General features: G+C 57.5%; 58 protein-coding genes and 1 pseudogene (1 of these 59 cut by a window edge). 36 read left to right on the top strand and 23 right to left on the bottom strand.

Annotation, left to right across the window (positions count from 1 at the left end; genetic code table 11):
* From JS46_RS00005 to JS46_RS23125, 5 genes are all read left to right on the top strand, one after another.
* On the top strand, positions 1-402 hold a 402-nt coding region (locus JS46_RS00005), incomplete at its 5' end, for a baseplate J/gp47 family protein (RefSeq protein ID WP_033746468.1).
* Complete coding sequence (locus tag JS46_RS00010; protein WP_033746472.1) at positions 393-974, top strand: YmfQ family protein; 582 nt, start codon at positions 393-395, stop codon at positions 972-974. The genes JS46_RS00005 and JS46_RS00010, both read left to right, overlap by 10 nt.
* Positions 975-976: 2 nt before the next feature.
* Positions 977-1,603 carry a hypothetical protein gene (locus tag JS46_RS23035; RefSeq protein ID WP_051905526.1) on the top strand — a complete coding sequence of 209 codons (627 nt, stop codon included), beginning with the start codon at positions 977-979 and terminating at the stop codon, positions 1,601-1,603.
* Position 1,604: 1 nt separating this feature from the next.
* Positions 1,605-2,057: a tail fiber assembly protein gene (locus tag JS46_RS00020; protein ID WP_033746475.1), complete on the top strand. Its 453-nt coding sequence runs from the start codon at positions 1,605-1,607 to the stop codon at positions 2,055-2,057.
* 203 nt (positions 2,058-2,260) lie between these two features.
* Entirely contained in the window at positions 2,261-2,500 is a 240-nt protein-coding gene (locus JS46_RS23125; RefSeq protein WP_072010375.1) for a DNA polymerase V, read from the top strand.
* 149 nt (positions 2,501-2,649) lie between these two features.
* Here JS46_RS23125 and JS46_RS23130 read toward each other — a convergent pair whose 3' ends face one another.
* The 4 genes from JS46_RS23130 to JS46_RS00040 form a co-directional block, all read right to left on the bottom strand.
* Positions 2,650-3,774 carry an RNA-guided endonuclease TnpB family protein gene (locus JS46_RS23130; RefSeq protein WP_072010376.1) on the bottom strand — a complete coding sequence of 375 codons (1,125 nt, stop codon included), beginning with the start codon at positions 3,772-3,774 and terminating at the stop codon, positions 2,650-2,652.
* A gap of 133 nt (positions 3,775-3,907) precedes the next feature.
* Positions 3,908-5,380 (bottom strand): flagellin, encoded by a 1,473-nt coding sequence (locus JS46_RS00030; protein WP_033746477.1) that lies wholly within the window; start codon positions 5,378-5,380, stop codon positions 3,908-3,910.
* 151 nt (positions 5,381-5,531) lie between these two features.
* Positions 5,532-5,717 (bottom strand): hypothetical protein, encoded by a 186-nt coding sequence (locus tag JS46_RS00035; protein ID WP_033746479.1) that lies wholly within the window; start codon positions 5,715-5,717, stop codon positions 5,532-5,534.
* Positions 5,718-5,730: 13 nt separating this feature from the next.
* Complete coding sequence (locus JS46_RS00040) at positions 5,731-6,861, bottom strand: site-specific integrase (RefSeq protein WP_051905528.1); 1,131 nt, start codon at positions 6,859-6,861, stop codon at positions 5,731-5,733.
* A 274-nt stretch (positions 6,862-7,135) separates the two neighbouring features.
* On the opposite strand from JS46_RS00040, the gene JS46_RS00045 reads away from it, so the two are divergent.
* Both JS46_RS00045 and JS46_RS00050 read left to right on the top strand, forming a co-directional pair.
* The gene (locus JS46_RS00045) at positions 7,136-7,981 is read left to right on the top strand and encodes a hypothetical protein (protein WP_033746485.1); all 846 of its coding nucleotides are present in this window, start codon (positions 7,136-7,138) and stop codon (positions 7,979-7,981) included.
* A gap of 69 nt (positions 7,982-8,050) precedes the next feature.
* On the top strand, positions 8,051-8,677 hold the full coding sequence (locus JS46_RS00050) for a LysE family translocator (RefSeq protein WP_033746488.1): 627 nt from the start codon (positions 8,051-8,053) through the stop codon (positions 8,675-8,677).
* 3 nt (positions 8,678-8,680) lie between these two features.
* Here the strand turns inward: JS46_RS00050 and cmoB are convergent, their stop codons facing one another.
* The 4 genes from cmoB to JS46_RS00070 all read right to left on the bottom strand — a co-directional run bounded on the left by cmoB (position 8,681) and on the right by JS46_RS00070 (position 11,687).
* Positions 8,681-9,649: a tRNA 5-methoxyuridine(34)/uridine 5-oxyacetic acid(34) synthase CmoB gene (cmoB, locus tag JS46_RS00055; protein ID WP_033746491.1), complete on the bottom strand. Its 969-nt coding sequence runs from the start codon at positions 9,647-9,649 to the stop codon at positions 8,681-8,683.
* Positions 9,646-10,374, bottom strand: a complete 729-nt coding sequence (cmoA, locus tag JS46_RS00060) for a carboxy-S-adenosyl-L-methionine synthase CmoA (protein WP_033746494.1) — start codon at positions 10,372-10,374, stop codon at positions 9,646-9,648. Before cmoA ends, cmoB begins: the two co-directional genes overlap by 4 nt.
* Before the next feature lie 80 nt (positions 10,375-10,454).
* The gene (locus JS46_RS00065; RefSeq protein WP_033746497.1) at positions 10,455-10,850 is read right to left on the bottom strand and encodes an MAPEG family protein; all 396 of its coding nucleotides are present in this window, start codon (positions 10,848-10,850) and stop codon (positions 10,455-10,457) included.
* 15 nt (positions 10,851-10,865) lie between these two features.
* On the bottom strand, positions 10,866-11,687 hold the full coding sequence (locus tag JS46_RS00070) for a DUF72 domain-containing protein (protein ID WP_033746499.1): 822 nt from the start codon (positions 11,685-11,687) through the stop codon (positions 10,866-10,868).
* 209 nt (positions 11,688-11,896) lie between these two features.
* Here JS46_RS00070 and aspS point away from each other — a divergent pair, with 209 nt between their 5' ends.
* The 6 genes from aspS (at position 11,897) to ruvB (ending at position 17,369) form a co-directional block, all read left to right on the top strand.
* On the top strand, positions 11,897-13,678 hold the full coding sequence (gene aspS / locus JS46_RS00075; RefSeq protein ID WP_033746502.1) for an aspartate--tRNA ligase: 1,782 nt from the start codon (positions 11,897-11,899) through the stop codon (positions 13,676-13,678).
* On the top strand, positions 13,675-14,106 hold the full coding sequence (gene nudB / locus JS46_RS00080; RefSeq protein WP_033746504.1) for a dihydroneopterin triphosphate diphosphatase: 432 nt from the start codon (positions 13,675-13,677) through the stop codon (positions 14,104-14,106). The genes aspS and nudB overlap by 4 nt, the downstream gene beginning before the upstream one ends.
* Positions 14,107-14,338: 232 nt before the next feature.
* Positions 14,339-15,082, top strand: a complete 744-nt coding sequence (locus tag JS46_RS00085; protein ID WP_033746507.1) for a YebC/PmpR family DNA-binding transcriptional regulator — start codon at positions 14,339-14,341, stop codon at positions 15,080-15,082.
* Between the two features lie 37 nt (positions 15,083-15,119).
* Positions 15,120-15,647, top strand: a complete 528-nt coding sequence (ruvC, locus tag JS46_RS00090) for a crossover junction endodeoxyribonuclease RuvC (protein ID WP_033746508.1) — start codon at positions 15,120-15,122, stop codon at positions 15,645-15,647.
* Positions 15,648-15,741: 94 nt separating this feature from the next.
* On the top strand, positions 15,742-16,356 hold the full coding sequence (gene ruvA / locus JS46_RS00095; RefSeq protein ID WP_033746510.1) for a Holliday junction branch migration protein RuvA: 615 nt from the start codon (positions 15,742-15,744) through the stop codon (positions 16,354-16,356).
* A gap of 8 nt (positions 16,357-16,364) precedes the next feature.
* Complete coding sequence (gene ruvB / locus JS46_RS00100) at positions 16,365-17,369, top strand: Holliday junction branch migration DNA helicase RuvB (protein ID WP_033746513.1); 1,005 nt, start codon at positions 16,365-16,367, stop codon at positions 17,367-17,369.
* Here ruvB and znuB read toward each other — a convergent pair whose 3' ends face one another.
* Positions 17,370-18,155: a zinc ABC transporter permease subunit ZnuB gene (gene znuB / locus JS46_RS00105; RefSeq protein WP_033746516.1), complete on the bottom strand. Its 786-nt coding sequence runs from the start codon at positions 18,153-18,155 to the stop codon at positions 17,370-17,372.
* Complete coding sequence (gene znuC, locus JS46_RS00110) at positions 18,152-18,907, bottom strand: zinc ABC transporter ATP-binding protein ZnuC (RefSeq protein WP_033746519.1); 756 nt, start codon at positions 18,905-18,907, stop codon at positions 18,152-18,154. The genes znuB and znuC overlap by 4 nt, the downstream gene beginning before the upstream one ends.
* 77 nt (positions 18,908-18,984) lie before the next feature.
* Here znuC and znuA point away from each other — a divergent pair, with 77 nt between their 5' ends.
* The 3 genes from znuA (at position 18,985) to lpxM (ending at position 22,383) form a co-directional block, all read left to right on the top strand.
* A complete protein-coding gene (znuA, locus tag JS46_RS00115; RefSeq protein ID WP_033746522.1) occupies positions 18,985-19,944 on the top strand; it encodes a zinc ABC transporter substrate-binding protein ZnuA in 960 nt (319 codons plus the stop codon).
* 13 nt (positions 19,945-19,957) lie between these two features.
* Complete coding sequence (mepM, locus tag JS46_RS00120) at positions 19,958-21,289, top strand: murein DD-endopeptidase MepM (RefSeq protein WP_033746525.1); 1,332 nt, start codon at positions 19,958-19,960, stop codon at positions 21,287-21,289.
* A 119-nt stretch (positions 21,290-21,408) separates the two neighbouring features.
* The gene (gene lpxM / locus JS46_RS00125; protein WP_033746528.1) at positions 21,409-22,383 is read left to right on the top strand and encodes a lauroyl-Kdo(2)-lipid IV(A) myristoyltransferase; all 975 of its coding nucleotides are present in this window, start codon (positions 21,409-21,411) and stop codon (positions 22,381-22,383) included.
* A 270-nt stretch (positions 22,384-22,653) separates the two neighbouring features.
* Here lpxM and JS46_RS00130 read toward each other — a convergent pair whose 3' ends face one another.
* The 3 genes from JS46_RS00130 to hexR all read right to left on the bottom strand — a co-directional run bounded on the left by JS46_RS00130 (position 22,654) and on the right by hexR (position 26,394).
* The gene (locus JS46_RS00130) at positions 22,654-23,889 is read right to left on the bottom strand and encodes an MFS transporter (RefSeq protein WP_033746531.1); all 1,236 of its coding nucleotides are present in this window, start codon (positions 23,887-23,889) and stop codon (positions 22,654-22,656) included.
* 77 nt (positions 23,890-23,966) lie between these two features.
* Complete coding sequence (gene pyk, locus JS46_RS00135) at positions 23,967-25,409, bottom strand: pyruvate kinase (RefSeq protein ID WP_033746533.1); 1,443 nt, start codon at positions 25,407-25,409, stop codon at positions 23,967-23,969.
* 106 nt (positions 25,410-25,515) lie between these two features.
* The gene (hexR, locus tag JS46_RS00140; RefSeq protein WP_033747924.1) at positions 25,516-26,394 is read right to left on the bottom strand and encodes a transcriptional regulator HexR; all 879 of its coding nucleotides are present in this window, start codon (positions 26,392-26,394) and stop codon (positions 25,516-25,518) included.
* A 369-nt stretch (positions 26,395-26,763) separates the two neighbouring features.
* Here hexR and zwf point away from each other — a divergent pair, with 369 nt between their 5' ends.
* Together zwf and JS46_RS00150 are read left to right on the top strand one after the other, a co-directional pair.
* Positions 26,764-28,239 (top strand): glucose-6-phosphate dehydrogenase, encoded by a 1,476-nt coding sequence (gene zwf, locus JS46_RS00145; RefSeq protein WP_033746536.1) that lies wholly within the window; start codon positions 26,764-26,766, stop codon positions 28,237-28,239.
* A 176-nt stretch (positions 28,240-28,415) separates the two neighbouring features.
* A complete protein-coding gene (locus tag JS46_RS00150) occupies positions 28,416-29,054 on the top strand; it encodes a bifunctional 4-hydroxy-2-oxoglutarate aldolase/2-dehydro-3-deoxy-phosphogluconate aldolase (protein ID WP_033747926.1) in 639 nt (212 codons plus the stop codon).
* A gap of 52 nt (positions 29,055-29,106) precedes the next feature.
* Here JS46_RS00150 and purT read toward each other — a convergent pair whose 3' ends face one another.
* Complete coding sequence (purT, locus tag JS46_RS00155; protein ID WP_033746538.1) at positions 29,107-30,285, bottom strand: formate-dependent phosphoribosylglycinamide formyltransferase; 1,179 nt, start codon at positions 30,283-30,285, stop codon at positions 29,107-29,109.
* Between the two features lie 152 nt (positions 30,286-30,437).
* Here purT and JS46_RS00160 point away from each other — a divergent pair, with 152 nt between their 5' ends.
* Complete coding sequence (locus tag JS46_RS00160) at positions 30,438-31,091, top strand: tellurite resistance TerB family protein (protein WP_033746540.1); 654 nt, start codon at positions 30,438-30,440, stop codon at positions 31,089-31,091.
* Between the two features lie 113 nt (positions 31,092-31,204).
* Complete coding sequence (locus JS46_RS00165; protein ID WP_033746541.1) at positions 31,205-33,268, top strand: prolyl oligopeptidase family serine peptidase; 2,064 nt, start codon at positions 31,205-31,207, stop codon at positions 33,266-33,268.
* Here the strand turns inward: JS46_RS00165 and exoX are convergent.
* A complete protein-coding gene (gene exoX, locus JS46_RS00170; protein WP_033746545.1) occupies positions 33,262-33,930 on the bottom strand; it encodes an exodeoxyribonuclease X in 669 nt (222 codons plus the stop codon). The two genes, JS46_RS00165 and exoX, sit on opposite strands and share 7 nt — an antisense overlap.
* A gap of 3 nt (positions 33,931-33,933) precedes the next feature.
* Entirely contained in the window at positions 33,934-34,164 is a 231-nt protein-coding gene (locus tag JS46_RS00175) for a DNA polymerase III subunit theta (protein ID WP_033746548.1), read from the bottom strand.
* A 151-nt stretch (positions 34,165-34,315) separates the two neighbouring features.
* On the opposite strand from JS46_RS00175, the gene copC reads away from it, so the two are divergent.
* From copC to JS46_RS00200, 5 genes are all read left to right on the top strand, one after another.
* Positions 34,316-34,681 carry a copper homeostasis periplasmic binding protein CopC gene (gene copC, locus JS46_RS00180; protein WP_033746549.1) on the top strand — a complete coding sequence of 122 codons (366 nt, stop codon included), beginning with the start codon at positions 34,316-34,318 and terminating at the stop codon, positions 34,679-34,681.
* Positions 34,682-34,684: 3 nt separating this feature from the next.
* Positions 34,685-35,560, top strand: coding sequence for a copper homeostasis membrane protein CopD (copD, locus tag JS46_RS00185; protein WP_033746551.1), 876 nt, complete (start codon positions 34,685-34,687; stop codon positions 35,558-35,560).
* A 35-nt stretch (positions 35,561-35,595) separates the two neighbouring features.
* On the top strand, positions 35,596-35,943 hold the full coding sequence (locus tag JS46_RS00190) for a YebY family protein (protein WP_033746554.1): 348 nt from the start codon (positions 35,596-35,598) through the stop codon (positions 35,941-35,943).
* A gap of 468 nt (positions 35,944-36,411) precedes the next feature.
* Positions 36,412-36,990, top strand: a complete 579-nt coding sequence (locus JS46_RS00195; RefSeq protein ID WP_033746557.1) for a serine O-acetyltransferase — start codon at positions 36,412-36,414, stop codon at positions 36,988-36,990.
* Positions 36,991-37,522: 532 nt separating this feature from the next.
* Positions 37,523-38,380: a manganese catalase family protein gene (locus tag JS46_RS00200; RefSeq protein ID WP_033746559.1), complete on the top strand. Its 858-nt coding sequence runs from the start codon at positions 37,523-37,525 to the stop codon at positions 38,378-38,380.
* A 232-nt stretch (positions 38,381-38,612) separates the two neighbouring features.
* Here JS46_RS00200 and JS46_RS00205 read toward each other — a convergent pair whose 3' ends face one another.
* Positions 38,613-38,819 (bottom strand): hypothetical protein, encoded by a 207-nt coding sequence (locus JS46_RS00205; RefSeq protein WP_033746561.1) that lies wholly within the window; start codon positions 38,817-38,819, stop codon positions 38,613-38,615.
* A gap of 395 nt (positions 38,820-39,214) precedes the next feature.
* On the opposite strand from JS46_RS00205, the gene JS46_RS00210 reads away from it, so the two are divergent.
* Entirely contained in the window at positions 39,215-39,862 is a 648-nt protein-coding gene (locus tag JS46_RS00210) for a metallophosphoesterase (RefSeq protein ID WP_033746564.1), read from the top strand.
* Positions 39,863-39,865: 3 nt separating this feature from the next.
* Here the strand turns inward: JS46_RS00210 and rsmF are convergent, their stop codons facing one another.
* The 3 genes from rsmF to yebS form a co-directional block, all read right to left on the bottom strand.
* Positions 39,866-41,248: a 16S rRNA (cytosine(1407)-C(5))-methyltransferase RsmF gene (rsmF, locus tag JS46_RS00215; RefSeq protein ID WP_051905553.1), complete on the bottom strand. Its 1,383-nt coding sequence runs from the start codon at positions 41,246-41,248 to the stop codon at positions 39,866-39,868.
* A gap of 182 nt (positions 41,249-41,430) precedes the next feature.
* Positions 41,431-44,067, bottom strand: coding sequence for a PqiB family protein (locus JS46_RS00220; protein WP_033747927.1), 2,637 nt, complete (start codon positions 44,065-44,067; stop codon positions 41,431-41,433).
* Complete coding sequence (yebS, locus tag JS46_RS00225) at positions 44,036-45,280, bottom strand: membrane integrity lipid transport subunit YebS (RefSeq protein ID WP_033746568.1); 1,245 nt, start codon at positions 45,278-45,280, stop codon at positions 44,036-44,038. Before yebS ends, JS46_RS00220 begins: the two co-directional genes overlap by 32 nt.
* A gap of 233 nt (positions 45,281-45,513) precedes the next feature.
* On the opposite strand from yebS, the gene JS46_RS00230 reads away from it, so the two are divergent.
* The 4 genes from JS46_RS00230 (at position 45,514) to htpX (ending at position 49,962) form a co-directional block, all read left to right on the top strand.
* Positions 45,514-46,014, top strand: coding sequence for a GAF domain-containing protein (locus JS46_RS00230; RefSeq protein ID WP_033746570.1), 501 nt, complete (start codon positions 45,514-45,516; stop codon positions 46,012-46,014).
* Positions 46,015-46,110: 96 nt separating this feature from the next.
* On the top strand, positions 46,111-46,797 hold the full coding sequence (gene proQ / locus JS46_RS00235; RefSeq protein ID WP_033746573.1) for an RNA chaperone ProQ: 687 nt from the start codon (positions 46,111-46,113) through the stop codon (positions 46,795-46,797).
* Positions 46,798-46,816: 19 nt separating this feature from the next.
* The gene (gene prc / locus JS46_RS00240; protein ID WP_033746576.1) at positions 46,817-48,862 is read left to right on the top strand and encodes a carboxy terminal-processing peptidase; all 2,046 of its coding nucleotides are present in this window, start codon (positions 46,817-46,819) and stop codon (positions 48,860-48,862) included.
* A gap of 218 nt (positions 48,863-49,080) precedes the next feature.
* Positions 49,081-49,962: a protease HtpX gene (gene htpX, locus JS46_RS00245; RefSeq protein WP_033746579.1), complete on the top strand. Its 882-nt coding sequence runs from the start codon at positions 49,081-49,083 to the stop codon at positions 49,960-49,962.
* 51 nt (positions 49,963-50,013) lie between these two features.
* On the opposite strand, the gene JS46_RS00250 is transcribed toward htpX, so the two are convergent.
* Complete coding sequence (locus JS46_RS00250; protein ID WP_033747929.1) at positions 50,014-51,393, bottom strand: MFS transporter; 1,380 nt, start codon at positions 51,391-51,393, stop codon at positions 50,014-50,016.
* Between the two features lie 178 nt (positions 51,394-51,571).
* On the opposite strand from JS46_RS00250, the gene kdgR reads away from it, so the two are divergent.
* A complete protein-coding gene (kdgR, locus tag JS46_RS00255) occupies positions 51,572-52,363 on the top strand; it encodes a DNA-binding transcriptional regulator KdgR (RefSeq protein WP_033746582.1) in 792 nt (263 codons plus the stop codon).
* Between the two features lie 71 nt (positions 52,364-52,434).
* On the opposite strand, the gene JS46_RS00260 is transcribed toward kdgR, so the two are convergent.
* The gene (locus JS46_RS00260; protein ID WP_033746584.1) at positions 52,435-52,671 is read right to left on the bottom strand and encodes a YobH family protein; all 237 of its coding nucleotides are present in this window, start codon (positions 52,669-52,671) and stop codon (positions 52,435-52,437) included.
* Between the two features lie 209 nt (positions 52,672-52,880).
* Between JS46_RS00260 and JS46_RS00265 the strand changes: the two genes are divergently transcribed.
* From JS46_RS00265 to rlmA, 5 genes and pseudogenes are all read left to right on the top strand, one after another.
* On the top strand, positions 52,881-53,147 hold the full coding sequence (locus JS46_RS00265) for a YebO family protein (RefSeq protein WP_033746587.1): 267 nt from the start codon (positions 52,881-52,883) through the stop codon (positions 53,145-53,147).
* 27 nt (positions 53,148-53,174) lie between these two features.
* Entirely contained in the window at positions 53,175-54,185 is a 1,011-nt protein-coding gene (locus JS46_RS00270; RefSeq protein WP_033746589.1) for an MBL fold metallo-hydrolase, read from the top strand.
* Between the two features lie 524 nt (positions 54,186-54,709).
* Positions 54,710-54,843: pseudogene (locus JS46_RS23995) on the top strand (DUF2627 domain-containing protein).
* A 21-nt stretch (positions 54,844-54,864) separates the two neighbouring features.
* Positions 54,865-55,074, top strand: a complete 210-nt coding sequence (cspE, locus tag JS46_RS00275) for a transcription antiterminator/RNA stability regulator CspE (RefSeq protein WP_003852684.1) — start codon at positions 54,865-54,867, stop codon at positions 55,072-55,074.
* Between the two features lie 138 nt (positions 55,075-55,212).
* On the top strand, positions 55,213-56,010 hold the full coding sequence (rlmA, locus tag JS46_RS00280) for a 23S rRNA (guanine(745)-N(1))-methyltransferase (RefSeq protein WP_033746595.1): 798 nt from the start codon (positions 55,213-55,215) through the stop codon (positions 56,008-56,010).
* On the opposite strand, the gene JS46_RS00285 is transcribed toward rlmA, so the two are convergent.
* Positions 56,007-56,161, bottom strand: the 3' end of a protein-coding gene (locus JS46_RS00285) for a DUF986 family protein (RefSeq protein WP_033746597.1). It continues 304 nt past the right edge of the window; only the last 155 of its 459 coding nucleotides appear in the window; its start codon lies beyond the right edge, outside the window; the stop codon is at positions 56,007-56,009. The two genes, rlmA and JS46_RS00285, sit on opposite strands and share 4 nt — an antisense overlap.

A 56,161-nucleotide genomic window follows, 5' to 3' on the forward strand; every position in this document is an offset into this window, starting at 1 on the left:
CACTGGAGCGGGCGGGGAACTGTTGGGGTGATGATTGCAAACAGTGACCTGGTTAACCCGATCCCTGATGTAGCAACCGTCGCATCAGTGCAGGCATACATTGAACCGCGAGCGCCGGTAGCGGGCGCTGATATTTACGTATTCGCTCCGACTCCTCGCATCGTTAATTTTCAGGTTCGTTTAAACCCTGATACTCAGGAAGTTCGCTACGCCGTAGAGGCGGAACTGAGGTCAATGATGCTTAGAGACGGTATCCCTGAAGGCGTCCTTAAGCCGTCTCGCATAAGCGAGGCAATCAGCATCGCGACGGGTGAATACAGCCATACGCTTGTCAGCCCGACATCCGATATTGCGATTGCCAGAGGTGAGATTGGCGTAGTGGGGACCATCTCATGGACTTAACCGCACAGTACCGCCAGATGCTAGGCGCACTGCTCCCGCGCGGTCCTGCGTGGGATGCTGATGATCCTCTTCTGACAGGCATGGCCCCCTCACTTTCAGCCTTGCATGAGCGCGGTGATGCGTTAATGAAGGAGATCGATCCTCGTTCAGTAACTGAGCTGATTGACCGCTACGAATCGATAAGCCGGCTTCCTGACAGCTGCGCCCCGGCTGGTGTGCAAACACTCCAGCAACGCCGTCAGCGGCTGGATGCAAAACTTAATCTCCCTGGCGGGATCAATGAAGCTTTTTATCTCGGGCAGCTTGAGGCGCTGGGGTATACGGGAGTCACGATCACCCGATACAACAAAAGCCAGTTCACCTGCCAGTCCAGTTGCACAGATTCACTCTACAGCGATGACTGGCGCTATTACTGGCAGGTAAACATGCCCGCCTCAACCCAGATAACCCCGATGACTGCCATCAGTGACTGCACAGACAGTCTGCGTGCATGGGGTGACACCATCGCTGAGTGCGTTCTTGAGAAACTCGCCCCCTCGCATACTTACGTTATTTTCAGATATCCGGAGTAAACATGCATCGTATTGATACGCCCACAGCGCAGAAAGATAAATTCGGGGAAGGTAAAAATGGCTTTACCGGCGGAAACCCGCAAACGGGAGAGCTTCCCACAGCGCTTGATGCTCCTTTTTTTGATTCATTACAGGAAGAGCTCAGCGCCGTCATTGAGTCGGCAGGAATTGCGTTAAATAAAGGCGACAATGCTCAGTTATTAAAAGCAATCCAGGCGATGATAACAAGCCTGTCTCTGGGTACGGCATCAAAAAGAAATGTAGGCACAGGGGCCACTCAAATCCCAGATATGAGCAGTTTTATTTTTAATCGATCGGGAACAGGTATTGCTAACAGAAAGATGACCCTGCAACTTCCGGGCGGTTTTATGCTCAAAGTGGTGAATGGCGCAGCTGACTCTAACGGCTATTTTTATCAGGCTTTCGACCAGCCTTTCCCGGGCGCACTTCTTTTTGCATGGGCTACAGAGCGAGCGCCTAACTCAAACCTACAGCAAACGTCTACTGTGAATGCCTCCATGGAGTATTCCAACCTTTCATACGGCGCAGCGCAAATGCGTGCGTTAACCAACGGCGGAGGTATTAACGCTCTGTCAGGTGCTGTTTCATTTTTCGCAATAGGATACTGATATGAGCAATTACATTTTTTCTGCGCTGAATGAAAATTATAACCCCCCGGTTGAAAATGCATTTTATTTTGTTTCCGATAAGAATATTTTCGAGGCCGCTGGGACATGGCCGGATAATTACATTGAAGTGAGCGATGAGGTTTATGCCCACTTTAATGAGCAGCCACCTGAAGGGAAAATGATTGGTTCTGACGGGAAAGGCAATCCGTGCTGGGTCGATACTCCACCGCTCAGCAAGGAGCAGCTGGTGAGCAATGCAGAGGCGAAAAAGACATTCCTGATGAACGACGCTGGTAATAAAATTGCTCCATTGCAGGACGCAGTCGATCTCGAAATTGCCACCGATGACGAGAAAGCTCAGTTAGCTCAGTGGAAGAAATACCGGGTGCTACTGAACAGGGTGGACACATCAACCGCACCAAATATCAGCTGGCCAGACAGTCCCTCATCCTAAAAAAGCCCCGGCGACGGGGCATGGGTATACCACACCGATCTAAGCAGGCTACGGGTAGGGTTACTAAAGCTTATTCACTCACCCTAACACCTTCCAAAACCCACTTTATAAAGCCCATAGTAAAACCGAACCGCACTATCTTGATAAAAATCCCTACTGATATTACTGTATGTGTATACAGTATTTTTTGGGGGGGATCATGCATGCCACGCGAATATGAAAAAGAAACAGCATTTAGAAACGCTATCAAGCGGGACCAGCAAGGCCGATACACAGTAACAACTGTAGATTTTGTCAAAGAGCTTGAGCGCCTGAACTGGCACTTTTCTTTGAAAGAGGCAAACTGCTGGGTAGAAATTTATACTTCGACTTTCCGCGATGTTTCTACCAAAGAAGGTGAAGAGCGCACGTTCCAGGTGTTTAACCCGAACGGAGGTCTGTAATATGAGCTTTTCGTCCCCGGCTCAGGATTACATTGAGCGTCGGATAACGGTAAAAGATCTCGTCGCGCATAATCCTGTGGCACTTCTAAAAATAAATGTTAACTAAAGTTAAGGGCAGACGTTGACATCCAGCGCGGACTAAACCGGGCTTACAGCAAGATAACGGTACTACCATTATCTTCTGAGGGTTCCTGCTTCAACGGATGGCGCAACATATCCACTCCTCCACAGGCAATCACGGCATGCCCTGCCGCTAAAATTTTCTTAGCTCTTATTGCACCATAGGCGGTGCAAGCACTGTCATCTTCAACTGGCTTCAGATTGTTGTCGCGCTCGTGCACGGTCACCAATTGTCCACCATTCCAAGATAGTTTGTAATCAAGTTGGCGTTTTAACTCATAGATGTTATTTACCGCAGTCGCTTTTTTGCGTGGGGAGCGGTTAAGAAGCGAGGTTGCATGCTCAAGATTTTCAATCACGACAATTGCGTGGTTTTTGCTGAGTGTGGTTGAAATCTTGTGGAAATGATCTTTACGCATATTAGATATGCGATGCAACAGGCGGTTTATTTTATGTCTCTGCTTGATCCAGTTACAGCTAAACTTTTTCTTTCTACGCAAACGCTTGATGCTTTTCTCAAGAGACCTTTCCATTTTTGGTAAAGTTGCTTGAGAAAAAAAATCGGTACCTTCAGAAGTTGTAAGGCATTCGATATTGCAGGTATCCAGTCCAACCATTGAAGATTGCAACGGTGCCGGTGTTTCAACCTCGGATTCGGTCTGTAAACTGACATACCATTTATCCAGCTTCATTGAAACTGTGACGTTTTTGATTACCCCTGTAATGTTGCGGCTTTTCCTGTAACGAACCCATCCCAGTTTAGGCAATTGGATTCTTTCATTGCCTTCATCAAGCTTCACACGCTGAGTGGGATAACGGAAAGCATCATTTCTGCCCTTCTTTTTAGGAGAAGGGAAGGTTGCTCTACGTGCAAAAAGATTGTTGAATGCTTTATCAAGATCCTTTAAAGATTGTTGAAGGATTTGGGAAGGGGCATTACTCAACCATGACATTTCTTCTTGGCTTTTCCATTCTACAAGCCAAGGTGCCATTTTATTATAAGAGATGTAGCGATCACCATTTCGCCAGATGTCGCTTTGTATAGTTAATGCGCGGTTATATACAAAACGGCAAGCACCAGCGAATGACTTCATAGAAGCAATTTGCGCTGGGGTTGGTTTCAGCTGAAACTTGAAAGCTTGGCGTCTGAGCATGTGGATAATCATTAACCTAAAGTTGAGACCTTACTTTAAGGCCCGGCTATTTCATCAGTAAACATACTGCAATAGCAATATTTTTACGGTTGAAACAGTAAAGCCCCCTGCAAAAGCGGGGGGCTTTGAGCTGTTAGCCCTGCAGCAGAGACAGAACCTGCTGCGGAACCTGGTTAGCTTTCGCCAACACGGAGTTACCCGCCTGCTGGATGATCTGTGCTTTAGACATGTTTGAAACTTCGGTCGCGTAGTCAGCATCCTGAATACGAGACTGTGCTTCAGACAGGTTAGTGGTGGTGTTGTTCAGGTTAGTTACCGCTGAATCCAGACGGTTCTGAATTGCACCCAGACTTGAACGGAAATCATCAACCGTTGCGATAGCTGCGTCCAGCGCTTTCAGCGGGTCAGAGGTAGACTGCTGAAGTTTAGCTGCGTCTGAACTAATGAGGGTTGCATTACCACCAGCGGTTTTGCCCAGATATACAGCTTGTACATCAGAATCATCTTGGGCTGCGCTGAAATCAGCAGTCACTTCATCGCCAGCGGCGTTAGCAGTGTAGGTTTTACCATTAATGCTGAGAGTGCTGTTGGTTTTGGTAGCGCCTTGCAAATCAAGGTCTTTCTGAGTCGCTGCAACATTATCAACTGTGCTTGCAGTAGTAAGCTGACCAGTAGAAGCATCAGTATAGATTCCGTTGCTGCTAAACGCGGCTGTAGTAGCTGCACCTTGAATAGTAACGCTAGTGCTCTTGCCATTTACTGTTGTGGAGAAAGTACCATTACCGTCAGTGTCTCCCACCGTCGTCATGGTTAAGGTCAAGCCTTTATAAGATACAGTGTCACCAATGGCTTTGCCTTTAATAGCATTTGCAATGTCAGTTGCTTCGCTAGTGTTAGCTGTGGTTGCGTTATTAGTAAAAGTGCCATTAGCTGAGTTGACGTACTGTGCAACGCCACCTTTAGTTACTGCGCCAGTAGAAATATCAACGTTAAAGGTATCTGCACCAACTTTGTAATTATCGGTACCAGTTGCGCCGAAATCTGAAACCAGTTCGCCTTTAGTAACTTTCTGTGCGCCATCTACGTTGAAGCCTGACAGACCCAGAGTTTTTGAGTCAATTTTCTTCAGGTCGATTGAGATAGTTTCACCGTCGTTCGCGCCAACCTGAATTTTCATGGTGCCGTCTTTCGCCAGCACGTTCACGCCGTTGAACTGAGTCTGACCAGAAACGCGGTCAATTTCGTCCAGACGTGATTTAATTTCGTCCTGGATTGATGACAGGTCGGAATCAGAGTTGGTACCGTTCTGCGCCTGTACGGTCAGTTCACGTACACGCTGCAGGTTGTTGTTAATTTCTGACAGCGCGCCTTCAGTGGTCTGTGCGGCAGAGATACCGTCGTTGGCGTTACGTGCAGCCTGAGTCAGGCCCTTGATGTTAGAGGTGAAGCGGTTGGCAATCGCCTGACCAGCTGCGTCATCTTTCGCGCTGTTGATACGAAGACCAGAAGACAGACGCTCAATAGAAGAAGAAAGAGCAGACTGGTTCTTGTTGATATTGTTCTGAGTGATCAGCGAGAGGCTGTTGGTGTTGATTACTTGAGCCATGGTAAAAGTTCCTATTAATCAAGTCATTTGGTTAGGTTTGGGCTTAAACCCCTTCGGCTTCTGCGCCGTCAAACCTAGTATCGTCAGGGCCCAAATATTCTTTAGTGTAAAATTCACCAATTTAAAAAGTATTTTCAATACTCAGTAACTCTCACGTCAAATCTGCATGTTTGTTGATCTCCAGGTCAGGAAAACTCGGCGGATCATCAATGTATCCCGTCAGAGAATCCTTCATCGCCAAGTCCAGCACCAGAATTTTGCCTACTGCGCTGTAAATCATCCCAAACTCAGTCAGTTCCGGCATGCGGCCGATATTAGACGTTTCATATTTTGACATTTCAGCCTGGCTCTCATTCAACGTTCAATTTAACTGGTATTACTCCAGCGTCAGCAATGACGCCGCCCCTTTTTTCCTGCAGCTCTCTGAAGCGGTCATGAAGGGATCGAGGATATAGCTCTGTGTAAATTTGCCATAGTGTCTTGAGCGATCTATGCCCTGTAACTTGAGCCACCTCTTCGATGACAAAACCAGCCTCAAAGAGCCGGCTTGCTCCCTCTCTGCGCAGGTCGTGATAGCGCAAATCCTCAATGCCCAATTTATTCCTCTCTTCTCCAAACACGATACTTATCCGTTTTTGTTTGAAGGGGAAAATCAGGTCACTGGTTTTTGGTTGCTCCTGCACGATATCCCAGGCCTCTCCAAGCAACGCAACATACATATGATTGCCAATTTTTTTTCGCGGATGCTTTCTATCCCTGACCAGTATGGCTTTCTGCTTTTCGTCTATGTCATCCCAACGGAGGCTTGTCACCTCTCCAATGCGCATGCAGGAGAGAATTGAGAAAAGGAATATACGGTGAAAGGGGATGCCTTTGTATGAACCCGCCGCTCGAGCCTCAAGGGCGTTAAGGAGCTGGCTTATTTCTTCAGATGTTGGTCGCCGGCTGCGCTTCTGAGAAGTAGAGATCATTCCCAGTCTGCTCATCTGATATTTGGCTTTTCTATAACAGTCCATATCAAAATCAATATTGAACATCGGGCCGGCAGCTCCGAGAATTGCCCCAATGAAGGTAATATCATTACGGATAGTGGACGGACCGGCACCTTGCGATGCTCTGTATTCCGCATGGCTAATGAACGTGTTAGAGGTGAACTCGCTCAGTGGTACCTCGCAGATTTCACTACGGCTAATCAGGCTGAGCGTTGATGCCTTACTTTTGCTGTAAGTGATGTTAGGGTGATTCATATACCGCTCTAACAGCTCACCAAAAAGCGTCGTCTGTTTCTGTTTTTCGACCGGAACGCCATTCTTTTCGATGTCTGCAACCCGGATAATGCCCCAAGATTTGGCCTCGGACTGCCTGGTGAAGGTTTCACGCTCGCGGTAAATTATCGCGCCTTCTTTCTTGACGGCAACTGTGCAGCGATATCTGATCTCGCCTTTTGTGGTCTTCCGTTTTTCAATACTGTAGTAAGCCATTCTTTTTCTCGCTATGGGCTCCCAAGGGGGCCTGCAGGGGGACCTGAGCACACAGAAACGCCTAATAATACTGTGATAATATACAGTGATATGCAAAGCATAAATCTGCAAATAAATTTATGTCATTGTTTTTAAATGAAATTTACCAAAGAGCAATTTACCGAGATACACTTATCTTGCTGGGGTTCTTTTTATCCGCAGAATTTTACCAGGCCGCGCCAGATGCCGCCAATACGGTTACACTCAGGTTATTGAGATCTCTGGGAGTTACACCATGAAACGCTCTCTGATTGTGGCGCTTGCGCTGGGTTCGCTGTTCGCCTCTCCCGCGCTGTGGGCCGCCGCCTGCGCTCCACACAGTAAAGCCGTCGCCAGCAACAACAGCTGGATTATGCTGGGCGGCAGCGCGAAAGGCGCGGTGCGACAGGTGATCGCCGGCGAGTTCGGCAAAGATGTCGATTCGCAAAAGCGCGTGCTTGGGCAGTTCGATCCCTGCGGCATCCTGCAGGTGGCTGACGTCACCTTCGATAAAAAAGAGCACAACGTCGTGCTGAGCATGGAGCAGCATATTGCGCGCGTGCAGGGCGGCTGGGTAGCGGAGTACGCCTACCTGGTGAAGGTGCTGAAAGAGGGCAAAGAGCAGGTGGTCGATAACCGTCAGGGCACCATTAGCTGGCTCACCGGTCAGCACGGCAATATCGTCACCGCTTCCGATAAATTCACCAGCATGGGCAAAAGCGGCTTTACCGACACCACCTATCGTTACGACGCGCAGCTGCGGCTGACGAAAAGCGTTTCGCGCGGCACCGACGCCCTGACCAACGGCGAAAGCAGCTGGCGCTGGAACCCGCAGGGGCAGGTGGTCAGCGCGATCACGGCGCGCAGCAAAGATCTCTATACCTACGATAAAGATTTTCGCGAATGGCAGCTGCACGGCACCGCGACCACGCCGGTCAGTTCGCTGCGTTCGGTCGACGAGTGTCAGCTATGGGACGAGGTCGGCAACTGCACGTTAAGCTATCTGCATGAAACCGAAGTATTCGACAAAGGCACTATCGAGCGCCATCTCAGCGCCGCCTATAAATATCAGTACTGGGACCGGCCTGCTGAGACGGAGTAGCGCGCAGAAATAGCGCGTCCTCGTTAAAAATTTGTTAAAGTGAGCGGAGCCATTTTCAGGGAGAGCGTTATGACCGCTACGCTGCTGTTCTCGTTTTTATTCGCTATTACTATTTTGACGCTGACGCCCGGTTTCGATACCGCGCTGGTGCTGCGCACTGCCGCCGCGCAGGGCTGGCGACGGGGCAGCGCCACGGCGCTGGGCATTAACCTCGGCTGTCTTGTGTGGGGCGTCGCGGTGGGATGTGGTCTGGGCGCGCTGCTGCTGGCGTCGGAAATGGCCTACAACCTGCTGAAGTGGATCGGCGCGGCCTATTTGCTCTATCTTGGCGTCAGGCTGCTGCTCAGCCCGCGCACGCAGCCGCTGCATGAAGCGGCGGCGGAAATCGCGCCGCAAAGCTATCTGAGCTGCTTCAACCGCGGCCTGTTCGGCAATCTGCTCAACCCCAAAATGGGCGTGTTTTACGTTACTTTTCTGCCGCAGTTTATTCCGGCGGGGGCGTCGGTGCCGCTCTGGTGCAGCCTGCTGGCGCTGATGCATATCGCGATTGGGCTGCTGTGGAACGCCGTCCTGATTGGCGGCAGCCACTATTTCGCCGCGCACCTGCGCCGTCCGGCGGTGCTCAAGGTGATGGACCGCCTGACGGGCATGGTGTTTATCGGCTTCGCGGCGAAGCTGGCGCTCTCGCGCCGCTAAGCGTCAGGGTTTGGTGGCGACCAGCACCGCACGCAGCGGCGCCGGGTAGCCTTCCACCGTTTTGCCGGCGTCTTGCGGGTCGAGAAACTCGGCCAGCGATTCGCTGGTCATCCAGCTGGTGCGGCGCTGCTCGTCGGTGGAGGTCACCGCATAATCGACAATTTTCACGTCGACGAAGCCGCACTTCTCCAGCCAGCTTTTCAGCGCTGCGGCCGAAGGGATGAAATAGACGTTGCGCATCTGCGCATAGCGTTCGCCCGGCACCAGCACATCCCGCTCATCTCCCTCGATCACCAGCGTTTCCAGCACCAGCTCGCCGCCGCTCACCAGCTGGTTTTTCAGCTGCAGCAGATGATCGAGCGGCGAACGGCGATGATAAAGCACGCCCATTGAGAAAACGGTGTCGAACGCCTGTAGCGTCGGCAGCTGTTCGATGCCGAGCGGCAGCAGATGGGCGCGTCGGTCATCGCCCAGCAGTTTGCGCACCGCTTCGAACTGGCAGAGAAAGAGCTGCATCGGATCGATGCCGACCACCAGCTGCGCGCCGGCGCCGACCATGCGCCACATGTGATAGCCGCTGCCGCAGCCGACGTCCAGTACGGTGCGACCCGCCAGTGAAGAGATATGCGGCGCGACGCGCTGCCACTTCCAGTCGGAACGCCATTCGGTATCGATAGCGGTGCCGTAGAGCGAGTAGGGGCCTTTACGCCAGGGCATCAGGTTGCGCAGCAGTTTCTCGATGCCCTGACGCTGACGATCGCTGAGATCGTCGCGCTCTGCGCTGACGCTGTGCAGCAGGTCGAGCTGCTGCGGCTGCAGCAGCGGCAAATGCTCAACCGACTTCTCCCAGTTGCGAAACAGGCCATGCAGATTCTCTTTCTGCCAGGCGGCGATCTGCGCCGGCAGCACCTCCAGCCAGCTGGCGAGCGGACCGGTGGCAATTTGCTGATAAAAACGGCCAAACTCAATCATTTCAACGCCACCAGCGAACCAAAGTTAAAGCACTGGAACCAGAGTTCCGCGTGAGAGAAGCCCGCCTGTTTCAGGCGCGCCTTGTGCGTCTCAACGCTGTCGGTCAGCATCACATTCTCCAGCATGCTGCGTTTCTGGCTGATCTCCAGCTCGCTGTAGCCGTTAGCGCGTTTGAAATCGTGGTGCATATTGAACAGCAGTTCGCCGACCTCGGCGTCCTCGAAGCTGAACTTCTCCGACAGCACCAGCGCGCCGCCGGGCTTCAGCCCCTGCCAGATCTTCTCCAGCAGCTGCAGCCGCGCAGGAGGATCAAGAAACTGCAGCGTGAAGTTCAGCACCACCATCGAGGCGTTTTCGATAGGGATATCGCGGATATCGGCCTCGATAACGTTCACCGGCGTTTCGGCGCGGAAGGCGTCAATATGGCGGCGGCAGCGCTCGACCATCGCCGGCGAATTATCCACGGCGATAATGGTGCAGCCGGGCGCCTTGATATTGCGGCGCACCGAGAGCGTGGCGGCGCCAAGCGAGCAGCCCAGATCGTAAACATGGCTGTCGGGCGTGACGAAGCGCTCGGCCAGCATGCCGATCATGGAGATGATATTCGAGTAGCCGGGCACGGAGCGCTGAATCATATCGGGGAAGACTTCAGCCACGCGCTCGTCAAAGGTCCAGTCGCCCAGCTTGTCGATGGGCGCGGAAAATAGCGTATCGCGGTCAGACATAATAAATCCGGAAAGACAACGGAAAGGGCGCTATTCTGGCAGAAAGTGCGGCGGGCTGCACCCTTTACCCCCGCAGCCGGTCAATGCAGCGTCAGCACCAGCTCCCAGGGCAGATAGATAAGGTTAAATACCGCCATGCCGCACAGGGCGAACAGCGTCAGCATCATGCCATATTTGCGCCCGGCGAGCGCGCTGCGGCGCAGCCCCTGCGCGTGCAGCACCCGGCCGGCGAAAAAAAGCAGCGCGGTCAGATGCATCATCCACATATCGGCGCCGTTCATCTCCATCATCACCAGCAGCAGCAGCGCCAGCGGAATGGTTTCGATCGCGTTGCCGTGAATGCGCATCGCTACGCGCAGATCGTGAAACCCGCCGTCGCCAAAGGCGACGCGATAGTGGCGACGGTAGCGCACCACGTCCAGCGCGAACTTCATCACCATCAACACGCCCAGTACCACATATAACGCACTTACCATGCTAATCCTCGTTCATCAGAACAGCGATTCCTGCTGCGGCCATGCGGGGCCGCTGCCGATGCCGGCGTCGATCGCCTGCAGCTGCGGCCATAAGCGCCGCACCAGCGGAAACACCTCGCCCATATCGGGTGTATGAATAAAAAACAGCGGGTCGCTTTCCGTCTGCCATTGTGCCAGTTTTTCGCGCCAGACCTGAAAAAATCGATCGCTCTGGTCTACGTCGTCGCTGCCGATAAAGCGCACCATGGGCCGCTCGCCGGTGCGCACAGCGTGAGGCGGCACGCGCGGCTTTTGCTGGCGCGCGTGCAGGGCGGCGGGACTTTGCGAGGTTGAGGCGTGCGTCGGGCGGCTGTCTAAAATCACCCGGTTGACGCCGCGCGCCTGCAGCCCCTGATTCAGGGCGCGCTCCGCCTCGCCCTTGGCGAAAAAGGCGGGGTGGCGCACTTCGACGCCATAGCTGAAGCGGCGCGGCAGCCCGTCGAGAAAGCGCCAGAGATCGGCGAGCTGCGCGGGCGCAAAAGTCGCGGGCAGCTGCAGCCAGTACTGTCCGATACGGTCGGCCAGCGGATCGAGCAGCCGCAGAAAATCGCTCAGCAGATCGTCGGTGTGCTGCAGCTGCGCCTGATGACTGATGGTCTGCGGAAACTTGAAGCAAAAGCGAAAATCGTCATGCGTCATATCGCGCCAGCGCTGAACGGTGTCGGGCGCGGGTAGCGCATAAAGCGTGGTGTTGCCCTCTACGCAGTGGAACAGCCGGGCATAATCAGCCAGACTTTCAATGCCCCAGCGTTTCCAGTGCGAATGCTGCCACTGCGGCAGCCCAATACGAAGCGTCACGGCCTCTCCTTTTCTGCTGGTTTTGCCCTATAGACTAGCCTGGTTGCCCGGGGGAGGAAAAACCGGCGACGAAATGCGGGGTTTGGCGCGGCTCTACTTATCCTGCCTGCCTTTTTCCATTATAATGGCCGCCTTTTTTGCGGCAGCATCTCAAAAGGTTACGCGGCCTGATGCTGCAGGCAGCAGCGGCGAAGTTAAAAGGATACGTTATGCGTACAGAATATTGCGGACAGCTCAATCTGTCTCATGTAGGTCAGCAAGTCACTCTTTGCGGCTGGGTCAACCGCCGTCGCGATCTGGGGAGCCTGATTTTTATCGACATGCGCGATCGCGAAGGCATCGTGCAGGTTTTCTTCGATCCCGATCGTCAGGAGGCTTTCCAGCTGGCGTCTGAGCTGCGCAACGAATTCTGCATCCAGATCACCGGCACCGTTCGCGCACGCGACGAGAAGAACAAAAATGCCGAGATGGCCACGGGCGAAGTCGAAGTGTTCGCGCAGGCGCTGACCATTATCAACCGCGCCGAGCCGCTGCCGCTCGACTCCAATCAGGTCAACAGCGAGGAAGCGCGTCTCAAATACCGCTATCTCGACCTGCGCCGTCCTGAAATGGCGCAGCGTCTGAAGACCCGCGCGAAAATCTCCAGCTTCGTGCGCCGCTTTATGGACGGCGAAGGCTTCCTCGATATCGAAACGCCGATGCTGACGAAGGCGACGCCGGAAGGCGCGCGCGACTATCTGGTGCCGAGCCGCGTGCACAAAGGCAAGTTCTATGCGCTGCCGCAGTCGCCGCAGCTGTTCAAACAGCTGCTGATGATGTCCGGCTTCGATCGCTACTATCAGATCGTGAAGTGTTTCCGCGATGAAGACCTGCGCGCCGACCGCCAGCCGGAATTTACCCAGATCGATATCGAAACCTCGTTCCTGACCGCGCCGCAGGTGCGCGAGATCAACGAGCGTATGATTCGTCAGCTGTGGCAGGAAGTGAAGGGCGTCGATCTCGGCGAATTCCCGCAGATGACCTTTGCCGAAGCGATGCGTCGCTACGGTTCCGACAAGCCCGATCTGCGTAACCCGATGGAGCTGGTGGACGTCGCCGATCTGCTGAAAAACGTCGAGTTCCAGGTGTTCGCCGGTCCGGCCAACGACGCCAAAGGGCGCGTCGCCGCGCTGCGCGTGCCGGGTGGCGCACAATTGAGCCGCAAGCAGATTGACGAATACGGCAAGTTCGTCGAGATTTATGGCGCGAAAGGTCTGGCGTGGATGAAAGTCAACGCGCGCGCTGACGGCTTCAGCGGCGTACAGAGCCCGGTGGCTAAGTTCCTTAACGAAGAGATCGTCGAAGCGATTCTCAGCCGCACCAACGCCGCCGACGGCGACCTGATCTTCTTCGGCGCCGATCGCGCCAAAGTGGTAGCGGACGCGCTGGGCGCCCTGCGCCTGAAAGTGGGCCGCGATCTGCAGATCACCAACGAAAGCGCCTGGGCGCCGCTGTGGGTAATCGACTTCCCGATGTTCGAAGAGGACGACGAAGGCGGCCTGGCGGCGATGCACCATCCGTTTACCGCGCCGAAAGAGATGTCGGCGGAAGAGCTGGCGGCCGATCCGCTGAGCGCGGTGGCGAATGCCTACGATATGGTGATCAACGGTTATGAAGTGGGCGGCGGTTCCGTGCGTATCCACAGCGGTAACATGCAGCAGGCGGTATTCACTATTCTGGGCATTGACGAGCACGAACAGCGCGAGAAGTTCGGCTTCCTGCTCGACGCGCTGAAGTACGGCACGCCGCCGCACGCGGGCCTGGCCTTCGGTCTGGATCGTCTCACTATGCTGCTGACCGGCACCGAGAATATCCGCGACGTTATCGCCTTCCCGAAAACCACCGCGGCGGCCTGTCTGATGACCGAAGCGCCAAGCGAAGCCAACCCGGCGGCGCTGGCGGATCTCGGTATTCAGATCGCGCCGAAGAAAGAGAAGTCAGAGAATAAGTGATGTATAAACATCCGGTATCGGTGCTGGTAGTGATTTTCGCGCAGGATACCGGCCGGGTGTTGATGCTGCAGCGACGCGACGACAGCGATTTCTGGCAGTCGGTCACCGGTAGTCTGGAAGCGGGCGAAACCCCGCTTCAGGCAGCGCGGCGCGAAGTGCTGGAAGAGCTGGCCATTGACGTCGCGGGCGAGAAGCTGGCGCTGGAGGATTGCGGCAAAGAGATCGAATTCGAAATCTTTCCGCACTATCGCCATCGCTATGCGCCCGGCGTGACGCACAACCGCGAACACTGGTTCCGGCTGGCGCTGCCCGCCGAGCGGCAGCCGACGCTCAGCGAGCATCTCGCCGCGCGCTGGCTCGATCCCGCCGCCGCCGCCGCCCTGACTAAGTCCTGGAGCAATCGCCAGGCGATTGAAGAATTTATTTAGCTGCTCGCCGCGTCTCTTCCGGCAGCAGCCTGGATCGTAAAAAACGGTGCAATCTAACAGAACTGCGCCTTAAAACTTAAAGCGTCGGGCGTTATCGGCGCAGCGAGGTCGGCTGCCGCCAGCGCGCAGCAACCGGAGCGTACTCCCGTACGTGAGGATTGCGAGCACTGCCGGAAGGCGAGATCGCCAGCAAGATAGCCCGTGCGATGTCAAAGATCGGAGAATAACCAAGATGGCTGGTCATAGTAAGTGGGCGAACACCAAGCACCGCAAGGCGGCGCAGGACGCCAAGCGCGGTAAAATCTTCACCAAAATTATTCGTGAACTGGTCACCGCCGCTAAGCTGGGCGGCGGCGACGCCGCGTCCAACCCGCGTCTGCGCGCCGCAATGGACAAAGCGCTGTCTAACAACATGACGCGCGACACCATGAACCGCGCTATCGCGCGCGGCGTGGGCGGCGAAGATGATTCCAATATGGAAACCATCATCTATGAAGGCTACGGCCCTGGCGGCTCTGCCGTGATGGTGGAGTGCCTGAGCGACAACCGCAACCGCACCGTAGGCGAAGTGCGCCACGCCTTCACCAAAACCGGCGGCAACCTCGGCACCGACGGCTCTGTTTCTTACCTGTTCAGCAAGAAGGGCGTCATCTCCTTTGCGCCGGGCCAGGATGAGGACAGCGTGATGGAAGCGGCGCTGGAAGCGGGCGCGGAAGATGTGGTGAGCTATGACGACGGCGCGATCGACGTCTTTACCGCATGGGAAGAGCTGGGCGCAGTGCGCGACGCGCTGGAGGCCACCGGCCTGAAAGCGGACACCGCCGAAGTCTCAATGATCCCGTCGACCAAAGCGGAACTCGATGCTGAAACGGCGCCGAAGCTGCTGCGCCTGATCGACATGCTGGAAGACTGCGACGACGTGCAGGAAGTCTACCATAACGGCGAGATCTCCGATGAGGTCGCGGAAACGCTGTAATGGCGTTTCTCTCTAGCCCGCACACCGGAGAGTCGGCATGGCGATAATTCTGGGCATCGATCCCGGCTCGCGCATAACCGGCTACGGTGTGATCCGTCAAACCGGCCGCCAGCTCAGCTATCTGGGCAGCGGCTGTATCCGCACCAATACCACCGAGCTGCCGGCGCGCCTGAAGCTGATCTATGCGGGCGTGACTGAAATCATCACCCAGTTTTCGCCAGACTACTTCGCCATTGAGCAGGTCTTTATGGCAAAGAACGCCGATTCGGCGCTTAAGCTGGGGCAGGCGCGCGGCGCGGCGATCGTTGCGGCGGTCAACCTTGACCTGCCGGTCTTTGAGTACGCCGCCCGTCAGGTGAAGCAGACCGTCACCGGCACCGGCGGCGCGGAGAAGAGTCAGGTGCAGCATATGGTGCGCACGCTGCTTAAGCTGCCCGCCAACCCACAGGCGGACGCCGCTGACGCGCTGGCAATCGCTATTACGCACTGCCACGTCAGTCAGAACGCGACGCGCATCAGCGACAGCAAACTGTTACTGACGCGCGGACGTTTGCGTTCAGGCTAGCGGGCCACGCCGCGTTCCGTTTCAGGCTGGATATTCATCCAGCCTTTTTTATGTTATAAATCCCGCCACATTCGTTTATTAAGGAAGCGTTCAGGTGATAGGTCGTTTACGGGGCAATATTCTGGAAAAGCAGCCGCCGCTGGTGCTGATCGAAGCGCACGGCGTGGGTTATGAAGTGCATATGCCGATGACCTGTTTTTATGAGCTGCCTGAACTGAACCACGAAGCGGTGATCTTTACCCACTTTGTGGTGCGCGAAGATGCGCAGCTGCTGTTCGGCTTCAACAACAAACAAGAGCGCGCGCTGTTTCGCGAGCTGATTAAAACCAACGGCGTCGGACCTAAGCTGGCGCTGGCGATCCTTTCCGGCATGTCGGCGCAGCAGTTTGTGACGGCAGTGGAGAAAGAGGAGATTGCCGCGCTAATCAAGCTGCCGGGCGTCGGCAAGAAAACCGCCGAGCGTCTGGTGGTTGAGATGAAAGATCGCTTCAAAGGGTTGCATGGTGACCTCTTCTCCGGCGAATCCGCCTTTACGCTCACCGCGCCGCACGCCGAGCCGGAAAGCAACGACGCCGAGGCAGAAGCGGTTGCGGCGCTGGTATCGCTGGGTTATAAACCGCAGGAAGCCAGCCGTATGATAAGCAAGGTTGGCAAGCCTGACGCAGACTGCGAAACCCTGATCCGAGAAGCTCTGCGCGCCGCCATTTGAGGTAAGTCATGATCGAAGCCGACCGTCTGGTCTCCTCCGCCAGCTATAACGAAGAAGAGAATCTCGACCGCGCTATCCGCCCTAAGCTGCTCTCGGAGTACGTGGGCCAGCCGCAGGTGCGCGAGCAGATGGAAATTTTCATCAAGGCGGCGAAACTGCGCGGCGATGCGCTGGATCACCTGCTGATTTTCGGTCCGCCGGGGCTGGGGAAAACCACGCTGGCCAATATCGTCGCCAATGAGATGGGCGTCAATCTGCGCACTACCTCCGGTCCGGTGCTGGAGAAGGCGGGCGATCTGGCGGCGATGCTGACCAATCTCGAACCGCACGACGTGCTGTTTATCGATGAGATCCATCGTCTCTCGCCGGTGGTGGAAGAGGTGCTCTATCCGGCGATGGAAGATTACCAGCTGGATATTATGATTGGCGAAGGCCCGGCCGCGCGCTCCATCAAGCTCGACCTGCCGCCGTTTACGCTGATCGGCGCCACCACGCGCGCCGGCTCGCTGACTTCGCCGCTGCGAGACCGCTTCGGCATCGTGCAGCGCCTGGAGTTCTACAACGTACCGGATCTGCAGCACATCGTCAGCCGCAGCGCCGCCTGTCTGGGACTGCCGCTGAGCGAAGAGGGCGCGCGGGAAGTGGCGCAGCGCGCGCGCGGCACGCCGCGTATCGCCAACCGTCTGCTACGCCGCGTGCGCGACTTCGCGGAGGTGCGCGCCAACGGCGAAATGAGCGGCAACGTTGCGGCCAGCGCGCTGGATATGCTTAACGTCGACAGCGAAGGCTTCGACTATATGGATCGCAAGCTGCTGCTGGCGATTATCGACAAGTTTACCGGCGGGCCGGTAGGCCTGGATAACCTCGCAGCGGCAATTGGCGAAGAGCGGGAAACCATTGAGGATGTGATTGAGCCCTTCCTTATCCAGCAGGGCTTTATTCAGCGCACGCCGCGCGGCCGGATGGCCACGCAGCATGCTTATCGTCACTTCGGCATGGCGCGCGACGAGTAATCAGACGGCGGGTTTGCGCGCCATGCTGAGAATAAACAGCAGCGCGGCGCACAGCACCACCGACGGGCCGGCCGGGGTATCGTAGAAGGCGGAGAAGGTCAGGCCGCCCGAAACGGCGATAATGCCCACCACCACTGCCAGGCTCGCCATCTGCTCCGGCGAACGCGAAAAGCGGCGCGCCGTCGCGGCGGGGATAATCAGCAGCGAGGTGATAATCAGCGCGCCGACGAATTTCATCGCCACGCCAATGGTCAGCGCCGTCACCAGCATCAGGATCAGGCGGGTACGCTGAATATTAACGCCGTCCACCTGCGCCAGCTCCGGGCTGATGGTCATCGACAGCAGCGCGCGCCACTGCCACGCCATCACCGCCAGCACCACCGCCACGCCTGCGCCCATCACCCATAAATCCTCCGGCGTTACCGCCAGCAGATCGCCGAACAGATAGGCCATCAGATCGACGCGCACGCCCGACATCAGGCTGACCACCACCAGACCGAGCGACAGCGCGCTGTGCGCCATAATGCCCAGCAGGGTATCGATCGCCAGATGTGGGCGGCGTTCAAGAAACACCAGCCCCAGCGCCAGGCAGACGGTGACCAGAATAACGGCGTAGTAGGGATTCACATTCAGCAGCAGGCCGAAGGCGACCCCCAGCAGCGAGGCGTGCGCCAGGGTATCGCCGAAGTAAGACATCTTGCGCCACACCACGAACGAACCCAGCGGACCGGCCGCCAGCGCCAGCATCACGCCGCCCAGCCAGCCCGGTAGTAACAATTCAATCATGATGGACCCTGTCCTCTGCGTAAAACGATACGTCCCTGAAGGTCGTGACGATGGTTATGGTTATGGCGATAGATCGCCAGCTGCTGCGCGCCGCGCGGACCGAACATGGCGATAAATTCCGGATGCTGCGACACCGCTTCCGGCGTGCCGGAGCAGCAGATATGGTGGTTAAGGCAGAGCACCTCGTCGGTTTTCGCCATTACCAGATGCAGATCGTGCGAAACCATCAGCACGCCGCAGTTAAGCTCGTGGCGCAGCTGGTCGATCAGATCGTAGAGCGCCACCTGGCCGTTCACGTCGACGCCCTGCGTCGGCTCGTCCAGCACCAGCAGCTGCGGCTGATTGAGCAGGGCGCGCGCCAGCAGCACGCGCTGCGTTTCACCGCCCGAGAGCTTCTGCAGCGGCGCGTTGAGCAGATGACCGGCCTGCACGCGCTTCAGCGCCGGCAGCACATCGGCGCGCTTCGCGCCGCGCGTCAGCAGCATAAAACGCTCGACGGTGACCGGCAGCGTCGGGTCGATATGCAGTTTTTGCGGCACATAACCGATGCGCAAGCCCGGATCGCGTTGTATCTGACCGGAGGCCGGCGTAAGCAGCCCCAGCACGACGCGCACCAGCGTGGATTTGCCTGCGCCGTTAGGACCGAGCAGCGTAAGTATGCGTCCAGGCATCAGCTTCAGGCTAATGCCTGAGAGCACGGGACGTCGTGCAAATTGCACGGAGATGTTTTCAAGCGTGACGAGTGAGGTCATGTTATTTACAGGTTGCACAGAATTTCGAATGTTATAATATCACATCCCATCCCCAGGTCACGATGGAATGATGCATTATGTTACACATTAAAAAGAGTACTATTTTCACCCTTTCTGCGCTGGCATTCACCGCCTCGCTGACGCTTCCCGCGCAGGCGAATGTCGTCGCCTCGGTGAAGCCTCTCGGTTTTATCGCTGCCGCCATTGCCGACGGCGTGACGCCGGTGGATGTACTGCTGCCCGATGGCGCGTCGGAACATGATTACGCGCTGCGTCCTTCTGACGTAAAACGTTTAAAAAACGCAGACTTAGTGGTGTGGGTCGGCCCCGAGATGGAAGCCTTCATGACGAAGCCGGCGGCTGAATTGCCCGCCGCTAAAAACCTTCAGATCGCCGATATGCAGGCGGTTAAACCCTTGTTGCTGAAGGGCGGAGACGACGACGATCACCATGGCGAAGAGGCTGCTCACCAGGGCGATAGCGGAGATGACGAAGCGGAACATCATCACCATCATGGCGAATTTAATATGCATCTGTGGTTGTCACCGCAAATATCCAGGCTAGCGGCGGTTGCAATCCATGGAAAATTATTGGAACTTATGCCCGAAAGCAAAGCCAAACTTGACGCTAATCTCCAGCAGTTCGAAAGCGAACTGGCGGTTACCGACAAGCACATTAGCGCGCAGCTCGCGCCGGTCAGCAACAAAGGGTATTTCGTTTTTCATGACGCTTACACCTATTTTGAAAAACACTACGGCCTCTCGCCCAGCGGGCATTTTACCGTAAACCCTGAAATTCAGCCGGGCGCACAGCGTCTACATCAAATACGAACACAGTTGGTTGAGCAGAAGGCCGTTTGCGTCTTTGCTGAGCCACAATTCAGGCCAGCCGTCATCGATGCGGTTGCCCGTGGAACCAACGTGCGTAAAGGCACGCTGGATCCGCTGGGGACAAATATCAGCCTTAGTCAGGACAGCTACGTGAAGTTCCTTTCACAGCTGTCAGGCCAGTATGCGAGCTGCCTGAATGGAGCATGAGGAATAGGTAAAAGTGCAGCAGATAGCCCGCTCTGTCGCCCTCGCATTTAATAATTTGCCGCGCCCCCACCGCGTTATGCTGGGGTCTTTAACCGTTGTGACGCTGGCCGTCGCCGTCTGGCGGCCCTACGTTTATCATCCCGCCGATGATGCGATGCCGATAGTCAAAAGCATCGAACTCGATAAAAATCAGCTGCGTACGCTGCTGCCAGAGGCCAGCGAACCCATCGATCAAACCACTTCCGAACCGGAAGAAGAACTGCCCGCCGACGACATCGACAGCGATGTGCCGGACGCGACGGGAACGCATGAATACACCGTCTCGTCCGGCGATACGCTCAGCAGCGCCCTGAATCAGTACGGCATCGAACTGGGCGATATCAATGCGCTGGTCAACAGCGATAAAGCGCTGCGCAACCTGCAGGTCGGCCAGCAGCTGAGCTGGACCCTGACCGACGATGGCAGCCTGCAGTCTCTCACCTGGGAGATAAACCGGCGTGAAACGCGCACCTATCAGCGCGGCAATAACGGCGCGTTCACTATGCAGTCCGAGATGCAAAAGGGCGAGTGGCAGAACCGCGTGCTGAAAGGCGAAGTGCGCGGCAGTTTCGCCGCCAGCGCCCAGCGCGCCGGCCTGACCGGCAGCGAAGCGAGCGCGGTGATCAAAGCGCTGCAGTGGCAGATGGATTTCCGCAAGCTGCGCGCCGGCGACCAGTTTAGCGTGCTGATGTCGCGCGAAATGCTCGACGGCAAAAGCGCGCAGAGCCAGCTGCTTGGCGTGCGCCTGCGCTCCGGCGGCAAAGACTACTACGCGTTCCGTGCCGAAGACGGCAAGTTCTACGATCGCAACGGGTCGGGCCTGGCGCGCGGCTTTATGCGCTTCCCGACCGTGAAGCAGTATCGCGTCTCCTCCAACTTCAACCCGCGTCGTCTGAACCCGGTAACGGGCCGCATCGCGCCGCATAAAGGCGTCGATTTCGCGCTGCCGGTGGGTACCCCGGTGCTGGCGGTCGGCGACGGCGAAGTGGTGATGGCGAAAAACGGCGGCGCGGCGGGCAACTATGTGGCCATTCGTCACGGCCGCCAGTATATGACGCGCTATATGCACCTGAAGAAAGTGCTGGTGAAACCGGGCGAGAAGGTGAAGCGCGGCGATCGCATTGCGCTGTCAGGCAATACCGGCCGCTCCACCGGGCCGCATCTGCACTTTGAAATCTGGATCAATAACCAGGCGGTCAACCCGCTGACGGCGAAGCTGCCGCGCATGGAAGGGTTGACCGGCAAAGAGCGCAGCGATTATATGGCGCAGGTGAAAACCAACCTGCCGCTGCTGCGCTTCGAGTAGTCCGCGCGACGCGCCATAAGACCGACGCTTTACGCGTCGGTTTTTTTTCACGCCGCGCCGGGGATTGCAAATTTACCTGTCGCCACTATCATTAGCGCGTCATTGATTGAGGCGAGTGCATGGAAACCCCGAAAAAAAAGAATAGTGAATTTATTCCCGTTTTTGAACGTTCTTTCCTGAAACCAAAATACTGGGGCAGTTGGCTGGCGATCGGCGCGCTGGCAGGCATGGCGCTGCTGCCGGCGAAAGTGCGCGATCCGCTGCTTGGCGGGCTGGGGAGAATGGCGGGGAAACTGGCTAAAGGCGCTCGCCGCCGCGCGCTAATCAATCTGTATTATTGCCTGCCGGAGCTGAGCGAAACGCAGCGCAGCGATATCGTCGATGAGATGTTCGCCACCGCACCGCAGGCGATGGCGATGATGGCAGAACTGTGTGCGCGCGATCCGGCGCGCGTGCGCCAGCGCGTTGACTGGCACGGCCGCGAGATCATCGATCGGCTGCATGCAGAGAAGCAGAACGTTATTTTCCTTGTGCCCCACGGCTGGGCGGTGGATATCCCTGCGATGCTGCTCGCCTCGGAAGGGCAGATGATGGCGGCGATGTTTCATAACCAGAGCGATCCGCTGCTTGACTACGTCTGGAACAGCGCGCGTCGTCGCTTCGGCGGCCGGATGCACGCCCGCAACGACGGCATCAAGCCGTTTATCAGCTCGGTGCGCCAGGGTTACTGGGGCTACTATCTGCCCGATCAGGATCACGGCGCCGAACACAGCGAGTTTGTTGATTTCTTCGCGACCTACAAGGCGACGCTGCCGGCGCTGGGCCGCCTGATGAAGGTGTGCCGCGCGCGCGTGGTGCCGCTGTTTCCGGTCTATAACAGCGAGACGCACCGGCTGGAGATTTTCGTGCGTCCGCCGATGGACGATCTGCTGGACGCGGACGATCGCACGCTGGCGCGCCGCATGAACGAAGAGGTTGAGGTGTTCGTGCGTCCCCATCCCGAGCAGTACACCTGGATTTTGAAACTGCTGAAGACGCGCAAAGAGGGCGATATCGAGCCCTATAAGCGCAAAGAGCTTTATCCGCGTAAATAGCAAAAGGGCCTCAATTGCGGCCCTTTTTTATTGATAATGTGCTGACGCAGGGACGGTATGGCCCGATCGCAAAGTCCATTGCATCCATGCGCGCTCGTCCCGCGGGGATACGCACCTCATCCCTGAGGTGCGCCCGTAACGGGCCAGCGCTCTGCGCCGTTCAAAAACGCTCCCGGCGTTTTTGTCCCTGTCGCGGGACGCTTTGCTCTTCGTGCCATACCGCCCCCGCATTTCAGCTTCCGCAGCAGCTTGTGAGTAAGACCTTAATGCTCAGGATAACGCCGTCACCTGCGCGCGCCGCTTGCGTTCGCGCAGAAACAGCGTCACCAGCACAAACCAGAGCACGCCGCTGATGAAATTGATCAGGCTAAACCAGGGCGTGCCGCCGCTAAAATAACCGCTTTTCGCCAGCTCGATGCCGATCGCCAGCGTCAGGATGCTGATCATCCCCAGCATCGCCGCGACGCTGCCTTTACCCGCGTCGCTGGCGTAAAGCGTCAGGCGATAGAGCCCGGCGTTGACCATACCCGCGCCGAAGGCGTAAAGGCTTAGCCCGGCGGTCAGAAAGAGATAGCTGTGGCTGTCCAGCAGGTTCGCCAGCAGCGCAATGCCTAACCCTGAGAGAATCGGCCAGGCGGCGAACTTCACCGGCTGCTCGATGGGTACGCGTCCGGCCAGCTTGCCCAGCGTAATATTCCCGGCGATCATCGCCAGAAACACCGGCAGCTGCAGCAGCGCATAGTGCATGCGCGACAACTGCTCCTCATGCATCAGGATCACCGGCGAGAGCGCCACCCAGGTCAGGATAGGAATAAACACCAGACCGATAGCGAAAGAGCCCAGCATCACCATCCGGTCGCGCGCCAGCTTGCGGTAGGTGCGCGCCAGCTGCGGCAGCGCGATGGAGTGGCTGCGGTCGCCAGCGGTTTCAGGCATCACGCGCCATAAAATAATAAAGGCGAGGGCGCTGAGCAGGGCGAACAGCCAGAACATGCTGCGCCAGCTCGCCACCGTCAGCCAGGCGGCGCCCGCCAGCGGCCCTGCCAGCGGCGCCAGCAGCGCGACATTGGCCATCAGCGCCATCACGCGCACCGCCAGCGCCTCATCAAAAGCTTCCTGAATCGCGGCATAGCTGACCGCGCCGATAAAGCAGAGGCTGATGCCCTGAATAAAGCGCAGCGCGACGAACTCTTTGATCGAGCCGACCCAGGTGGTCAGCACGCAGGCCAGAATAAAAAAGAGAATGCCGCCCAGCATCACCGGACGTCGGCCGAATTTATCGGAGAGCGGGCCGAGCAGCCATTGCAGCACCACGCCGCCCAGCAGATAGGCGGTGAGCGACGTCGAGACCCACTCCGGGCCGACGCTAAACTCCTGCGTTACCAGCAGCATGCCTGGCTGGATCATGTCGTGCGCGATATAGGTGGCGAATTCAAACAGCACCAGCGCCAGCGGAAACAGCAGCAAGCCTGCTGTCAGTTTGCTGACGGGTTGATAGCGGGGCATTCAGACTCCTTTTAAAAAATAAAACGCGACCGCCAGGCAGTCGCGTTGTTTACAGCGTTACTACAGCGGGTGCGCAGTTAGTCGACGCGCAGCACCCGGCTGGTATTGGTGGTGCCGGTCGCGCCCATCACGTCGCCCTGGGTGACGATAACCAGATCGCCGGAGACCAGGAAGCCTTTGTCGCGCAGCAGATTGATTGCATCGTGCGCCGCGACTACGCCGTCGTTGTCGCTGTTGAAAAAGACCGGCGTCACGCCGCGATAGAGCGCGGTCAGGTTCAGGGTGCGCTCATGACGGGACATCGCGAAAATCGGCAGGCCGGAGGTAATGCGCGACGTCATCAGCGGCGTACGGCCGGACTCGGTCATGGTAATAATCGCGGTGACGCCCTGCAAATGGTTCGCCGCATACATCGCCGACATGGCGATCGCCTCTTCGATATTGTCGAAGGTAACTTCCAGACGGTGCTTGGAGACGTTGACGCTCGGGATCTTCTCCGCGCCCAGGCAGACCTTCGCCATCGCGGAAACGGTTTCAGCGGGATACTGGCCAGCGGCGGTTTCCGCCGACAGCATCACGGCGTCGGTGCCGTCGAGCACGGCGTTAGCGACGTCCATCACTTCGGCGCGCGTCGGCATCGGGTTGGTGATCATTGATTCCATCATCTGTGTGGCGGTAATGATGGTGCGGTTCAGCTGGCGCGCGCGACGGATCAGCGCTTTCTGAATGCCGACCAGCTCAGGATCGCCGATTTCAACGCCCAGGTCGCCGCGTGCCACCATGACCACGTCAGAGGCGAGAATGATATCGTCCATCGCTTCCTGCGTCGCGACCGCTTCGGCGCGTTCGACTTTCGCCACCAGCTGCGCTTTGCAGCCCGCTTCGCGCGCAAGGCGACGCGCGTAGTTCATATCTTCGCCGCTGCGCGGAAACGAGACCGCCAGATAATCGACGCCGATTTTCGCGGCGGTAATAATGTCCGCTTTGTCTTTCTCAGTCAGCGCTTCCGCCGACAGGCCGCCGCCGAGCTTATTGATGCCTTTGTTGTTGGAGAGCGGGCCGCCGACGGTGACTTCGGTAAACACCTTCATGCCCTGAACTTCCAGCACTTTCAGCTGCACGCGTCCATCGTCGAGCAGCAGGATATCGCCCGGCACCACATCTTCCGGCAGGCCTTTATAGTCGATGCCGACTTTCTCTTTATCGCCTTCGCCTTTGCTCAGGCTGGCGTCGAGCAGGAAGCGGTCGCCGACGTTGAGGAATACTTTGCCCTCTTTAAAGGTCGAAACGCGGATTTTCGGTCCCTGCAGGTCGCCCAGAATCGCGACGTGACGACCCAGCTTCGCGGCAATTTCACGCACTTTGTTCGCGCGCAGCTGATGATCTTCCGGGGTGCCGTGAGAGAAGTTGAGTCGCACAACGTTTGCGCCTGCGGCGATGATTTTTTCCAGATTATTATCGCGGTCTGTTGCCGGGCCGAGGGTTGTAACGATCTTGGTTCTTCTGAGACGTCTTGACATGAAGGACTCCGTTGACAAATTTGCGTATCCCCTAAAGTGGACAGGGCGTGATCATTATTCTAACTGAAGGAGAGCCTGTGATACGACTCACATTGTGAATGTGATGTTAATTTTTTTGTTGCGCTGCGTTTTCCATGGCGAAAGGCTTGTCGAAACGCGACTCTTTTAAGACCTCTTTCACTCGCTTCAGGTTTTCCCGAAACGCGGCGCCGCGCTCGAGGATAAATCCGGTCGCCAGCACGTCGATAACGGTGAGTTGCGTCAGGCGGGACACCATTGGCAGATAGACATCGGTATCTTCCGGAACATCAAGCGTGAGCGCCAGCGTGGCGACCACTGCCAGTGGCGAAGCGGGAGACGTGACGGCTATCACGGTGGAACCGTTTACACCGGCGAGGCGAGCCAGTTCTACCATATTTTTCGTGCGGCCAGTATGCGAAATCAAAACAAAAACGTCCTCCGCGCAACTATTTATACAACTCATGCGCTGGATCACAATATCCTCTGACCAGACCACCGGGAGATCAAAGCGCAAAAATTTATTAAAGGCGTCGTGCGCCACCACCGCTGAGGCGCCCAGGCCAAAGAACGCCACTTTCTGCGCTCGCGACAGCGCCGTCACCGCCTGCTGCACCACGGCGAGATCGAGCCGTTCGCGCACGCGCTGCAGCCCGGCCAGCGCCGAGTCGAAAATCTTATGGCTGTAGCCGCGTGTATCGTCATCTTCATCGACGTCGTGACTGACCCAGCTTTGCCCTTGCGCCAGGCTCTGCGCCAGCTGTAATTTGAAGTCGGGAAAGCCGCGCGTGCCGAGCCGATGGCAAAAGCGGTTAACGGTGGGTTCGCTGACCTCGGCGGCGCGCGCCAGCCGGGCAATGCTGGAATGGATCGCCTCCTGCGGGGCGGCCAGGATCTGCGCCGCGACCTTGCGTTCCGATTTGCTGAGCGTCGCCAGCTGCGCCTCAATTTTTTCCAGAGTATTCATAACCTGATGACCGTTATCGCTTTTATCGATGCCAGCCAGGGCTGGCAGGGGGGGCATAAAAGCGTGAATATACCCTGTTCGGCTTGACTGCGCGCAAGTACGGATAAGTCTGCGTGGTAAATTTTTGTCATAATTTGACCCGGATTCGATTTTGCCGCCTCTCGGCCGCCACGCTAGAGTGGGCTAAAGCGCACGCACTATCACATCGGCACGTCTTATTCCATTCAGAGTAAACGCTGCGGACCCGCATAGAGTCGGTTTACCTGACTCCCTGAAATAAGTACATTGTGCTGAAAGAAAATTACAACATGGACCCGATGGATGAGGATGCAAACGCCAACGGGATCATCCTGCAACGAGGAGAGGAAAATGGCGGTAACACAAACAGCCCAGGCATGCGATCTGGTGATATTCGGTGCCAAAGGCGATCTTGCGCGCCGGAAACTGTTGCCTTCACTGTATCAGCTGGAAAAAGCGGGACAGATCCACGAGGAAACCCGCATCATCGGCGTGGGACGCGCCGACTGGGACAAAGCAGCCTATACCAAAGTGGTGCGTGAAGCGCTGGAAACCTTTATGAAGGAGAAGATCGACGAAGCGCTGTGGGACAAACTCAGCAGCCGTCTCGACTTCTGCAACCTCGACGTCAACGACACCACCCATTTTCCCAAACTGGGCAAAATGCTCGATCAGGCAAAACGCACCACCATCAACTATTTCGCGATGCCGCCAAGCACCTTCGGCGCCATCTGCAAAGGCCTGGGCGCAGCGAAGCTGAACGCTAAACCGGCGCGCGTGGTGATGGAGAAGCCGCTCGGCACCTCGCTGGAGACCTCAAAAGAGATTAACGACGCGGTAGGCGAGTTCTTTGACGAAAGCCAGGTGTTCCGCATCGACCACTATCTCGGCAAAGAGACGGTGCTCAACCTGCTGGCGCTGCGCTTCGCCAACTCTATCTTCGTCAACAACTGGGATAACCGCACCATCGATCACGTGCAGATCACCGTGGCCGAAGAGGTGGGCATCGAAGGACGCTGGGGCTATTTCGACCAGGCTGGCCAGATGCGCGATATGATCCAGAACCACCTGTTGCAGGTGCTGACCATGATCGCCATGGCGCCGCCGTCCGACCTCAGCGCCGACGCCATTCGCGACGAGAAAGTTAAGGTGCTGCGCTCGCTACGCCGTATCGATCAGACCAACGTGCGCGAAAAAACCGTGCGCGGCCAGTACACCGCCGGCTTCGTGCAGGGTAAAAAAGTGCCTGGCTATCTGGAAGAAGAGGGCGCCAACAAGTCCAGCTCGACGGAAACCTTCGTCGCCATTCGCGTCGATATCGACAACTGGCGCTGGGCGGGCGTGCCGTTCTACCTGCGTACCGGCAAGCGTCTGCCGACCAAATGCTCCGAAGTAGTGGTCTACTTCAAGAACCCGGAGATGAACCTGTTCAAGGATTCCTACTCGGAACTGCCGCAGAACAAGCTCACTATTCGTCTGCAGCCGGACGAGGGCGTCGATATCGAGATCCTGAACAAAGTGCCGGGCCTCGATCACAAGCACAAGCTGCAGACCACCAAGCTGGATCTGAGCTACTCCGAGACCTTTAATCAGTCGCACCTGGCTGACGCCTACGAGCGTCTGCTGCTGGAGAGCATGCGCGGCATTCAGGCGCTGTTCGTGCGTCGCGACGAAGTGGAAGCGGCATGGACCTACGTCGACTCCATTATCGACGCCTGGGCCGCCGACGGCGACTCCTCCAAGCCTTATCAGGCAGGCACCTGGGGGCCGGTGGCGTCCGTGGCGATGATCACGCGAGACGGCCGTTCCTGGAACGAGTTCGAATAATCCTGAAAGTAGCCCGCCGCGTGCGGGCTTTTTTGTGCCTTGCCGCAGGAAACTGAACCGCAGTTTCAAAAATAGCGTCGGGCGGATAGACGATGCGGAAGGCGATCCTGTATGGTAGTGACGCATTGATGGCGCGCCGCGCGGCTGGCGCCGGTATGGATAAGCAAGGGGAACTGATGAAGAACTGGAAGACGAGTGCGGAAAAGATTCTGACCACTGGACCTGTGGTGCCGGTGATCGTAGTGAACAAGCTGGAACATGCGGTGCCGATGGCGAAAGCGCTGGTGGCCGGCGGCGTTCGGGTGCTGGAAGTCACGCTGCGCACGCCGGTGGCGATGGAAGCGCTGCGCCTGATGATTAAAGAGGTGCCGGACGCCATCGTCGGCGCAGGCACGGTCATCAACACCCAGCAGCTGCAGGAAGTCACCGAAGCGGGCGCGCAGTTCGTTATCAGCCCAGGCATTACCGAGCCGCTGTTGAAGGCCGCGGTAGAGGGTCCGGTGCCGCTGATTCCCGGCATCAGCACCGTTTCCGAACTGATGACCGGCATGGATTACGGCCTGCGCGAATTTAAATTCTTCCCGGCGGAAGCGAACGGCGGCGTCAAGGCGCTGCAGGCGATCGGCGGTCCCTTCCCGCAGGTACGCTTCTGTCCCACCGGCGGCATCTCGCCCGCTAACTATCGCGACTATCTGGCGCTGAAAAGCGTGCTCTGCATTGGCGGTTCCTGGCTGGTGCCGAACGACGCGCTGGAGTCAGGCGACTGGGATCGCATTACGCGTCTGGCGCGCGAAGCGGTAGAAGGCGCGAAATAAGCATTAGCGGTGAGCAGGGCGCTCACCGCATCATGAATCACCCGCGGTGTTATTACTCTTCGACTTTTACCGCCGCTGCGCTGGCGATCGCCCGCGCGACGGCGTCATCGACGCTCTCGCCTCTGGCCAGCGCGACGCCAAGACGGCGCGAACCCGCGATTTCCGGCTTGCCGAACAGGCGCAGCTGCAGACCCGCGCCCAGCGCCGCTTCCACGTTGACGAACCGCACGTTCTGGCTGTGCAGCTGCGGCAGGATCACCGCCGACGCCGACGGGCCGTACTGGCGCACGCCGCCGATCGGCAGGCCGAGAAAGGCGCGCACGTGCAGAGCGAACTCCGAAAGATCCTGCGAAATCAGCGTCACCATGCCGGTGTCGTGCGGTCGTGGCGACACTTCGCTGAAGATGACGTCGTCGCCGCAGACAAACAGCTCGACGCCGAACAGGCCGTAGCCGCCCAGCGCTTTCACCACCTCGCCGGCGATCGCCTGCGCGCGCTGCAGCGCGACATCGCTCATCTGCTGCGGCTGCCAGGATTCGCGGTAGTCGCCATCTTCCTGGCGATGACCGATCGGCGCGCAGAAGTGAAGGCCGTCGACCGCGCTCACGGTCAGCAGCGTAATTTCAAAATCGAATTTAACCACGCCTTCGACAATCACGCGGCCTGCGCCGGCGCGGCCGCCCTGCTGCGCGTACTCCCAGGCGCTGCCGAGTTGGCTGGCGTCGCGAATAAAGCTCTGGCCTTTGCCTGACGAACTCATCACCGGCTTGACGATGCAGGGGAAGCCGATCTCCGCCGCTGCTGCCTCAAAGCTCGCCTGGCTGTCGGCGAAACGGTAGCTGGAGGTTGGCAGCGACAGCTCTTCCGCCGCCAGACGGCGAATACCTTCGCGGTTCATGGTCAGGCGCGCGGCGCGCGCGGTCGGCACCACGCGCTGACCCTGCTGTTCAAGCTCAAGCAGCTTATCCGTGGCGATCGCTTCGATTTCCGGCACCACATAATCGGGCTTTTCCTGCGCAATCAGCGCGGCCAGCGCCTCGCCGTCAAGCATGTTCACCACGTGGCTGCGATGCGCCACATGCATCGCGGGCGCGTCGGCATAGCGGTCTACGGCAATCACTTCCACACCCAGTCGCTGGCACTCCAGCGCCACTTCTTTACCCAGTTCACCCGAGCCTAACAGCATGACACGCGTCGCAGCCGGACGCAGCGCAGTTCCAAGAGTCGTCATAATTTCACCTGTGAGTCAAAACGCGCGCGCAGTATAAACGAAAACGTTTGCGTTCTCATCCTCCTCTGCTTTGCCTCTCTTTTCTCACCTTGACGTTAACTGACGCCCGGTCGGGCAGAGTAGAGCCCTTATCGCTAAAAAAGGAGTGAATGATGAACAACCTGTTGCAACAGCTTCAGTCGCTGCTGACGAAGAAAGGGCACAGCGGCGGCAACGGAGGTTTAAACGATATGCTGGCGCCCGGCGCGCTGGGCGGTCTGGCGGGCTTACTGATCGCCAGCAAAAAGTCGCGCAAGCTGTTAACCGAGTATGGCGGCAAAGCGCTGATTATCGGCGGCGGCGCGGCGGCCGGCGCGGTGCTATGGAACAAATATAAACAGCGCGTGCGCGACACGCACCAGGCCGATCCCGGCTTCGGCGAGCTGCAGACGCCCGCCGACCAGCGCGCCGAGCGCCTGGTGACGGCGCTGGTCTTCGCCGCTAAAAGCGACGGCCATATCGACGATCGCGAGCGCGCCGCTATCGAACGCAGCATCCATGAGTCGGGCTACGGTCAGGAAGCGGAGGCGCTGATCCAGAAAGCGATCAATCGGCCGCTCGATCCCGCCTGGCTGGCCGCCGACGTGAAAAACGAAGATGAAGCGCTGGAACTCTACTTCCTCAGCTGCGCCGCTATCGACGTGGATCACTTTATGGAGCGCAGCTATCTCACTGCGCTCGGCGACGCGCTGAAGATCCCACAGGACGTGCGCGACGGCATTGAAAACGATCTGCGCGAACAAAAAGCGCGCATCCCGGCAGAATAACTCCGCTGCGGCCGCGCTGCGCGGCCGCAATAACAACGCGTTAGCGACAAAAATTTGGCTTCCCCGCCACCTGATGCCACCCTTAAAGGATATGAATAACAGGGAGAGAGAGCATGCAGGCCCCCATCGCAAAAAAAATTCCTCATGAAATGACCCTTCACGGCGAAACGCGCGTGGATGACTACTACTGGCTGCGCGACGACAAGCGCGAGAATGAAGAGGTGCTGGATTATCTGCGCGCCGAAAACAACTACGGCAAGCAGATCATGGCGACACAGCAGCCGCTGCAGAACCGTATTTTAAAAGAGATCGTCGATCGCCTGCCGCCGCAGGATCATTCGGTTCCCTATGTGCATAACGGCTATCGCTATCAGAGTCGTTATGAGAGCGGTAACGAATATGCCGCCTACTACCGCCAGCCTGCCGAGTGCGCCGTGACCGATGAGTGGACGCTGCTGCTGGACGCCAATCAGCGCGCCTCGCACAGCGAGTTCTACACTATGGGATCGCTCAATATCAGCCCTGACAACAGGGTGATGGCGCTGGCGGAAGATTTTCTCTCGCGGCGACAGTACGGCATTCGCTTTCGCTGCCTGGAGAAAGGGAGCTGGTATCCGGAGGTGCTGAACAACGCCTCCTCCAGCTTCGCCTGGGCGAACGATTCACGCACGCTATACTACGTGCGCAAGCATGAACAAACGCTGTTGCCCTATCAGGTCTGGCGCCATGAGCTCGGTACGCCGCAAAGCGACGATCGGCTGGTGTATGAAGAGCAGGATGACACCTACCATCTCAGCGTGCATAAAACCACTTCCGAGCACTTTATCCTCATCGCGCTGTTCAGCACCAACAGCAGCGAGATCCAGCTCATCGACGCCGGCTTTCCCGACGCCGCGCCGCAGATATTCCTGCCGCGCCGCAAGGATCATGAATATAGTCTGGATCACTATGATCATCAGTTTTATATCCGCTCTAACCGCGAGGGGAAAAACTTCGGTCTTTACCGCACGCGCTGGCTGGACGAGTCGCGCTGGGAAACCCTAATCAAGCCGCGCGATCATGTGGTGATGGAGGATTTTCAGCTGTTCCGCGACTGGCTGGTGGTGGAGGAGCGGCAGCGCGGCCTGACCAGCCTGCGCCAGATCCACTGGGAAACCGGCGAGGTGACCGGCATCGCCTTCGACGATCCGACCTATGTCACCTGGCTGGCGTTTAATCCTTCGCCGGAAACCAGCAAGCTGCGCTACGGCTACGGCTCGATGACCACGCCGACCACGCTGTTCGAGCTCGATATGGACACCGGCGAGCGGCGCATTCTCAAGCAGAGCGCGGTTGGCAACTTCGACCCTGACAACTACAAAAGCGAGCATCACTGGATCACGGCGCGCGACGGCACGGAAGTGCCGGTGTCGCTGGTCTATCACCGCAAACACTATCAGCCGGGCAAAAATCCGCTGCTGGTTTATGGCTATGGCGCCTACGGCAGCAATATGGAGGCGGACTTCAGCGTCAGCCGGCTTAGCCTGCTCGATCGCGGTTTCGTCTACGCGTTGATCAACGTGCGCGGCGGCGGCGAGCTGGGACAAAGCTGGTATGACGGCGGCCGCCTGTTTAACAAGATGAACAGCTTCACCGATTTTATCGACGTTACTCAGGCGCTGGTGAAAAAAGGTTTCGGCCAGCCTGGGCAGCTCTATGCCATGGGCGGCAGCGCAGGCGGGCTGCTAATGGGCGGGGTGATTAATATGGCGCCGGCGTTGTTCAACGGCGTGGTGGCACAGGTGCCCTTCGTCGATGTGGTCACCACGATGCTGGATGAGTCGATTCCGCTCACTACCGGCGAGTACGACGAGTGGGGCAACCCAAACGACGCCGACTATTATGGCTATATGCGTCAGTACAGCCCCTACGACAATGTCGAGGCGAAGGCCTATCCGCATATGCTGGTGACGACCGGGCTGCATGACTCGCAGGTGCAGTACTGGGAGCCGGCGAAGTGGGTGGCGAAACTGCGCGCGCTGAAGACCGACAACCATCTGCTGATGCTCTGTACGGATATGGATGCCGGTCACGGCGGTAAGTCGGGGCGCTATAAATCTTATGAGGGCATCGCGCTGGAGCTGACGTTCCTGATCGCGCTGGCGCAGGGCAGCCTGCCGCCGCAGCGCGATTACTGATCGTCGCTCAGGTATTTACGCAGCGCCTGCCGCAGCGGCGGGCGCAGATCGCGCACGTTTTCCAGCACCCAGCGCAAATAGCGCGGATCTTTTCGCGCAATCGAGGCGACACTCTGGCCGCGATATTTGCCGAAGGGCAGCACGTCGCCCGTTACGCTGGCGGGCTGGCAGTGCTGCGCCATCTGCCCGGCATCCCAGCCGGAAATCTCCATAATGCGGATCAGCAGCGCGGCGGTCACGTAGCAATCGTACAGCGCGCGGTGCGCGTGCAGATCGGCGGGCGGCGTTACCTCCAGCTTAAGGCTATGGCGCAGCGCCTGGTTGCCGTACTTGATGCCGGGCCACAGCTTTCGCGCCAGCGTCATGGTGCAGATCCAGTCGCCGTGCATCTCCGGCAGCATGCGGCGGTCGAAGCTAGCGTTATGGGCGACATAGAAAGGGCTGCCGTGATAGCGGCCAATCGCTTCTTCAATGGTGGGTTTGCCCACTACCATCGCTTCGGTGATGCGATGTACGGCCATCGCCTGGCGGCTTATAGGACGGTCGGGCAGGATCAGATCGCTCATCGGATTAACGATCTCTCCGTTGATCACGTCGACCGACGCCACTTCCACTACGCCGCCCTGGAGCCCGCAGGTTTCGGTATCAATTACGCGTAACATGATTTACTTCAGTTTGGGTTCGTAGGGCAGGCGCGAGAAGTTCAGCGACGCCTGGCGATAGTGCATCAGGCGCTGGCGAAACCAGTCGCGCAGCGCCGCAGGCTGCTCGTATTCAACCATTTCAGCCACGACCGGCATATTGTAGCGCTCTTTGAACGCCACGCCCGCTGCGGCCAGTTCAACGTTGACTTTATCTTTCTCTTCCTGAGAAAGCAGGGCGAGGTTTTGACTCATGGGGATCTCCTGAAGACAGGGGGCAAAAATAATGCTTATCCCGGTCTGAATCAAGGGCAAAGGATAGCATTGCTGGCCCTCGACACCTCAAAAGCCTCAGCGTATCCTTGCCCACGTTTGCCGCTAAGGCGATGGCTAAAAGGATGATCCCATGCAGAAAAGAACGATCTTGTCAGGCGTTGCCGTCTCGCTGTTGTTAGTGAGCCAGGCAGCGCTGGCGCATGCCCACCTCAAATCGTCCCAGCCGGCCGCCGACGCCGCGCTTGCCGCTGCGCCGCAGGCGCTGACCCTGAGCTTTACCGAAGATATAGAGCCCACCTTTAGCGGCGTAACGCTACTGGACGCCAGCCAAAAGCCTGTCGTGAGCGAGAAGGCACAACAGGATGCGCAGCAGCATAGCCGCCTGATCCTGCCGCTGAAGAAGCCGCTGGCGGCGGGCGACTATCAGGTTAAGTGGCATGTGCTTTCGGTTGACGGACATAAGACCCAGGGCAGCTACCGTTTTAGCGTGAAGTAAGTCGTGACCTCGCTGTGGATCCTGCTGCGCGCGTTCCATTTCGCCAGCGTGATGCTGCTGGCGGGCAGCGCGTTTTATACTGTGCTGTTAGCGCCAGCGCGCTACCGCCGCGCGCTGGGGCGGCGTCTTAACGCATTAATGCGCGGTTGCGTCTGGCTGGCGTTCGTCAGCGCATTGCTGATGCTGGCGACCCAGCTGGCGCTGATGAGCGGCGACTGGCGCAACCTCGACGACAGTGAGATCTGGCGCGCGGTGCTGAGCACGCGTTTCGGCACGGTGTGGCAGTGGGAAACAGGGCTGGCAGGCCTTACGCTGCTGGCGAGTCTGTTGAGAAACAGAGAACGACAGCAGGCGTGGCTGATCGGCGCTTTGCTGCAGCTGGGCTGTATGGCGTTAATCGGACATGCGGCGATGCGCGAAGGGTTTACGGGCGCGCTGCAGCAGATAAACCATGCGCTGCACCTTATTGGCGCGGCCTTCTGGGCGGGCGGTTTGCTGCCGCTGCTGATCCTGATGGACGAGGCGCGGCAGATCGATCGCCGCAGCGACGCGATTCGCGCCATGATGCGCTTTTCGCGCTACGGACATCTGGCCGTCGCGGTAACATTATGTACCGGCGTAGTGAATGGGCTGCTGATCGCCGGCTGGCCTCGCCAGTGGCACGGCAGTCTGTATAGCGAACTGTTAGTGGCTAAGGCGGTGCTGGTGGCGTTTATGGTCGCTATCGCGCTGTTCAATCGTTACGTGCTGGTGCCGCGCTTTCGCCTGGCGGGCAAGGGCGCGCAACAAAAATTTATTCGCATGACGCAGCTTGAACTGCTGCTGGCATGCGCAGTGGTTGGTCTGGTCAGCGTCTTCGCCACGCTGTCGCCAGCCTGAGTGTGACCCGTTTTGACTGAGTAAAAAGGTAGGCTATTTTGCTGAAGAAAGTGATCCCCGCAATGCTGTTGTTATCTCTCGGTGGCCAGGCGCTGGCGTCAGAAATTATTACCGTCAGCCGTTTCGAAGTAGGTAAGACGGCATGGCCCTTCAGCCGTGAAGAGGTGATGCTGAGCTGCGAGAAAGATGGCTCGCTGTTCGCTATCAACCCCAGCACGCTGATGCAGTATCCGCTCAACGATAAGGCAGAAGCGCGCGTAAAAGCAGGGCAGGTGAAGGCACAACCCATCTCCGTGATTCAGGCGGAAGATAAAGCGCACCCGGGCCAGATGATGAGCCTTCAGCCGATTATCGAGCGTACTCAGGCGCTGTGCGATAAATAATCCTGCCGAGGCGCGAGTTCTTTTCGCGCCCGATTTCGTCGATTCTGCCGTCAGGATCACAATCTGATCCTGCGGATCGCCTCTGCCCGGCCGTTCGCTGGCATTTCCACAGACGTGGGCTAACCTTAAATTGCAAGGCGTCATCGCCTGCATTAATGCCAACTTTTAGCGCACGGCTCTCAAAGAGCCATTTCCCTGGACCGAATACAGGAATCGTGTTCGGTCTTTTTTTATCTGCTTCATTTTCCACTGTTTTGGTCTCATATTGTCATTCTACCTCTCATTTCACACTTCAGTTAAAGCTGGTTTGCTGGCGCGTCTGCGAAATTTGAAAAGGCCGATACATTATGCCTCTGAGTTTAGCTGCTAACCATTTGATTCAGTTAGTACGCTGCCTGTAGGTATTGTCTGTAAAGAGCGAAACGGTTAAGGTAAGTGCTTTAATAACATTCTTTGACGCACCTTTTTATGGCTAACACACCAACAGAGAAAAAAAGCTTACAGCAACTGCTACGTTATTGGCATGTTGAAGTGATAGGCCTCAACAAGCCTTTTAGTTTTCGGCGTCTTTACACGCGTATGAAAAATAAGCCCGGTTTAAAATATGTATTCTGGTGGCGACTTGCTAATCATCTCTACTTTAATGGCTATAAAAGAATGGCTTATCGCATTCATAATCGTATTAAAAAAAATTTCGGCTGCGATATTATGCTGGGCGCGACCATTGGTGAAGGTCTGCCGATTGCACATCACGTTGGCGTGGTGGTCACGAAGCGGGTAGTAGCTGGAAAAAACATGAAACTGACGCAAAACTGCGTAATAGGCAGCGTAGGTAAAAATGAACAGGGCAAAATTATAATCGGCGATAACTTTTTTCTGGGTTCAAATAGCTGCGTAATTGGTGACGCGTTACATATAGGTAATAACGTTACAGTTGGCGCGATGAGTTTTGTTAATAAGGATGTTACCGATAACTGTACGCTTTATACCGAAAAAAGTACTCGTTTAATTGAAAAAAACAACTTAGGTTCTGGCGGGGTTTCCTGATATCTTTTGGCTCTTTTTCAGCAGCCGTTGTATATGAGGTCCAGTCTCATGTAAGAGTTACCTCTATCATGTAGCCTACACAGCTCAGTACTCACTAATGAATCAAACAATCTGCGCCTCCTTTACGGTCCTTCTTCCATAGAGCACCTTACTGCACAGCGAGCAAAAGCGGCAATGCAGCTTGTAGCTCATGCTGTAAGGCATTCACTCTCTCCTTTTATCCGTTTTTGTAAGTCAGAAAGGCATTTCAGATATGCAGTACGTATTTTGCTATGCGTTTCGCTTAAGGAGGAGAATCCCTGTATTTATCGGTAAAATAACCCAGACAAACATCATGTGTATTATTGCTGTGCTGAAATTTTATCCAAAAAGTAAGATTTAAGTAAGATATTGCTAAGCGGTTAATATAAAAGACTTGATGCCGCTTCTGCCGCTTATATTCCCTGCCAATCTTTACGGGCGCGCTTTCATTTTTCGCCAACCTCTTCCAGGCTTGTCTGGCTTATTCTTTTCAACAAGCCAGGAGATAATTATGTTTCACCATTCTTCAAAGCTTCAATATCCAGTACGCGTCGACAAAGCAGATCCGGAATTCGCCATGCTATTGCAGCAGGCGATCGGCGGCGTGGAAGGGGAGATCCGTGTGGCGATGCAGTACTTCTTCCAGGCGATGGGCGCGCGCGGCGATGCGCGAATCCGCGATTTGCTGATCTCTACCGCAACCGAAGAGCTGGCGCATATCGAAATGCTGGCGCATGCCGTGGCGCTCAATCTGGAAGGCGCGCCGCTCTCCTATCAGGAAGCCTCAGCGAAAGATCCGGTGGTCAACGCGGTACTGGGCGGTATGAACCCGCGCCACATCCTCTCGTCAGGCCTGGCGGCGCTGCCGGTCAACGCCAACGGCGTGCCTTTCGATATGAGCCATATTTACGCCTCTGGCAACGTGGCGGCGGATATGCTGGCCAACGTCACGGCGGAAGCGACAGGACGCGTACTGGCAACCCGCCTCTATAATCTCACTGAAGATACCGGCATGAAGGATTTTCTCTCCTTCCTGATCGCCCGCGACACCATGCATCAACAGCAGTGGCTTGCGGTGATTGAAGAGATGGGCGGACTTAACGCTTCGCTGCCGATACCGAACAGCTTCCCGCAAAGTGAAGAAGCCAGCGAACATTCTTACTATGTGCTTAACACTTCGCTGGATAAACCGCTGCCGAAAGGCCGCTGGTGCGAAGGCCCGTCATTTGACGGCAAAGCGCAGTTTACCGCGAAAGAGAAACCTGAGCTGCTGGGCGATGAGCCGCTGCTGGGCCATGCCCGTCCGGGCTCGGGCGCGCAAAGCGAACAGGAGCTATCGGGCACCGTTCCGCCAGCGTTAAAACCCTAATCGCATTCTGTCCAGGGAGGGACACAGACTCTAGCGATTTGGCGTATGTGACGCCCCATCTTATGCTTGCCAAAAAATGAACTATCGCCTCAGCGGCGGCAACTGCTTTCGTGCCAGTCTAAATCAGAGCGGCGAAAAATATTTTTTTCGACATCACCTGAAAAGCCGTTTTTAGCCCGCTTCGGCGCCAAAAATGAAAAACCCCAGCCTGCGCCGGGGTTAACTGAATCACTTATTTGGTATCCAGAACCTGCTGCAGCCAGACCAGTTCGTCATCGAAACCGGACTCGCGTAACAGCTGGAAATAGGATTGCTGAATATCTGTTGAAACCGACGCCAACAGCATGCCCAGCATTCCTTTGGTTTTACAGATTTCTAGTGCTGCGTTTTCGAGAGAATCAAGGTTAAAACTTACGTTATCAAGCGTTTCAGCGACCATTCTTATTCTCCTGACCGGAGGTAATCAGCCATCCCTCCTTTGCTGTGTGTATCTGCTCCACATCGTGGACGGGCTGAGATCTCACACTAGCGCAGTTTCGTCTGTCGGAAACATCCTGATATCTGAACAGTAATCGCCATTTGCTGGCGCTTTTACCGGCGAAGCGTACGGAAAATCTGAGTAGAGGGCAGAAAGCATCGCGTTCGGCCTGTCAGCCGACAAACAGCAGATGCACGAGGCGCGCCAGCGATTCCAGCAGCAGCAGGCTGCCAAGGAAGATAAGCACTAACACGCTGATAAATTGTTTCCGGCTATTCATCACGCCTCCCTGAAGATGTGACCGGCTATACTTTAACCCGCAATAAGTAAACCTGTTGTTAACAAGCGGAATCAAAATGCGCTACCAGTATCTCAACGGTGAAAACTGGCAAAATATCTGGATTGTCGGCGATCTACACGGCTGTCGGCGACAGCTGGACGCACTGCTGATGGAAAACGCGTTTGATAAGCAAAGCGATTTGCTGATCTCCGTCGGCGATTTAATCGATCGCGGGCCTGACAGTCCTGGCTGTTTAGAGCTGCTGGACGCGCCATGGTTCCGCTGCGTAAGAGGAAATCATGAAGAGATGGCGCTGCGTGCGTTACAGTGTCACGAATCGCTCAGCTGGATAATGAACGGCGGCGACTGGTTCTACAAGCTGACGGGTGCCAGGCTAATTGCGGCGCGTCATGCGCTAAGAAGGCTAGAGAGCCTGCCGCTGATTCTGCACCTGCAGCTGGCGGATCGCATCGTTGTGGTGGCGCACGCGGACTATCCAGCGGAGCGCTACGCGTGGGAACAGCCGCTGGACTGGGAGAAAGTGGTGTGGAATCGCGAACGCATCGCCCGACTGCAAACGGGCGAAGCGGGAAAAATCGCGGGCGCGGATGCTTTTTATTTCGGCCATACGCCGCTGCAGCAGCCGCTGGAATCAGGCAATCTGCACTATATCGATACCGGCGCGGTGTTCGGCAACCGGCTGACGCTGATGCAGCTGCAGTAAGACTCAGCGGAACAGGCGGCCGTCGCGCACCAGCTCGCGAGGATAGCTATTCTTAATGCGGCTGCCGACGCGTTTCGCCAGGCCAATCGGCTGCTGCTGGTAGGTCACGATCACTTCATCACGCTGCGGCGGCGTATCAGGGAAAATATCCCGGCCGCGATACCACTCCAAGGCCTCGTCGGCGCTCAGCTCGAACGCCCGTTCTGCGTCCGGCTGTGCCAGCGCAATCACCGCTTCATGCTGCCAGCGATAGCCTTTGGCAAAGGTTTCGGCCAGCTTGATGCCGATACGAGAAAAGCGAACGCTGCCGAGCAGCGGCGTAATCGCCTCGGGAAACAGCCAAATCTCTTTGTCGCGCTGCCACAGCGTCAGGTCGTCGCCCCACTGCAGGCATACCGACGTCGCAGCCTGAGCCACCTCTGCCGCCGCCTTTTTATTCAGCGGCGTAAAAGGCAGCTTGCCCAGCTTGTAGCCAGGCTGCGGCAGCGGCGGCACCGAGTCGGTTTTACGCAGGCGCGCCACGAAGAAGCCTTCGTTGTCGAAAAGCTGCGGAAAAACGTGCAGATATCCTTCCGGCGTTAACGCCTGCCCGGCACCCGCGAAAAGCGCGTCGAGCGGAACAATCTCTACCGCCTGCGGATAGCGCGCCAGCAGCCAGGCAATAACCTGCTGGTTTTCAATCTGGTTAAGGGTGCAGGTGGAATAGACCAGCGTGCCGCCCGGTTTCAGAGCATGAAACGCGCTCTCCAGCAGGTCGCGCTGGGTGGCGGCGATCGCCTCGGTGCTGCTCAGCGACCAGTTTTTCAGCGCGTCGGCATCTTTGCGGATGACGCCTTCGCCCGAGCAGGGCGCGTCCAGCAGCACGGCGTCGAAGCGCTCCGGCAGCGCCGGGCCAAAGACACGGGCGTCAAAATGGGTCAGCGCCACGTTGCTGACGCCGCAGCGGCTGACGTTGGCGTGCAGTACCTTGACGCGGCTCGAGGAAAATTCGTTAGCGAGGATGGCGCCGCGGTTTTTCATACGCGCCGCCATCTCCGTGGTTTTCGAACCCGGCGCCGCCGCCATATCCATTACCGTTTTCGCCTCAGGCGCACCATCGAACAGCGCGCTGACCGGCAGCATCGAGCTCGCTTCCTGAATGTAAAACAGGCCGCTGAGATGCTCGGCCACGCTGCCGAGCGGCAGGCTCTCGTCGTCTCGCTCAATCCAGAAGCCTTCCGCGCACCAGGGCACCGGCGCCAGCCGCCAGCCATAGTCAGCCGTCTGGGCGAGGAAATCCGCCACGCTGATTTTAAGCGTATTGATGCGGATAGAGCGGCGCAGCGGCTGCTGGCTAATGGCGATAAAGCGCTGCAGTTCAGCGTCGTCGGGCAGCGCGGCGCGCATCAGATCAAGGAAGTCAGAGGGGAAAAGGTCGGCCACGGCAGGTTCCAGGTAAGGCGTTGAGGTCAAAAAACAGGGCGGCAGTGTAGCACGAAAATGGTGGTGGGACGCTTCGCGCTGCGGTCGATAACGCCCACACATCATTTACTCAGCCGTCTGAAATCGCTTTCAGACGGCTGACGAGATTACTGCTGCGGCTCGGGGATTGCCGTGCCCCAGCTGCGCCAGTTTTTCGGCGCTTCATCCTGCAGCAGGAAGTGCTTGTCCGCGCCCGCCTGCGGCGCCAGCGGCACCGTCGGCGGGGTGGCAAACTGAATGCCGCCGCGAATAAACTGCTGGAAGGTGCCGGTTTTCACTACGCCGCCGATCAGGCCGAAATCGAGGTTATAGCCGGACGCCAGCCAGAACACCGAGTTGTTGCGCACCAGATGCTGATACTTCTTGCTGATGCGCAGCGCAATCTGCACGCGATCCGCCATATTGCCCAGCGAGGTCCCGGTGACGGTGCCCACCTCCACGCCGCGGAACAGCACCGGCGTGCCGATAGAGAGCGAGCCCGCCTCGGCGGCATCGACATAAATCGTCAGCCCATTCAGGTAGCGTGAATCGGTAATGGTGCTCTCCTGCAGCTCGAAAACTCGCGCCGGACGCCCCTTGCCGGGATCGACGTTGACGTAGGGCTGCAGCAGCGTCTCCAGATGGTTGACGCCAGCCGGAGAGATTTCAGGCGATACCACCGAGAAGTGGCTGCCGCTGCGCGCGAAATCCTGCACATACTCTGGATAGAGCACCGCCTTCGCCACCACCTGATTGTTATCCTGGCTGAGCGACAGCGACTCGACCTGACCGATATTGATGCCCAGATAGCGAATCGGCATGCCTTCCGACAGCTTGCTGGCGTCATAGGTATGCAGCGTAATCTGGCTGCCGACCGCGCGCGCCGCCGTCTCGGAAGGATAGAGCGTGCGCTTGCTGCCTTTGGCGTTCGCCGCGCCGCTCATATTGTCGAAGCTGATGGCGCCGCGCAGCGCGCGGTTCAGCGGCGACGCCTGAACGGTCAGGCCGCTGCCGTTAAGCTGCACGCGCGCGCCGCCTTCCGCCCAGAACACGCTCTCGCTGGTCAGCAGCTTGCGGTACTCCGGCTTGATGTGCACGGCGATATCGAAGGCGCTGGCGCGCGGCGTAACGTCGACGATTTCGCCCACTTCATATTTGCGGTAAAGCACCACCGAACCGGCCTGCACGTCCGGCAGGCTGTTGGCGGTCAGCGTCAGCGTCGTCGAAGGGCGATCGCCGATAATGCCTTCCTCCGCCTTTTCGGCGTCGGCAAACAGCGGATAGGCGGATTTCACCGCGCCCTGGTTGCCGGGCTCCAGACGGATGCCGCCGTCGACCCATTCGCGCGCGCTGGCGCCCAGCACCTTCATGCCGTCGAGGCCGAACTTCACGTCGAGTCGGCTGTTGACGATAAACTTGCTGTCGCCGTGCACCAGGTTGCGATAGGCCGGCTCAATCGCCGCCACGAACTGAATGCCTTTCTCATTCAGCTCGCGCGAAATTACCTGGCCGATCCTCATGCCGTGCAGCATGACCGGCTGACCGGCGTCGATGCCGTAACTCTCCGTCGCGCTGAGCTTCACCGTCAGCACGTCGGGCTTCTGCAGCAGCGACTCGTTGGCGGGCAGCACGGTAAAGTGGCTTTGCGGCTCGCCGTCGCCCGGCACCAGCTCCAGCGTATTGCCGGTCAGCAGGCTGCTGAGGTTGGTATCGGTAAGACTGACTTTCGGACTGCGCATCTCAATGCGCGTGCCGCTGCGCATCAGGCTGACCACGGATGGATCGAGGGTCAGCTCGCCCGTGACTTTGCCGCCGCTCAGCAGGTTGAGTTTGGTCAGGCTGCCGACCTCCAGCCCCTGATAGATCAGCGGCGTGCGGCCCGCTTTCAGGTTGTTGCCGTCGGGCAGATCGAGCGTGACCACCACGCCTCGCTGGCTACGCGCCAGATCGGGATAGAGTTTGTAGTTCTGGTCAGTTTTCGCCTGCGGCGAATCTTCCGGCGAGTCGAAGGCGATAGCGCCGTTGACCAGCGCCGCCAGGCTCTCCAGCTCCACCTTCGCGCCGCTCAGGCTGACGTCGGCGCTCAGCCCCGACACGTTCCAGAAGCGGCTGTTGGCCTTGACCAGATTATTAAAGCGGCGTTCGATCAGCACATCGATGGTGACGCCATCCGTCTTGCTGTTAATGCTGTAGTCATAGACGCGTCCCACCGGGATCTTGCGGTAGTAAACCAGCGATCCTGAGTTGAGCGCGCCGAGATCGGGCGCGTGCAGATGGATCAGCAGCTCGCCGGTATTGACGCGATACTTCGGCTGGGTATCCTGCGCGACGAAGTTTTCACGCGGCTTGCCGCTGCCCGGCATCATGCCGATATAGTTGCCGCCCACCAGCGCGTCGAGGCCCGAAACGCCCGCCAGCGACGCTTTCGGCGTCACCAGCCAGAACTGGGTGTTTTCGCGCAGCGCCTCTTTCATGTCGCTCTTGATGCTCGCCTTGATCTGAATGGTGCGGTAGTCGTCGCTCAGATTGATGCCCTGCACGGTGCCGACCTCCACGCCCTGATAGCGGATAGGCGTGCGGCCCGGCACGATGCCGTCCGCCGACTGGAAGTTAATGGTGATCACCGTGCCGCGCTCTTCATAGTTGGTCCAGAGCAGCCAGCCGGCGATCAGCATGGCGATGATCGGCAGAAGCCAGAATGGAGAAACCTTACGTTTGCTGCGCAGCGTCGCGTTAGTCGATGTAGTCGGCGTTTCCTGTTGCATGTGCATCCCAAAGCAGGCGGCTGTCGAGCCACTCAACGGCCATAATGGTAAGGATCACCGCCGCGCCGAAGTAAAACGCGGCGGGTCCCATGGTAAAAGCCAGCAGCTGATCGCGATTGACCAGCGACATGGTTAATGAAATCACAAAGAGATCCAGCATCGACCAGCGGCCGACCCAGGTCACGACCCGCAGCAGGCGAATGCGGGTTTTCAGCCCCTGTTCGCAGCGGAAGTGAATGCTGAGCAGCAGCGTCAGCATCACCAGCACCTTGGTGAAAGGCACCAGAATACTGGCGATAAACACCACCGCCGCAACCGGAATATTGCCGGAAGCCAGGCCGAGGATGCCGGAAAAGATGGTGTCCTCGCGCCGCGAACCGTTCAGGTAGACCACAGAAATCGGCAACAGGTTGGCGGGGATCAGCAGCACGATCGAGGCGATCAGCGCCGCCCAGGATTTTTGCAGGCTGTGGCGACGCCGGAAGTCGAGCGGCGTATGGCAGCGCGGACAGCGGCCACGCGCGTCCGGTTCACCGGTATTGTGGCAGTTAAGGCAGACCTGCAGCCTGTCGCGTGCGGTCGTATTCTGCTTCTGCGGATAGAAATGTTCCCACAGCTGCTCGACGTTAAGGTGGATCAGGGTCAGCAGGCTCAGCAGCGTCAGCGTCAGGTAGGCGGCCAGCCCGTAGCCGACCTCCAGCGAGGCATAGTCCTGCACCTTAATCGACGCCACCGCGATGCCCACCAGATAGATGTCGAGCATTACCCACTCTTTAACCTTCTCCAGCATCAGCAGCACTGGACGCAGGTTCATTCCCAGCCGATGACCCAGAGTAAGATAGCCGATGCCAGCTACCAGCGCGACCGGCGCACCGATGGTGCAGAACGCCACCATCGAGGCAGTCAGCACGTTACCCTGTTCCGCCATCTGAATTACGCCGCCCAGCAGGCTGGCGTTAATGCGCATGCCGAGCAGGCGAATATCCACCAGCGGCAGGGTAAAGGCGAAAGGCATCAGCACCATAATCATCGCGGCCATGACCGTCAGCCGCGTCATCGACCAGTCGCGCCCGCTGATAATTTGCGCATGGCAGCGTGGACAATAGGCAGACTGATGCGATTTCACATCCGGTAAGGAAAAAAGGGTATCGCATTGCGGACAACGCTGATAACGTGCGTGGGGCAATGGCTGGCTGATAGCGTGAATTTTCATAGGGTGATGCAGGTTTCGCCCAGATATTTGTCGCTGTGACCGGATGCGGTCGTGGGGCAAAAAAACGTTTTTACGTTTCCGGCATCCCCGCAAGGGGCCCACGTTTCGATCCACAAAAATCTAAGGTTATAGCAACTAACGCTATGATTCACCTTGTGGCGGTGGATATTTAGTGCTTATTTTAACGGGCGGTTAATTAAAGCCGCTCTGTTGTTAATGTTAATGGTTAAACAATGAACAAAACTGCCTTTTACGATGATTTGAATCGCGACATGCGCGCATTGCTCGCAGGGGAGAGATCGTTCCTCGCCGCAATGGGCAATTTCAGCGCGCTGCTGTATGAACGCCTCGAGGGCGTCAACTGGGCGGGCTTCTACCTGCTGACGGAAGCCGACACGCTGGTGCTGGGGCCTTTTCAGGGCAAAATCGCCTGCGTGCGCATCCCGGTAGGCAAAGGCGTCTGCGGCACGGCGATGGCGCAGGATAAAGTGCAGCGCGTCGGCGACGTGCACGCCTTTCCTGGCCATATCGCCTGCGACGCCGCCAGCAACGCCGAGATCGTGATTCCTCTGAAAGTAAACGGCGCGCTGGTAGGCGTTCTGGATATCGACAGCACGGTGTTCAATCGCTTCGACAGCGAGGATGAGACAGGGCTGGTTGCACTGACTGATGGGCTTTGCGACGTGCTGGCGGACAGCGATATCGAAAAATTTTTGCAGCTGACGCGTAGCTAATCGACTGGATCGCATGGTATTTGGCAATGTTGTCATTATAATGTCGCCTGTTCATGCCTGCTCTGGTCGGCAAATCCGTTGTAATCAGGAAATTTCATGGAAAATCAACCTAAGTTGAATAGCAGTAAAGAAGTGATCGCCTTTCTGGCGGAACGTTTTCCAAACTGCTTTAGCGCCGAAGGTGAGGCGCGTCCGCTCAAAATCGGCATCTTTCAGGATCTGGTCGAGCGCGTTCAGGGCGAAATGGGTCTGAGCAAGACTCAGCTGCGTTCGGCGCTGCGTCTCTATACCTCCAGCTGGCGTTATCTCTACGGCATCAAAGCCGGCGCGACGCGCGTCGATCTCGACGGCAACGCCTGCGGCGTGCTCGACGAGCAGCATGTGCAGCATGCGCGTCAGCAGCTGGAAGAGGCGAAAGCGCGCGTTCAGGCGCAGCGCGAGCAGCAGAAAGCCGCGAAGCGCGAAGCAGGCGAAGAGGGCGCAGAACCCCGTCGTCCGCGTCGTCCGGCCGCACGCAAGCCAGCAGAAGGCGAAGCGCCGCGTAAAGCGCGTCCTCAGTCGCCTCGTCCGGCCGCTCAGGATCGCAAACCGGCTCCGCGCCCTGCAGCGCAGGCGAAACCCATCACCGATACCTCAACTTTGCAACCTGGCCAGAATATCAAAGTCAAAGCAGGCAAAAGTGCGATGGACGCGACCGTTCTTGAAGTGTCAAAAGACGGCGTTCGGGTACAGCTCGCTTCCGGCATGGCAATGATTGTGCGCGCAGAACACTTGCAGTTCTGAAACGGAGGCTGACCCCGGCATGAACACCCTGTTAAAAATCGGTATGATTGCGGGCCTGCTACTGGCAGGCCCTTCATTTGGCGCTGAGAATATTACCCGCGCCGATCAGATCCCCCAGCTTCACGAAGATCCGCAGGATCCCACCGTCAGCGAACGGGTGACCTCCCGCTTTACCCGCTCACACTATCGCCAGTTCGATCTCGACCAGGCGTTTTCAGCGAAAATTTTCGACCGCTACCTCAATCTGCTCGACTACAACCACAACGTGTTGCTGGCGTCGGATGTGGCGCAGTTCGCCGATAAAAAAACCACGCTTGGCGATGAGCTGCGCAGCGGCAAGCTGGACGTGTTTTACGATCTCTACAATCTGGCGCAGAAACGCCGTTTCGAGCGCTACCAGTACGCGCTCGACGTGCTGAACCGCCCGATGAACTTTAGCGGCAACGACACCATCGATATCGACCGCGCCAAAGCGCCCTGGCCGAAAGATCAGGCCGAGCTGAACGCGCTATGGGACGCCAAGGTCAAATATGACCAGCTCAGCCTTAAGCTGGCGGGCAAAGACGAAAAAGAGATCCGCGATGTGCTGACCAAGCGCTACAACTTCGCGATCCGTCGTCTGGCGCAGAGCAACAGCGAAGATGTGTTCCAGCTGGCGATGACCGCGTTTGCGCATGAAATCGACCCGCACACCAACTACCTGTCGCCGCGCAACACCGAACAGTTCAACACCGAAATGAGCCTGTCGCTGGAAGGCATCGGCGCGGTGCTGCAAATGGATGACGACTACACGGTGATCAACTCGATGGTCGCAGGCGGCCCGGCGGCGAAGAGCAAAGCGATCAGCGTCGGCGACCGCATTGTCGGCGTCGGTCAGCCGGGCAAGCCGATGGAAGATGTGATCGGCTGGCGTCTCGACGACGTGGTAGCCAAAATCAAGGGGCCGAAAGGCAGTAAAGTGCGTCTTGAAGTGCTGCCGGCCGGTAAAGGCACCAAAACCCGCACCGTGACCCTGACGCGCGAGAAGATCCGTCTTGAAGACCGCGCGGTGAAGATGAGCGTGCACAACGTCGGCAAACAGAAAGTCGGCGTGCTGGATATTCCGGGCTTCTATGTCGGTCTGACCGATGACGTGAAGGTGCAGCTGCAAAAACTGCAGAAGCAGAACGTCGACAGCGTGGTGATCGATCTACGCACCAACGGCGGCGGCGCGCTGACCGAAGCGGTTTCGCTCTCCGGTCTGTTTATCCCCAGCGGTCCGGTCGTGCAGGTGCGCGACAACAACGGTCGCGTGCGAGAAGACAGCGACAACGACGGCGTCGTCTACTACAAAGGCCCGCTGGTGGTGCTGGTGGACCGCTTCAGCGCTTCGGCGTCGGAAATCTTCGCGGCGGCGATGCAGGACTACGGTCGCGCGCTGATCGTCGGCGAACCGACCTTCGGCAAAGGCACCGTGCAGCAGTATCGCTCCCTGAACCGCATCTACGATCAGATGTTGCGTCCGGAGTGGCCTGCGCTCGGTTCCGTGCAGTACACCATCCAGAAGTTCTACCGCATCAACGGCGGCAGCACCCAGCGTAAAGGCGTCACGCCGGATCTGCTGATGCCGACCGGCGTAGAAGCGGCGGAAACCGGCGAGAAGTTCGAAGATAACGCGCTGCCGTGGGACAGCATCAACGCGGCGACCTACACCAAAACCGGCGACGTCAAGCCGCTGGTAGCGCAGCTGACCAAACAGCATGAAGCGCGTATCGCCGAGGATCGCGAGTTCCAGTACATCATGAAAGATATCGCCCGCTTCAATGCGATGAAGGACAAGCGCAATATCGTGTCGCTCAATCTCGCCCAGCGCGAAAAAGAGAACCACGAAGAGGATGCGCTGCGTCTGGAGCGGATTAACGCGCGCTATCAGGCGGAAGGCAAAAAGCCGCTGAAGAGCCTGGACGATCTGCCGAAAGATTATAAAGAGCCCGATCCTTATCTCGACGAGACGGTAAGAATCGCCAACGACCTGGCGCAGCTGGATAAGTCACAGCCCGCGTCAACGGCCCCTGCCGCGCAGTAAGCGCAGGGGAGTGAAAAGCACCGCGCCGCGGTGCTTTTTTTTGCCTGCAAGCCGGCAATAACCCGCGCAAACCTGGCCGTGCAGCGAAAGCGTGACTAAATGTAAAGTTATGTCTTTTTAGGCACTTAAAGCTTAAGGTCGCTTGAAATGCGCTGCGATGACCCTAGGATAAGGATCCGCGCAGTCAGCGCATGAACAACTGAGGAAGATTAACTTTTATGATGCGTATTGCTCTTTTCCTGGTGACCAACTTAGCTGTGATGTTGGTCTTTGGGCTGATCCTCAGCCTGACAGGGATCCAGTCAAGCAGTGTTCAGGGCCTGATGATCATGGCAGGCCTGTTTGGCTTTGGCGGTGCGTTTGTTTCACTGCTGATGTCGAAGTGGATGGCGTTGCGTTCGGTCGGCGGTGAAGTGATTGAACAACCCCGGAATGAAACGGAACGCTGGCTGATGCAGACCGTTGGGCGTCAGGCGCAGCAGGCGGGCATCGCGATGCCGCAGGTCGCTATCTACCATGCGCCCGACATCAACGCCTTCGCCACCGGCGCGCGCCGCGACGCCTCCTTGGTCGCCGTTTCTACCGGACTGTTGCAAAACATGAGCCGCGACGAAGCGGAAGCGGTGCTGGCGCACGAGATCGCGCATATCGCCAACGGCGACATGGTGACCATGACGCTGATTCAGGGCATCGTGAACACCTTCGTCATCTTTATCTCGCGCATTATCGCGCAGGTGGCGTCAGGCTTCCTCTCCGGCAACCGCGACGGCGAAGAGAGCAGCAACGGCAATCCGCTGGTCTACTTTGCCGTGGCGACGGTGCTGGAGCTGGTGTTCGGTATTCTGGCCAGCATCATCACCATGTGGTTCTCGCGCCACCGCGAATTCCACGCCGACGCCGGTTCTGCGAAGCTGGTAGGGCGCGAGAAGATGATCGCCGCGCTGCAGCGTCTGAAAACCAGCTACGAACCGCAGGAGCCGAGCAGCATGATGGCGTTCTGCATCAACGGCAAAAACAAGTCGCTGAGCGAGCTCTTTATGTCGCACCCGCCGCTGGATAAGCGTATTGAAGCGCTGCGCAGCGGTCAGTATCTGAAGTAACCGCTCAGGCGATAAAAAGGCGACTCCCCGGAGTCGCCTTTTTTATGGCCGTCACTGCGCCGCGGCGCGTTTCTGCGACAGGCGCGACAGGCTGAAGAGCGCCGCGACGCTGGAGAAGAGTCCGGCGAGGATCAGCGAAGCGTGCGTGCCGCCCTGATCGAACAGGGTGAACATCAGCGCCACCAGCGCTGCGCCGCTGCTCTGACCCAGCAGACGCGCCGTGCCCAGCATGCCGCTGGCGCCGCCGCTGCGGTTGCGCGGGGCGGAAGAGATAATGGTGTGGTTGTTAGGCGACTGGAACAGGCCAAAACCGGCGCCGCACAGCGCCATGCGCCAGATAATATCCCAGTCCTGCGGTTGCGCGGGCAGCAGCGCCAGCAGAAACAATCCCGCCGCGAACAGCGCCAGGCCGATGCCGCCAAGCAGCCCGGCGTGAATATGCTCAATCAGGCGTCCGGCAATCGGCGCCAGCACCATCGTCGCCAGCGGCCAGGGCGTCAGCAGCAGGCCGGTTGCGACCTCGTCGCGTCCCAGCACGTTCTGCAGGAAAAAGGGCAGCGACACCATCGCCAGCATCTGTGCGCAGAAAGAGCAAATAGAGGTGCAGATGGAGAGGCTGAACAGCGGAATGCGCAGTAGATCCACCGGCAGCAGCGGCACCGCCAGACGCTGCTGTCGACGCACGAAGAACCAGCCGAGCACCGCCAGCACCACCACTTCAGCCAGCGCCAGCGCCCGACTTCCGCCCTGGGCGAAACCGGTCAGCGCATAGATGAGAAGGCCGAAAAACAGCGCGTTCATCAGCGCGCTCGGCACGTCGAACTTCTGCGCCTTCGCTTTCTGGCTGTTCTCCGGCAGGAAGCGCAGCGCCAGCCACAGCGCAATCACGCCGAGCGGCACGTTAATCAGGAACAGCCACTTCCAGCTGGCGAACGACAGAATCGCCGCCGCTACCGTCGGCCCGGCAGCGCTGGAGACCGCCACCACCAGCGAGTTGATCGCCATGCCGCGCCCCAGGTGACGCTGCGGATAGATAATGCGGATCAGCGCGGTGTTAACGCTCATCAGCGCCGCGCCGCCAAAGCCCTGCAGCACGCGCGCCAGCGTCAGCATCGACAGCGACGAGGAAAGGGCACAAAAGGCTGAGGTGAGGATAAACAGGCCGAGCCCGACCTGATAGACCCGACGATAGCCGAGCATATCGCCAAGAAAAGAGAGCGACAGCAGCGAGGCGACGATAGCGATTTGATAGGCATTAACGATCCAGACCGACTGCGCCGGGCTGGCGTGCAGGTCGCGCGCGATGGTCGGCAGCGCCACGTTGGCGATAGCGCCATCCAGCACCGCCATCATAATACCCAGCGCAATGGTAAAAATAGCGCCGTACCGCTGCGGAGCGGGCAGGCCATCCTGAAAAGGTGTCGGGGACATAGAGAGAAAAATAAAGTGGGTGAATATCACCATGCTAATGAATCTGCTGCTGAAACGCACCGTCTTTAACGCAAAAAGCGGGGTTAAAGTATGTCGTGCGGTGACAGGTGAGGGTTTGGCGCGCTATATTGGTCACCTGTTCCGATTTTATTAAAACAATTTTAAAAAAGGGTTCGCGATGGCCGCCAGTGAAAACGATAAACAACCCGATGCCGTATCCTCCGTTATGAAGGTGTTCGGCATTCTGCAGGCGCTGGGCGAAGAGCGCGATCACGGCATTACCGAGCTGGCGCAGCGCGTGATGATGTCGAAGAGCACCGTTTACCGCTTCCTGCAGACCATGAAGACGCTGGGTTATGTAACGCAGGAAGGCGAGAGCGAAAAGTACTCTCTGACGCTGAAGCTGTTCGAGCTGGGCGCCAAGGCTTTGCAGAACGTCGATCTTATTCGTAGCGCAGACGTGCAGATGCGCGAGCTTTCACGACTGACCAAAGAGACGATTCACCTCGGGGCGCTGGAAGAGGACAGCATTGTCTATATCCATAAAATCGACTCGCTCTATAATTTGCGTATGTATTCGCGCATCGGACGGCGCAATCCGCTGCACACTACGGCGATCGGCAAAGTGCTGCTCGCATGGCGCGACCGCGCCGAGGTGAATGAGATCCTCAAAGAGGTGGAATTCAAACGCAGCACCGCTAACACCATCGTCACGCGCGAAGCGCTGATCGAGGTGCTGGATCAGGTGAAGGCGCAGGGCTTCGGCGAAGATAACGAGGAGCAGGAAGAGGGATTACGCTGTATCGCCGTGCCGGTTTTTGACCGCTTCGGCGTGGTTATCGCCGGTCTGAGCATCTCTTTCCCGACCATCCGCTTCTCGGAAGAGGCGAAAAGCGACTATGTCGCCATGCTGCACCGTGCGGCGCGGGCGCTCTCAGCCGAGATGGGCTATCACCACTACGATTTCTGATAAAAAAGCGGGCAAACGCCCGCTTGACCTTTTAATGAATAGTCAGTGCGGCTCAGTTGGCCGCGTGCCGCTTAATTGTCGATCACCTCTCCGCTCTTCTTCAGCAGCGGGCAGTCACTCACGCCGATAACGCCGCTGTCGGTATGCAGATACTGGGCAGTAATCAGACCGCGCGCGGTCAGGTAGTTGCACTGCAGGCCAAGACCCGCTGCGTTTTTAGCGCTGCCGGTCAGCACGCCATAGCCGGTAAACAGCATGGCGACCCAGATAACGGCGAGCAGAACGATCGCCCGAATAAAGAGTTTCATTTTTTCTCCTTGTGATACATAACGCAGCTGTCCACCTTGTGCTGCCGCCCGTAATATTAACAGCTTGCCTCGCTTTGTCTGCCGAAGCGATCGGAGATTGCTGAAAGCGAGGCGTCAGGGAATTCTGCATTCAGGCGCATAGCCTGGTCAGCCGCGTGCGCAGCAGGTAGAATCGACGCCATCGATATTTTTCCGTTTTTGAGGCAGTTATGAACGAATTAGCCGCAACCACCGATCCGCTGTTCAGCTATGGCGTACTGGCGGTCACTATTATTGTGGCGTTTATCGCCTGGTTTTTCGTTAACCGGGCCAGCGTGCGCGCCAGCGAACAGATCCAGCTGCTGAGCCAGCTGCTGGAAGAGCAGAAAAAACAGAACGCGCTGCTGCGTCGCCTGGTAGAAAGTCAGCGCGTCGAGCAGGAAAAGCCGGAGACGGAAGAGCCGCGCGAATTTATCCGCATGATCCCGGAACGCTAAGGTTCCTTAGCCCGGCAAGGAGGCGACATGCCCTGGCAAAACCCCTGGTTCGACGCCAGCAAAGCGCACCACACCCCTGAAGGCTTTCGCAATCTCGAGCCGGATCTGCGCCAGCCAGGCGATCTCGAGCGCTGGCGTAAAGAGCGCAAAGCGGCAGGAGTGCCATTCCCGCCGCAGGCGGGCTATGAGCAGTTCAGGATGCGCTGGTGGCAGCCCGCCGATCTCGCTGGTGCGGACGATCGCGTCTGGTGGTTAGGCCATGCGGCGATGCTGCTGCGCCTTAATCAGCGCTATCTGCTGATCGACCCGGCACTCTCGACGCGCGCTTCGCCGCTGCCCTTTGCCGGACCGAAACGTAAAACCCCGCCGCCGCTGCGCATTCAGGATCTGCCGCGCCTCGACTATGTGCTGATTTCCCATAATCACTACGATCATCTCGACTCCGCCACCATCAGGCGCATTCTCCGCCGCTTCCCTGAGGTCCTCTTTCTGGTGCCGCTGGGGCTGGAAGGCTGGTTTAAACGGCGCGGCGCGCGCCACGTGCGCCAGCTCGACTGGTGGCAGAGCCGGCAGGAAGCGGATCTGACCCTGACCGCCGTGCCGGCGCGTCATTGGAGCATGCGCACGCCCTACGATCGCAACCGCTCGCTGTGGTGCGGCTGGGTGGTGCGCAGCAAGACGCTTAATTTCTGGTTTTCCGGCGACAGCGGTTTTTCTGACCATCTGGCGGAGATCCCGCGCCGGCTCGGGCCTTTTAATCTGGCAGCTTTACCGGTCGGCGCCTATGCACCGAAATGGTTCATGCAGAGTAGCCATATGGATCCCGATCATGCGGTTTCATTATGGCGGCTAACGGGTGAGCCGCTAACCTTACCGATCCACTGGGGCGTGTTCGAACTGGCTGACGAATCGCTGGATGAGCCTCCGGCGGAATTAATGCGCGCCATTCAGCGCAGCGGAGAGGATAATGGCCGCTTTGCGCCGTGGAGAATAGGGGAGGGCCGCAGTCTGGCGAATATAAACCAGGATAATTCCTAAATAACGACGCTTATCCCCAGGCGGGTATTGGGTTTTAAGAGAACAATTATTCAGGATCAAAGAATAAATGGTAATAAGAAATACATGTTGCTCTGCTTTTAATTGGGGCAACGCCTGTTTTTATTTTCCTGATTTTGGTGCAAAAGCATTTATTATCTGCGCCAGCAAAAATGAGAGCCCGCTATCGTTAAAGACAAAAACAGCGGCGCATTTTAGTTTTACGGTTTCGCTTAAGAAAAACGAATGCCATAATAATGCAATAATCTATCTGTAAATTAATTCGTTACGGTGAACAAGGTTGGATGAAGACGCGGTTATCCGCTAAAGTTATTCGCATCTTCGACGGGTTGATGGATATCGTTTTTTCGGCTACAAGCTGGGCAAGTTATGTACCAAAATGAACAAAGCGTGTCGCTGCTTTGCAAATTTTGTGCGGCGCGTCCATGGTCGATTAAAAATGCCTTGCCATTAATTTGCGGATATGTGATAACAATTCGTGGGTCAAACGAGGTACAGTTCTGTTTATGTATGGCATCTTCAGTAAAGAAGTTACGAGTAAAAACGTTGACGTTGAATACCGCTTCCTTGCCGAACCTTATTAGTGCCTCATTCAGTAACGTCTCTGGTTTCTCTGTAGGTCTGCCTTCGGGCAAAATAAACACTCTAAGGAATTTGCAAAATGGCAAAGATTAAAGGTCAGGTTAAGTGGTTCAACGAGTCTAAAGGTTTTGGTTTTATTACTCCTGCTGACGGTAGCAAAGATGTGTTCGTACACTTCTCCGCTATCCAGGGCAACGGTTTCAAAACCCTGGCTGAAGGCCAAAGCGTTGAGTTCGAAATTCAGGACGGCCAGAAAGGCCCGGCTGCTGTCAACGTAACCGCTATCTGATTTCGTGCCAGCTCGGTGCCATGCACCACTGAAAACGAATCCTGTAAAGCCCTGGTCATCTGATCGGGGCTTTTTCTTTGCGCTTTCGATACGACAGCGAACGGAGTACACTGCGGCGCTCTTGTTAATGGAGTTCGTATGTTGCTGATTTGCCCCCTCTGTCATCTCCCTTTACAGCCTGAAAACCGCAGCTGGCGCTGTGAAAACCGTCATCAGTTCGATCAGGCGAAAGAGGGCTACCTCAATTTGCTGCCCGTTCAGCATAAAGGTTCGCGCGAGCCTGGCGACAGCCCGGAGATGATGCAGGCGCGGCGTGAATTTCTGCAGGCGGGCTACTATCAGCCGCTGCGCGACGGCGTGGTGGCGCTGCTGCGCGAAAAGCTGCCGGACGCGGGCGCGCTGCTCGATATCGGCTGCGGCGAAGGCTATTACACTTCGGCGCTTAGCGCGCTGGGCGGCGAGGTCTACGGGCTGGATATCGCCAAAAACGCCATTCGTCTGGCGGCGAAGCGCTATCCTGACGTGCGGTTCTGCGTCGCTTCTAGCCAGCGTCTGCCTTTTGCCGACGCTTCGCTGGATGGCGTCGTGCGTATCTACGCGCCCTGCAACGAGGCGGAGCTAACGCGCGTCGTCAGGCCTGGCGGCGTGCTGCTGACCGTCACGCCCGGAGCGCACCATCTGCAACAGTTCAAGGCGCTGATCTATCGCGAGGTGCAGCTGCATGCGCCGGAAGAGAAGTGCTACAGCGGTTTTAGCGAAGAGAGCCAGCAGTCGCTGCGCTACGCGATGCACCTGAGCGGCGACGCGGCGGCCACGCTGCTGCAGATGACGCCTTTCGCCTGGCGCGCGAAGCCGTCGGTGTGGGGGGAGCTGCAGGCGTCGAAAACCTTCGAATGCGACGCCGACTTCCGTCTGACACTATGGCGGCGCGATTAGCGCGCCTCTACCAGCGTATGGTAGATGCGTTCCAGATCGTCGAGCTGCTGCACGGCGATCAGCAGGCGACGCTGCTCCAGCTGCATCACCAGAATGCCGTCTTCGGAGAGATTGATGCTCTGAATGCGTTCATAGGCTATCCAGACGCTGC

The organism is Pantoea sp. NGS-ED-1003, from assembly GCF_000738765.1.
GTDB lineage: Bacteria > Pseudomonadota > Gammaproteobacteria > Enterobacterales > Enterobacteriaceae > Pantoea > Pantoea septica.

Bases quoted from the DNA above. Each gene is read 5' to 3' on its own strand.
- JS46_RS00010 (WP_033746472.1), top strand. From the start codon at position 393: ATGGACTTAACCGCACAGTACCGCCAGATGCTAGGCGCACTGCTCCCG.
- JS46_RS23035 (WP_051905526.1), top strand. From the start codon at position 977: ATGCATCGTATTGATACGCCCACAGCGCAGAAAGATAAATTCGGGGAA.
- JS46_RS00020 (WP_033746475.1), top strand. From the start codon at position 1,605: ATGAGCAATTACATTTTTTCTGCGCTGAATGAAAATTATAACCCCCCG.
- JS46_RS23125 (WP_072010375.1), top strand. From the start codon at position 2,261: ATGCCACGCGAATATGAAAAAGAAACAGCATTTAGAAACGCTATCAAG.
- JS46_RS23130 (WP_072010376.1), bottom strand. From the start codon at position 3,774: ATGCTCAGACGCCAAGCTTTCAAGTTTCAGCTGAAACCAACCCCAGCG.
- JS46_RS00030 (WP_033746477.1), bottom strand. From the start codon at position 5,380: ATGGCTCAAGTAATCAACACCAACAGCCTCTCGCTGATCACTCAGAAC.
- JS46_RS00035 (WP_033746479.1), bottom strand. From the start codon at position 5,717: ATGTCAAAATATGAAACGTCTAATATCGGCCGCATGCCGGAACTGACT.
- JS46_RS00040 (WP_051905528.1), bottom strand. From the start codon at position 6,861: ATGGCTTACTACAGTATTGAAAAACGGAAGACCACAAAAGGCGAGATC.
- JS46_RS00045 (WP_033746485.1), top strand. From the start codon at position 7,136: ATGAAACGCTCTCTGATTGTGGCGCTTGCGCTGGGTTCGCTGTTCGCC.
- JS46_RS00050 (WP_033746488.1), top strand. From the start codon at position 8,051: ATGACCGCTACGCTGCTGTTCTCGTTTTTATTCGCTATTACTATTTTG.
- cmoB (WP_033746491.1), bottom strand. From the start codon at position 9,649: ATGATTGAGTTTGGCCGTTTTTATCAGCAAATTGCCACCGGTCCGCTC.
- cmoA (WP_033746494.1), bottom strand. From the start codon at position 10,374: ATGTCTGACCGCGATACGCTATTTTCCGCGCCCATCGACAAGCTGGGC.
- JS46_RS00065 (WP_033746497.1), bottom strand. From the start codon at position 10,850: ATGGTAAGTGCGTTATATGTGGTACTGGGCGTGTTGATGGTGATGAAG.
- aspS (WP_033746502.1), top strand. From the start codon at position 11,897: ATGCGTACAGAATATTGCGGACAGCTCAATCTGTCTCATGTAGGTCAG.
- JS46_RS00085 (WP_033746507.1), top strand. From the start codon at position 14,339: ATGGCTGGTCATAGTAAGTGGGCGAACACCAAGCACCGCAAGGCGGCG.
- ruvC (WP_033746508.1), top strand. From the start codon at position 15,120: ATGGCGATAATTCTGGGCATCGATCCCGGCTCGCGCATAACCGGCTAC.
- ruvB (WP_033746513.1), top strand. From the start codon at position 16,365: ATGATCGAAGCCGACCGTCTGGTCTCCTCCGCCAGCTATAACGAAGAA.
- znuB (WP_033746516.1), bottom strand. From the start codon at position 18,155: ATGATTGAATTGTTACTACCGGGCTGGCTGGGCGGCGTGATGCTGGCG.
- znuC (WP_033746519.1), bottom strand. From the start codon at position 18,907: ATGACCTCACTCGTCACGCTTGAAAACATCTCCGTGCAATTTGCACGA.
- znuA (WP_033746522.1), top strand. From the start codon at position 18,985: ATGTTACACATTAAAAAGAGTACTATTTTCACCCTTTCTGCGCTGGCA.
- lpxM (WP_033746528.1), top strand. From the start codon at position 21,409: ATGGAAACCCCGAAAAAAAAGAATAGTGAATTTATTCCCGTTTTTGAA.
- JS46_RS00130 (WP_033746531.1), bottom strand. From the start codon at position 23,889: ATGCCCCGCTATCAACCCGTCAGCAAACTGACAGCAGGCTTGCTGCTG.
- pyk (WP_033746533.1), bottom strand. From the start codon at position 25,409: ATGTCAAGACGTCTCAGAAGAACCAAGATCGTTACAACCCTCGGCCCG.
- hexR (WP_033747924.1), bottom strand. From the start codon at position 26,394: ATGAATACTCTGGAAAAAATTGAGGCGCAGCTGGCGACGCTCAGCAAA.
- zwf (WP_033746536.1), top strand. From the start codon at position 26,764: ATGGCGGTAACACAAACAGCCCAGGCATGCGATCTGGTGATATTCGGT.
- JS46_RS00150 (WP_033747926.1), top strand. From the start codon at position 28,416: ATGAAGAACTGGAAGACGAGTGCGGAAAAGATTCTGACCACTGGACCT.
- purT (WP_033746538.1), bottom strand. From the start codon at position 30,285: ATGACGACTCTTGGAACTGCGCTGCGTCCGGCTGCGACGCGTGTCATG.
- JS46_RS00160 (WP_033746540.1), top strand. From the start codon at position 30,438: ATGAACAACCTGTTGCAACAGCTTCAGTCGCTGCTGACGAAGAAAGGG.
- JS46_RS00165 (WP_033746541.1), top strand. From the start codon at position 31,205: ATGCAGGCCCCCATCGCAAAAAAAATTCCTCATGAAATGACCCTTCAC.
- exoX (WP_033746545.1), bottom strand. From the start codon at position 33,930: ATGTTACGCGTAATTGATACCGAAACCTGCGGGCTCCAGGGCGGCGTA.
- JS46_RS00175 (WP_033746548.1), bottom strand. From the start codon at position 34,164: ATGAGTCAAAACCTCGCCCTGCTTTCTCAGGAAGAGAAAGATAAAGTC.
- copC (WP_033746549.1), top strand. From the start codon at position 34,316: ATGCAGAAAAGAACGATCTTGTCAGGCGTTGCCGTCTCGCTGTTGTTA.
- JS46_RS00195 (WP_033746557.1), top strand. From the start codon at position 36,412: ATGGCTAACACACCAACAGAGAAAAAAAGCTTACAGCAACTGCTACGT.
- JS46_RS00200 (WP_033746559.1), top strand. From the start codon at position 37,523: ATGTTTCACCATTCTTCAAAGCTTCAATATCCAGTACGCGTCGACAAA.
- JS46_RS00205 (WP_033746561.1), bottom strand. From the start codon at position 38,819: ATGGTCGCTGAAACGCTTGATAACGTAAGTTTTAACCTTGATTCTCTC.
- JS46_RS00210 (WP_033746564.1), top strand. From the start codon at position 39,215: ATGCGCTACCAGTATCTCAACGGTGAAAACTGGCAAAATATCTGGATT.
- rsmF (WP_051905553.1), bottom strand. From the start codon at position 41,248: ATGCGCGCCGCGCTGCCCGACGACGCTGAACTGCAGCGCTTTATCGCC.
- JS46_RS00220 (WP_033747927.1), bottom strand. From the start codon at position 44,067: ATGCAACAGGAAACGCCGACTACATCGACTAACGCGACGCTGCGCAGC.
- yebS (WP_033746568.1), bottom strand. From the start codon at position 45,280: ATGAAAATTCACGCTATCAGCCAGCCATTGCCCCACGCACGTTATCAG.
- JS46_RS00230 (WP_033746570.1), top strand. From the start codon at position 45,514: ATGAACAAAACTGCCTTTTACGATGATTTGAATCGCGACATGCGCGCA.
- proQ (WP_033746573.1), top strand. From the start codon at position 46,111: ATGGAAAATCAACCTAAGTTGAATAGCAGTAAAGAAGTGATCGCCTTT.
- prc (WP_033746576.1), top strand. From the start codon at position 46,817: ATGAACACCCTGTTAAAAATCGGTATGATTGCGGGCCTGCTACTGGCA.
- htpX (WP_033746579.1), top strand. From the start codon at position 49,081: ATGATGCGTATTGCTCTTTTCCTGGTGACCAACTTAGCTGTGATGTTG.
- JS46_RS00250 (WP_033747929.1), bottom strand. From the start codon at position 51,393: ATGTCCCCGACACCTTTTCAGGATGGCCTGCCCGCTCCGCAGCGGTAC.
- kdgR (WP_033746582.1), top strand. From the start codon at position 51,572: ATGGCCGCCAGTGAAAACGATAAACAACCCGATGCCGTATCCTCCGTT.
- JS46_RS00260 (WP_033746584.1), bottom strand. From the start codon at position 52,671: ATGAAACTCTTTATTCGGGCGATCGTTCTGCTCGCCGTTATCTGGGTC.
- JS46_RS00265 (WP_033746587.1), top strand. From the start codon at position 52,881: ATGAACGAATTAGCCGCAACCACCGATCCGCTGTTCAGCTATGGCGTA.
- JS46_RS00270 (WP_033746589.1), top strand. From the start codon at position 53,175: ATGCCCTGGCAAAACCCCTGGTTCGACGCCAGCAAAGCGCACCACACC.
- cspE (WP_003852684.1), top strand. From the start codon at position 54,865: ATGGCAAAGATTAAAGGTCAGGTTAAGTGGTTCAACGAGTCTAAAGGT.
- rlmA (WP_033746595.1), top strand. From the start codon at position 55,213: ATGTTGCTGATTTGCCCCCTCTGTCATCTCCCTTTACAGCCTGAAAAC.